Source organism: Streptomyces sp. CHD11 (assembly GCF_018638295.1).
Taxonomy (GTDB): domain Bacteria; phylum Actinomycetota; class Actinomycetes; order Streptomycetales; family Streptomycetaceae; genus Streptomyces.
The window spans coordinates 343,644-391,617 of the sequence record NZ_JABTTS010000010.1; the positions used below are offsets into that span (position 1 = coordinate 343,644).

Sequence of the window (47,974 nt, forward strand, 5' to 3'; positions counted from 1 at the left end):
AGGACGCGGGCCGCTTCCCGCGCGAGCTCTTCACGCTCCTCTCCGAGTCCGGCCTGCTCGGCCTTCCCTATGACGCCGAGTACGGCGGCGGCGACCAGCCGTACGAGGTCTACCTCCAGGTTCTCGAAGAACTCGCCATGGCCCGCCTCACCGTGGGCCTCGGCGTCAGCGTGCACACCCTCGCCTGCTACGCGCTGGCCGCCTTCGGCGCCAAGGAGCAGCAGGCCGAGCGTCTGCCCGCGATGCTCGGCGGCGGTCTGCTCGGCGCCTACTGCCTCTCCGAGCCCGCGTCCGGCTCGGACGCGGCCTCGCTGCGCACCAAGGCGGTGCGCGACGGCGACGACTGGGTGATCACCGGCACCAAGGCGTGGATCACCCACGGCGGCGTCGCCGACTTCTGCACGGTGATGGCCCGCACCGGCGAGGAGGGCCCGCGCGGCATCACCGCGTTCCTGGTGCCCGGCGACGCCGAGGGGCTGAGCGCCGCGATGCCCGAGAAGAAGATGGGAATGAAGGGCTCGCCCACCGCCCAGGTCCACTTCGACGGCGTCCGGGTGCCCGACGCGCGGCGTCTCGGCGAGGAGGGGCAGGGCTTCGCGATCGCCCTGTCGGCACTGGACGGCGGCCGGCTCGGCATCGCCGCCTGCGCCATCGGCCTGGCCCAGGCGGCGCTGGACGAGGCGCTCGGCTACGCGACCGAGCGGCGGCAGTTCGGCAAGCCCATCGCCGACTTCCAGGGGCTGCGCTTCATGCTCGCCGACATGGCCACGCAGATCGAGGCGGGACGCGCGCTGTATCTGGCGGCGGCCCGGCTGCGCGACGCCGGACGGCCGTTCGCCAGGCAGGCCGCCATGGCCAAGCTGCACTGCACCGATACCGCGATGCGCGTCACCACCGACGCCGTGCAGATCCTCGGCGGTTACGGCTACACCGCGGACTTCCCCGCCGAGCGCTATATGCGCGAGGCCAAGGTCCTGCAGATCGTCGAGGGGACCAACCAGATCCAGCGCATGGTCATCGCCCGCCATCTCGCGGGGCCGGAGACACGCTGAACCGACCGAGCCCGCACCAGGGCGCGGCAAGCCGGGTCCACTCCGGGTCGTGCCGCCCCGGCAGCGTGCGGCCCCGGTCCGCCCAGGTCCGCAGGAGATCGCGGTAGATCGGCGGATCCGGGAGCCGGGGCGGCGGGGCGGGTACGGCCGCCTCCAGGGGCGGCGGCACGAAGACGTGGCGTTGACGCCCGGTCGTCGAATACGTGGGGGTCGTCATACCCGGGCAACGCGGGAGCGACCGGACAGGTCACCGATGGCCGGAATAGGGAGTGCGTTCGCCGCTGTCTCCCGTACGGCGGAGGGGCGGGCGAGGGGCGGGCGAGGGTGGCGGACCCTGCCACCCCCGTACCGGCGTGTGCTCAGGCGGCGTGGCGCCGCATCCCCGGAACCCTCATCGGGCGCGAGCCCTGGCCGCCGACGTGCGAGAACGGCTGGGTGCGCCAGTCGAGCCCCTGAGGGAGCGTCAGCAGCAGGGCGGTGTGCTGCTCCTGGGGTGTGACGGACTCGTCCGCCGGCCGGGCCTCGGAGGCCCGGCGCCCGGTGCCGGCGCAGACCGTGAGCCCGAACGGGTTCCACGGCGAGGCGCACAGCGCGTGCTCCGGCAGAACGTCCTCGTCCGCCAGCAGGGCGATGGGCTGCGCGCAGTCCGGGCAGATCACCCGGTACATCTCGAAGGTGTCGTACGCGTCGGGTTCGTCGTCCGGGGTGTCGGACTCGATGTACTCCGGCTCGGGCATGACGACCGGCTGCTGCCGCTTGGACGTGGTACGACCAAGGCGCTTAAGACTCTGCATGGGTTCTCCCCCTCGGGCTGGGCCGTGAAGGCACTGCGGCCTCGACCACAGCAAGCACTTCCCGCCGCTCCTCGGGCGTAATCACGAGAACATCACGGAGACGGTCTGAAGGCTGTGGCGTTCGTCACATGCCGCTCGCAGGTGCCCCGTGCGGCGCTTCCACGGGCCCCGTTCAGGTATCCGAGGCGATCAAGCGCACTGTAGGTTCTTGCGCCATGGAGGAGCTGGACCGACAGATCGTGCAGCTGCTCGTCAAGGACGGGCGGATGAGCTACACAGACCTGGGCAAGGCCACGGGCCTGTCCACTTCGGCCGTGCACCAGCGGGTGCGCAGGCTGGAACAGCGTGGCGTCATCCGCGGCTATGCCGCGGTCGTCGACCCGGGGGCCGTAGGCCTGCCCATCACCGCGTTCATCTCGGTCAAACCCTTCGACCCCAGCGCCCCCGACGACATCGCGGACCGCCTCGCCGGCGTTCCCGAGATCGAGGCCTGCCACAGTGTCGCCGGGGACGAGAACTACATCCTCAAGGTGCGGGTGTCCACGCCGCATGAACTGGAGGAACTCCTCGCCCGCGTACGCTCCCTGGCCGGCGTCTCGACCCGGACGACGGTCGTCCTCTCCACGCCGTACGAGGCACGGCCGCCGCGCGTCTGAACCGGCCGGGCGGCGTCGCCCCGCCGGGCCGTCCGCTGCGTGGTGGCGCGGTGCGGCTGCCGGTCCCAGGGTGCGAGCGGTGCTCTCGCGGGAGGTCAGCGCTCTCGGACGTGAGCAGTGATCTCGTGTGTCGGGTGTCCTGGCGCGCGGGGCGGCTGCTCTCATCGGTGAGCGGTGCTCTTGTCAGCGACCGGTGCTCTCAGCCGCGGCCGGCGCTCACGCTCGGATTCCATGCTCTCACCCGTGGTCAGTGCTCTCACTCGTGGCCGGTGCTCTCATTCGTGAACAGCGCTCCCCTTCACGGCCGGTGCTCACGTCCGGTGGCCGGTGCTCTCGCCCCGACCAGTGCTCCTCGGCGCGGTCAGCGCTCTCCCATGGCCCGGGTGCGGGCCTCGTGAACAGGACCTGCGTGTGGGCGGGACCGTCCGGCAGGCGAGACTGTGGGGCATGAGTGAACGCACCGTCCCGCCGCACACCGTTCTGCTTCGCCGCGGAGAGGTCCACAGCCCCGCCGACCCCTTCGCGACCGCGATGGTCGTCGAGCGCGGTCAGGTCGCCTGGGTCGGCTCGGAAGGCGCCGCCGACGCCTTCGTGGACGGTGTCGACCAGGTCGTCGACCTCGACGGAGCTCTGGTCACCCCGGCGTTCACGGACGCGCACGTCCACACCACGGCCACCGGGCTCGCCCTCACCGGACTCGACCTGTCCGGCGCCCTCTCACTGGAGGCGGCGCTGACGCGCGTACGGGAGTTCGCCGCCGCCCGCCCGGGTGACCGGGTGCTGCTCGGGCACGGCTGGGACGCTGCCCGCTGGCCCGGCGGCCGGCCGCCGGCCCGGGCGGAGCTCGACGAGGCCACCGGCGGCCGGCCCCTCTACCTCAGCCGGATCGACGTCCACTCCGCGGTCGTCACCACGGCGCTGCTCGACCTCGTCGGGGGTGCGGTCACCCGTGAGGACCGCCCGCTCACCGGGGACGCCCACCACGCGGTGCGCGCCGCCGCCCTGGCCGCCGTCACGCCGGCTCAGCGCACCGAGGCCCAGCTCGCCGCCCTCGCTCACGCCGCGTCGCGCGGCATCGGCACGGTCCATGAGTGCGGCGGCCCGGAGATCTCCTCCGAGGACGACTTCACCGGCCTGCTGCGGCTCGCCGCCGAGGGGAACGGCCCGCGCGTCGTCGGCTACTGGGCCGAGCAGGACGTCAGCAAGGCCCGGGAACTGGGCGCGATCGGTGCCGCGGGTGACCTGTTCGCCGACGGCGCCCTCGGCTCGCACACCGCCTGTCTGCACGAGCCGTACGCCGACGCCCGCCACACCGGCACCGCCCACCTCGACGCCGCCGCGGTCGCCGCTCATGCCGTCGCCTGCACCGAGGCGGGTCTCCAGGCGGGCTTCCACGCCATCGGTGACGCCGCCGTGAGCACCGTCGTCGACGGGATGCGCGCAGCGGCCGAGAAGGTCGGCCTCGCCCGTTTCCGCGCCGCGCGGCACCGCGTCGAGCATGCCGAGATGCTGACCCCCGGCGCCGTCGCCGTTTTCGCCGAGCTGGGCCTGACCGCTTCCGTGCAGCCCGCCTTCGACGCCCTGTGGGGCGGCGAGGAGGGTATGTACGCGCGTCGCCTGGGTGCTGACCGTGCCCGCTCCCTGAACCCGTTCGCGGCCCTGTTGCGAGCCGGGGTCCCGCTCGCCTTCGGCTCCGACAGTCCGGTCACCCCGCTCGACCCCTGGGGCACGGTCCGCGCCGCGGCGTTCCACCGCACTCCCGAGCACCGCGTCTCCGTCCGGGCGGCCTTCACCGCGCACACGCGCGGCGGCTGGCGGGCCGTCGGACGCGACGACGCGGGCGTCCTGGTGCCCGGCGCACCAGCCGACTACGCGGTCTGGCACACGGGCGAACTCGTCGTCCAGGCGCCCGACGACCGGGTGGCGCGCTGGTCCACCGATCCCCGCTCCGGCACACCTGGCCTGCCCGACCTCACTCCCGGCCGTGACCTGCCCGTCTGTCTGCGCACCGTGGTCGGCGGACGTACCGTCTTCGTACGGCCGGGCGAGTGATCTACGACCGGGACGCGATGACGATCATGCACCGCGCCCCTGTCGCGCGACCTGCGCATCCTCGCCGCTGACCAGGCATTTGAACCTCGTTACGCAGGTCGAACGACTGTTGACAGGCGGCGGCAGGGGGCCGGTAGGTTCGGCCGGGTCCACCACCGGACGCCCGCCCGGACAGCTTCCGGCCACTCGTGTCAGCGCCGCTGGGTCAGGGACGGTGTGCCGCACCGGGGCACCGTCACTGGGAGCCAGGCTCAGTGTCGGCGCGGTACCGAGGGAAGGTTCCAGCCGGTCGGGGAGGTGTGACCCCGGGTGGGGCCCGGGTGCTCAGTAGACAACGGCTTCAGGTCGATCCGCAGCCGGCGGATCCCGGGCCGGCCCGAAGGGCACCGGGCCCCCATCCGCCGCATCACCCTGCCGAGCCGGCGGGGCCCCGTCCCTTCCGGGCGCGGGCCGAGGGGGGGGGCCGAAGCGTCTACTGCTACCCGATCTTCGGTATACGACACCACCATACGAATGTCCGGTCACGTCTGCGGGGGCCCCGACGACTATGGTGGGACCCTGCGCACAGGACATGAAGGGGCAGCAGTGAATGACGGCGACGGGACCCTCGCGTCGGGATCCCAGGGGCGGAACTTCGGCCCGCTCGGTACGGCCCTGGTGATCATCCCGACCTACAACGAGGCCGAGAACATCAAGGCGATCGTCGGCCGGGTCCGCCAGGCCGTCCCCGACGCGCACGTGCTCGTGGCCGACGACAACAGCCCCGACGGCACCGGCAAGCTCGCCGACGAGCTGGCCGCCGAGGACGATCACGTCCAGGTGCTGCACCGCAAGGGCAAGGAAGGCCTGGGCGCGGCCTATCTCGCGGGCTTCCACTGGGGCATCGAGCACGGCTACGGCGTACTCGTCGAGATGGACGCCGACGGCTCCCACCAGCCGGAGGAACTGCCCCGTCTGCTCACCGCCCTCAAGGGCGCCGACCTGGTCCTCGGTTCGCGCTGGGTGCCGGGCGGCCGGGTGGTGAACTGGCCGAGGTCCCGCGAGTTCATCTCGCGCGGGGGCAGCCTCTACTCGCGCGTGGCGCTCGATCTGCCGTTGCGTGACATCACCGGCGGGTTCCGCGCCTTCCGCTCCGAGACCCTGAAGGGGCTGGGCCTCCAGGACGTGGCCTCCCAGGGCTACTGCTTCCAGGTGGACCTGGCCCGCCGCGCGGTCAAGGCCGGGTATCACGTCGTGGAGGTGCCCATCACCTTCGTCGAGCGTGAACTCGGTGACTCCAAGATGAGCCGCGACATTCTCGTCGAGGCGCTGTGGCGGGTCACCGCGTGGGGTGTGGGGGAGCGCGTGGGCAAGGTCCTGGGGCGGGGCGACACCCGCCGGCCCGAGCCGGGTGCCCTGCCGTCCGAGCCGGCCGACGGGCAGTCCCGAGCGAGCGACGGTCAGCCCCGGCCAGGCGCCGAACGGTCCGGGCCGGAGGCGGGGAACACCGAGCCGGAGGCGGGGAACACCGAGCCGGTCGCCGGGCAGCCGCGTACGGGGGCCGGCGGACCCGGCCCGGACGTGAAGCAGTCCGAGGCGTAAGGGCGGGCCGGCCGGGAGCGCTCCTGCCCCGCGCACCCCGCTTATCCCGCACTGAGCCGTGCCCAGGCACACTGGGGGTATGACGACTGGTGCTCGGACCCCTCACCCCGCCCGGCCCCGGCGCTCCCGGCTGCGCGGGGTCCTGCCGCTGGCCCTCGCCGCCTGGCTCGTGCTGGAGATCTGGCTGCTCACCCTGGTCGCGGGGGCGTCGAACGGCCTGGTGGTCCTCCTGGTCCTGGTGGCCGGTATGGTCCTCGGCTCGATCGTCATCAAACGGGCCGGCCGGCGGGCGTTCAAGAACCTCACCGAGACACTGCAACAGCAGCAGAGCGGCGCCGGGGAGACCGAGCCCCGGCCGAACAGCGAGGGCAACGGGCTGATGATGCTGGGGGGCCTGCTGCTGATCCTCCCCGGTCTCGTCTCGGACGCGCTGGGACTGCTCCTGCTGGTGCCGCCGGTCCAGAAGGGCGTGAGCCGCTACGCCGAGCGCACCTTCGAGCGCAAACTCCGGGAGGCGACGCACGGTTCCCTGGGGGACGCCTTCCAGCAGGCACGAATGCACCGCCCCGACGGCAGGGTCGTCCAGGGTGAGGTCGTCCGGGACGACGAGCCCGGAAGTGCGCCGGGGGACACCCCGCAGGGCCCGCCCCCGCCGCTGACGCGCTGAGGTCTACGGGCCCGGCCGGGACACCTGACGAGACAGGACTGGGGACACCGAACAAGTTCGGTGTCCCCAGTCCTGTCTCGTAAAGCGTTCATGCGCAGGTGCTTCCGCTCCGGCTCTCCGCCGGGATCAAGCCGACTTTCGGCTGTCCCGGGGGTGAACCGCGATGTTCATCGCACCGGAGCGCAGAACGGCGAGACGCTCCTCGAGGACCTCTTCGAGTTCCTCTCGGGTGCGCCGCTCCATCAGCATGTCCCAATGCGTACGCGCGGGCTTGGCCTTCTTCTCCTCCGGGCCGTCGCCGTCCACAAGGAGTGCCTGGGCACCGCAGACCTTGCACTCCCACTCCGGCGGGATCTCCGCCTCGACCGAGAAGGGCATCTCGAAGCGGTGCCCCTTCTCGCATGCGTACTCCACGGCCTGGCGCGGGGCCAGGTCGATGCCGCGGTCCGTCTCGTAGCTGGTCACCACGAGGCGCGTGCCGCGAAGAGCTCGCTCACTCATGAATCGTGCCTCCCGGGCTTGTCGCCCACAGGACAGGTGTGTCGCTGTCGTCGTCATCCGGTCAACGTCCGGTCGGCGGTAAAGATTCCCGTTCCGGGCTCTGCGTCGCCGTCGTAGCCGCAGCCTTGTCAACCATTGCAGTACCCACCGACGCCCGGTTTGTCACATCTGCTCCCAGATGTGACACAGCGTTTCGGCATCTTTGACGCGCAGTAACGGTACGCCTGGCAGGCCAAACGCGTACACTACAGCTCTTTCGCGCCGAGTGCTAAATCCGCTCGGGAACCGGGTTCCCCGCGTCGGCGATCGCACGCCGCACCGGCACCCGCGCGAGCAGCGCGAATCCCAGAACGAAGAAGCCCACCAGCGAAATGATCGCGTCCCGGTAGCTGCCGGTGAGCTGGTAGGTGAGGCCGAACAGCAGCGGTCCGAGCCAGCTCATCCCGCGGTCGCTGACCTCGTAGGCCGAGAAGTACTCGGCCTCCTTGCCGGGCGGCACCAGGTGGGAGAAGAGCGAGCGGGACAGCGCCTGGCTGCCGCCGAGGACCAGGCCGATCCCCGAGGCGAGCACGAAGAACCACACAGGGGCACCGGCCGGCAGGAAGTACCCGGCGGCCAGGGTCAGGGTCCAGGCGACCAGGGAACCGAGGATCGTGCGCTTCGCCCCGTACCGCCGGGCCATACGGCCGAGCGCCAGCGCGCCCGCCACCGCCAGCACCTGGACCAGCAGCACGGCCACGATGAGGGTCGACTGTCCGAGCCCGAGTTCCTTCGAGCCGTACACCGAGGCCTGGGAGATCACCGTCTGGATGCCGTCGTTGTACACGAGGTACGCCAGTAGGAAGGCGAGCGTCAGCGGATGCCGGCGCATGTCGCGGATGGTCGCCGCGAGCTGCCTGAAGCCCGACAGGGCCGCCTGTCCCGGCTCCCGCGCGGGAGCCCGGCGGTCGCGCAGCCGGCGCAGCGGCACCAGCGCGAAGGCGCCCCACCACAGGCCGGCCGACGCGAGACAGACGCGCACCGCCATGCCCTCGGAGAGTCCGAACCGGTCATGGCCGGTGTAGAGGACGAGGTTCAGGACGAGAACCAGGGCCCCGGCCGCGTAACCGAAGGCCCACCCGCGCGAGGAGACCGCGTCGCGCTCCTCGGGCGGGGCGATCTGCGGCAGGTAGGAGTTGTAGAGCATCATCGCCACGGACTGCGCCGCGTTCGCGACGATCAGCAGCAGACCGCCGAGCAGATAGCGCTCGCCGTCCAGGAAGAACATGCCTGTCGTCGCGGCGGCCCCGGTGTACGCGGCCGCCGCGAGCAGTGGCTTCTTGCGTCCCGTGCGGTCGGCGACGGCGCCCACCAGGGGCATCACCAGCACGGCCACGATCACCGAGAGGGAGATGCTGTACGCGAAGAAGGATCCCGCCCGCACGGGTATGCCCAGCGGGTGGACGAACCCGTCCGCGTCCGCCGCCGCCTCCGCGACCGAGGTCAGGTAGGGGCCGAGGAAGACGGTGACCACACTCGTGGAGTACACGGAGCAGGCCCAGTCGTAGAAGTACCAGCCGCGCTGCTCACGCCGCCGGCCGTCGGCCTCGTCCTCCGCCGGTGACCGCACGGTGTCGGTGTCCACCCGTGCCCTCGCTTCCCCGTGAACGCGCGGAGGCGACGGGGCGCGGGGGCCTCAGACCCAGATGCCGCGATCCTCCATGACCTTGCGCAGTGTGCCGATGTGATCGGTCATGATGCCATCGACTCCGAGGTCCAGGAGCCGGTGCATCCGCTCGGGCTCGTTGACGGTCCACACGTGCACCTGCAGCCCGTGCGCGTGGGCGGCCCGCACGAAGCGGTGGTCCACCAGCCGGACGCCCGACTGCTCCTCGGGAACCTGCGCGGCGACGGCCGGCCGGCGCACCGCGGCGGGCAGCCCCCAGGACCGCAGTCGCAGATTCAGCACACCCCGGGTGCCGTACGAGGTGGCCAGCCGGGGACCGGCCAGCCGCTGCGCGCGCACCACCCGGGACTCGGAGAACGAGCCGAGGCAGATCCGCTCCCAGGAGTCGGTGCGCCCGATCAGGTCCAGCAGCGGCAGCAGGGCCGGTTCGGCCTTCACGTCGATGTTCCAGCGCACCTCGGGGAAGGTCTCCAGGAGTTCCTCGAACAGGGGCACCGGTTCCGCTCCCGCCACCCGCGCGTGCTCCACCTCGCGCCAGGGCAGGTCGGCGATCCGGCCCGCGCCGTCCGTCACCCGGTCGAGGGTGGCGTCGTGGAAGGCGACGAGCCGGCCGTCGCGCGTGGCGTGGACGTCGGTCTCGATGTACCGGTATCCCGCGTCGACGGCACACCGGAACTGCCGCACGGTGTTCTCCATGCCGTCCGCCGCCCCGCCCCGGTGGGCGAAGGCGATCGGGCCGGGGTGGTCGAGGTAGGGGTGGCGTATCCGAGGCTTCACGGACGCAGTATGGCGCGGCGCGGCCGGCCCGCGGCGACGACCTTGCCGCCGTCGGATGCCGGGGGGACGGCGAAGAGCCGCAGGAACACCTGGGCCAGCGGGCCGATCGTCACCGCGTACAGCAGGGTGCCGACGCCGACGGTGCCGCCGAGGACGAAGCCGGTGACCACGACCGTGATCTCGACGGCGGTACGGACCAGGCGGACCGACACCCCCGTGTGCCGGTGCAGTCCCGTCATCAGCCCGTCGCGCGGCCCCGGACCGAAGCGCGCCGCGATGTACAGGCCGGTCGCCGCCCCGTTCAGCACGATTCCCGCCGCCATCAGCGGCACACGGACGGCCATGGCGTGCGCGTCCGGGACCACGGCCAGTGCCGCGTCCATCGCCGCGCCGATCACCAGCACGTTGGAGACCGTGCCGAGGCCGGGCCGCTGCCGCAGCGGGATCCACAGCAGCAGCACCGCCGCGCCCACGATGGTCAGCACCACGCCCATCGACAGCCCGGTCCGCTCGGACAGGCCCTGGTGCAGCACGTTCCACGGCTCCAGACCGAGTCCCGACCGCACCAGCAGTGCCGAGCTCGCCCCGTACAACGCCAGTCCGGCGTACAGCTGGAACAGCCGGCGTGTGAGATGTCCGTGCCGGGACGAGACCCTGGCCACCATGTGCCCCCCGTAGTGGAAGTGGACCGACGCATGACACCCTGTGGTGTGACTGGTCACGTCATCCATGGCCAATCCGGGGAAGGTGGACTGATTCTCATGGCGCAGTGGACCTCGGCGGTGGGGGCGGCGCAACTCGCCCGGCTGCTCACCTCGCAGCAGGACCGTCCGGCCGGGCCCGGGACCCGTCGTCCGCCCGCCTACCGCGCGCTCGCCGACGGTATCCGCCTGCTGGTGCTGGAGGGGCGCGTACCGGTCGCGGCGCGGCTGCCCGCGGAGCGGGAGCTGGCGCTGGCCCTGTCCGTCAGCCGCACCACCGTCGCCGCCGCCTACGAGGCGCTGCGCGCCGAGGGCTTCCTGGAGTCGCGGCGCGGTGCGGGCAGCTGGACCGCCGTCCCGGCCGGCAACCCGGTCCCCGCGCGGGGTCTGGAACCGCTGCCGCCCGAAGCCCTCGGCTCGATGATCGACCTCGGCTGTGCCGCGCTCCCCGCGCCGGAACCGTGGCTCACCCGGGCTGTCCAGGGCGCCCTGGCGGAGCTGCCGCCGTACGCTCACACACACGGCGACTATCCCGCCGGGCTGCCCGCCCTGCGGTCGATGATCGCGGACCGTTACACCGAGCGGGGCATTCCCACGATGCCCGAGCAGATCATGGTGACGACCGGCGCGATGGGCGCCATCGACGCCATCTGTCACCTCTTCGGCGGACGCGGTGAACGCATCGCCGTCGAGTCGCCGTCCTACGCCAACATCCTCCAGCTGATGCGGGAGGCCGGTGCCCGTCTCGTCCCGGTGGCCATGGCCGAGGGCCTGACCGGCTGGGACATGGACCGCTGGCGGCAGGTGCTGCGCGAGGCCGCGCCCCGGATCGCGTATGTCGTCGCCGACTTCCACAACCCGACCGGCGCCCTCGCCGACGAGGACCAGCGGCGCCGGCTGGTGGACGCGGCGCGCTCGGCGGGGACGGTGCTGGTCGCCGACGAGACGATGAACGAGCTGTGGCTCGACGCGGACGTGGAGATGCCCCGCGCGGTGTGCGCGTTCGACCCCGCCGGGTCCACGGTGATCACGGTCGGGTCGGCGAGCAAGGCCTTCTGGGCCGGCATGCGTATCGGCTGGGTCCGCGCCGCCCCCGATGTGATCCGCAGCCTCGTCGCCGCACGCGCCTACGCGGACATGGGCACACCCGTACTGGAACAGCTCGCCGTGAACTGGCTGTTCGGGACGGACGGCTGGGGGCGGGCGGTGGAGATACGGCGCGCCCAGGCCCGGCAGAACCGGGACGAACTGGTGGGCGCGGTACGACGCGAGCTGCCCGACTGGGAGTTCGAGGTGCCGCGGGGCGGGCTCACGCTGTGGGTGCGCACCGGCGGTCTCTCCGGTTCCAGGCTCGCGGAGGCGGGGGAACGGGTCGGTGTACGGGTGCCGTCCGGGCCGCGCTTCGGTGTCGACGGGGCGTTCGAGGGCTATGTGCGGCTGCCGTTCACGGTGGGCGGCGCCGTGGCGGAGGAGGCGGCGGTGCGCCTGGCCGCGGCGGCCCGCATCGTCGAGTCCGGCGGTACGGCCGGCACGGACGCCCCGCGCACGTTCGTGGCGTAGGACGCGAACGAGACGGCCGGATCCCCGGGACCAGCGTCGGGGGACACGCCCCCGCCGGGCGGGGCGGTCCCGAGAGGTCGCGACGGCCACGCCTGTCCCGCTCGCGGCAGTCGGCTCCGGGCTCCGCGTGTCCCGCCGGGTAGCCGGGAGGCCGGGACGGCGCCGCCCGATGCCGGAAGCCGCGGCGGAGGCCCGCGGTGTCCGCGCACGGCCCGGCGGGGCGGTCCGGTCCCGCACTCAGGAGGAGTCCGCGACCGCCGCTTCGGCGGGCACGGCCGCCCCGGGGGCCCCGGGCACGGCCCGCGCGGCGACCGCCTCGCCGCCCGGCATCTGCGCGGGCGCACCGGCCTCCTCGCTGACGACGCCGCCGGGTGTCCGCTCCGCAGTGATCTTGTCCAGACGTACCAGAACGGGCTTCGAGCGGGCCGGAGTGAGCCGCTCCGACTCCTCGTCAGCCGGTGTCGTCCGCGGCGGCAGCAGATCCAGCACCGCCTGCCGCTCGGCGTCGCTGGTCGCGTCGTCGTACGGATCCGGAGTCGCCGGCACCTGGAGACGGTGCACCGGCCCCGCACCCAGGCGGGCGTAGCCGCGCCCCGGTGGGACCTGGTCGACCGGTGTGGTGTGCGGTGGCGCCCCCAGGACGGCCGCCAGCTGCTCCGCCGTCGCGGGGCCGAGGACCACGCGCGCGCGGGTGTGCTGCCGTACCGGCCCGGCGAGGGCGTCGAGGCAGTCGAGCTGCTCGGCGACGACCACGGTGACGTTCGCCGGGCGGCCGTGCCGCAGCGGAACCTGGAGCAGGGACTGCGGATCCGCGCGGCCGTCCGCGGCGGCCAGATGGGTGAAGGCGCTCGGCCGGTCGAGCAGCAGCCACAGCGGACGCCGGGTGTCCCCGGGCGGCGGATCACCCGCCTGGTGGGCACGGTTGGCTGCGACCAGGCGGCGCTCCGTCTCCTGCGCGGCCCACTCCAGGCTGGTCAGCGCGCCCGTCAGCCCGCATTCGACGGCGAGCACGCCGTCCCGGCCGGTGAGACAGGCGTACTCACCGGTTCCACCGCCGTCGACGATCACCACGTCACCGTGGTGGAGCGCCTGCAGCGCGATGGAGCGCAGCAGGGTCGAGGTGCCGCTGCCCGGCTGGCCGGCGGCGAGCAGATGAGGCTCGGTGGAGCGCAGGCCGGTGCGCCACACGACCGGGGGAACGTCGCGCTGCTCCGTGCCGTGGGTCAGCGGCAGGGTCCGCTGCACCCGGATGGGATCGGTGAAGCCGAGGACCGTCTCGCCGGGGGCCGTGACGAAGGGCTGCGCGGCGATGTCCGTGGGCAGGGGGGCGAGGACGCGCACCGTGAGCTGGTTGCCCTCCTCGTCCCAGACGAAGTGGTACTCGCGGCCGCGGCCCGATTTGGCGCCCAGCAGATGCTCGATCCGGTCCCGGGACTCCCGCTCGCCGTCGGTGAAGTAGGCGGGGTAGGCGATCACCAGATGCGTGAGGCGGCCGGCGGCGTCGAACTCGTACTCGGAGAAGGCCCTGCCCCAGTCGCCGCCGTGGGCGTAGAGCGGCTCGGGGTCGTCGGCGGTGGAGAAGTACGGCACCAGGGCTTCGTAGAGGCACTTCAGACGCTGGGCCTGCGAGGTGTCCGGTCCGTCGGGCACGGACGAAGTCCGCTCCCGGCCGTGCCAGGCCGCAGCCGCCATCAGGGTGATGACGGCGAGCAGCGGACCGTACGGGGCGAGTGCCACGACCAGCACGACCGAAGCCGTCAGGAAGATCAGCGCGCCCCGTCTGTCCTTGGGGGTGTCGGCCCACCTGCGCCGTCCGGCCGAGGCCAGCCGGCGCAGACCGCGCGTGATGGTGATCAGCGGGTGGAGGACATCCGTGGCGCTGTCGGCCGCCGTCCTGGCCAGCTCCCGGCTCCGGGCGAGCTGCGCGCCACCGTTGCTCAGGATGCGGGGGAGAGGGCGCCGGGCCACTGCTGTCTCCAGAGGGTGCGTACGGGCGGGTGGGGTGGGGACGGGGCGGGTCAGAACTTGAACCCGCCCAGGAGGCCGGCCAGGCTCTCACCGCCCGCCTTGATGCTGGGTGCGATGGCCGTGCTGGCCAGATAGAAGCCGAACAGCATCGCCACCAGGGCGTGTGACGCCTTCAGTCCGTCCTTGCGGAAGAAGATGAAGACGACGACGCCGAGCAGCACCACGCATGAGATCGAGACGATCATGTGAGTTCTCCTGGTTCGCGGGGGACAGTCACCATGAGTACTTCCAGGATCACAGAATGTATCTATACGATAAAAGGTGCAACTGGGCTGATTCTTCCTGATGACACCCCGGGCGGGGCCGCCGTGATCATTACCTCGGGCGCGTCGGGTCATGTGCCGCGCGAGCCAGTACGCTGGCGATTCACCCGTACGGCTCTGCACCGCTCGCAGACGTACGTCCTGTCCCCGACGCGTGAAGTGCAGTGAGAGGCGGTCCGGCGATGACTGAAGCCCCCGACCCCGAGGTCGTGGAGCTGGCGACCAAGATCTTCGACCTGGCCCGGCGCGGCCGCACCGAGGAGCTCGTGGCCTACGTCGACGCGGGCGTCCCGGCCGAGCTCACCAACGACCGGGGCGACTCGCTCGTGATGCTCGCCGCCTACCACGGCCACGCCGACGCGGTGCGCGCGCTGCTGGAGCGCGGCGCCGACGCCGACCGCGTCAACGACCGGGGCCAGACACCACTCGCGGGGGCGGTCTTCAAGGGGGAGACCGGCGTGGCCGAGGTCCTGCTGGAGGGCGGCGCCGACCCGTCCGCCGGCACCCCCTCGGCCGTCGACACGGCCCGGATGTTCGGCCGGACAGAAGTACTCCAGCTGTTCGGCGAGCACTAGGTGACCTGCTCCGACCAGCGACGACACGGAAAACGGGGGAGGCGGTACAGGGCCGCCGAAATTTCGGTCGCGGTAGATGTGACCGCCGGGTCATCATGACGACGTGATTCACGGACGCGATGGCTGGGCAGGTGTTGCCGCACCGCGCGGGCCGTGATGCGGCCCGCATGGGCCACCGACGAGAGGCAGAGAGAGATGGTCTACAGCAAGCAGGAAACGGCGGGCGCCCCGACGTGTCGTCACGCGGCCAGGTAATGCAGGTCCCCGGTTGCGTCGACGCTTGATGTGAGGCTGTTTCCCATGTTCGATCCGGTCATAGCGCCCAGCGGTACGCTGCTCGGCCTGCTCCAGCGGGGCCGCGGCGACGGCACACTGCACGCGCTCACCGCCCCGCGATCCGAAGCGCTCGCGGCGCTGAACCACTGTGTGCTGCGCGACCCGCGCCACGACTGGCAGGTGGAGAACCGCTCCCTCTACTACGCCCGCCTCTACCTCGATCTGCACGGCGAACTCGACGAGGTCGAGGCCCACCTCTTCGGTTCCGGGGACGTCCTCGACACCGACGAGTCACGCACCGGCCTGACCCTCGCCGTCCTCGGCCACCTCGCCTCCTACGGCAGGCGGGACGCCCTCCAGCTGTTGCGCCGGTACGCGGCCCACGGCACCAACTGGGCCTGGGCCCTGGACGAACTCGCGCTCCGGGACGACGACGCGGGCCTGCGGGCCCTGGCCGCGCCGGTCCTGGCACGGTTCACCACCGACGCCGAGGGCGAGGCCGAGCTGGCCGCCACCGTCCGCGACGCCTTCGAGCCACGCCCCTGGCGGCTCTGGGCCGACGACCCCCGGCAGTCCATCGCCACGCGCGTGCGCCGCGCCCAGGAGACCGGCTGCTTCGACCGCTGGCAGCGGCAGATGCGCCCCACCGGACCGCGCCCCGGCTGGAGCGTGCGAGCGGTGTTCGAATGGGCTCAGCAAGGTATCGAGCGCGGCGCCGCGCTCCATGTCCCGGCCGCCCGCTGTCTGTCCGCCGTGGCGGGCCCCGAGGACCGGCCCGAGATCCTCCGGGCCGCCGAGGACGGCACCGAGGGGGCCCGGTGCACCGCCCTGCGCCACCTCGCCGACAGCGACGATCCCGACGCCCTCGCGCTGATCGAGCGCGCCGTGGCCACGGGCTCCGCGCCCGTCGTGGAGGCAGCCGTCGACGCCTTCGAACGCATGCGCAGTCTCGCCGCCGTGGACCGGGCGCGCGGCTGGGTCCACCGGCCCGACCCGCTCGGCGCCGCCGCCGGCCGGGTCCTCGCCTGCCGGGGCGGCCTCCAGGACCGCGACCTGGTCCTCGCCGCGCTCCGGGAGGCCGTACGGGGCGAGGGCCCCGACGCTCCCACCCTGTGGACCCTCGTGGACGGCGCCGGACGGCTCGGCATCGCGGCCGGGGCCCCCGTACTGCGCCATGTCTACCGCGAGACCGCCTCCTCCCACCTGCGGGGCAGGACCGCCCGTGCCCTCGCCGCGACCGACCCCTCCTTCGCCACCGGCTTCGCCGTCGAATGCCTCTGGGACTGCGAGGAGACCACCCGCGAGATCGCCGCCCGGCACGCCGAGACCGGCGACACCCGGGTCGTCGACCGTCTGCGGCGGCTCGCCGCCGACCCCGCCGAGGAGGCCGAGGTCCAGACCGCCGTACGCGGCCGGATCGGCCCCGAGGAGACCACGGTGTGAGCGCCGGCGCCCACGCGGCGTGACCGGCGGACGACACGCGGCCCGGACGCGGGCGGACGCCGCCCGGCCCCGCGGTGAGGAAGGCGACACTCCTCCCGGCGTGCTCCAGCGTGCTCCCGCGCGGCAGGAGGCACGCGACGCCGCCGTCGCCGCACAACCCGGGGCCGACGGACAGGACGCCCGGTGCCCCGCCGGCTCTCCCGGGATCCGCACCGCGCACACCGACGCGCGTGATGTGCGCCACCGAACGCGCCGCACGCCGGTCCGTACGCGGCGGGCCTGCCACGCGTACGGGCCGCAGACGCCGCCGTCCGCCGGACGGCGTCCCCGGGATCTCAGCGACGTGCGACAAGGAAGCGGACCGGTGTGCCGGGCGCGGCCTGGGCGGCGGCAGGGAGATCGGCGCGGCGCACGCACGCGATCACGGGGTAGCCCCCGGTGGTCGGATGGTCGGCCAGGAACACCACCGGCGTGCCGTCGGGCGGTACCTGCACCGCTCCCAGCACCACGCCCTCGCTCGGGAGTTCCGCCCGCCTCGCCCGTTCCAGGGCCGGCCCGGTCGCGCGCAGCCCGATGCGGTTGCTCGCCGGTGACACGCGATAGGTGCGCGACGTGAAGAGCCGTACCGCCTCCGGGGTGAACCAGTCGTCGCGCGGGCCCAGGGCGACGCGCAGCAGGAGTTCGGCCGGGGGAGCCGGCTGCGGGGCGGCGTCCACGGGCGCGTGCGCCCGGCCCGGAGGCCCGAGAGGGAGGACGGCACCGTCCGTGAGGGGGGCCGGGCCGAGGCCGGAGAGCAGGTCCGTGGCACGGCTGCCGAGCACCGGTTCGACCGTGAGGCCACCGGACACGGCGACATAGGCGCGCACCCCGGACACGGCCGGCCCGACGTCCAGGACGGACCCGGCGCGCACCCGTACGGGAGCACCCCAGGCGACCGGGCCGCCGTCCACGGTCACCGCGCAGGGAGCCCCTGTGACCGCGATCGTGACCGTCGAACGAGGACTTACGGAACAGCCGTTGAGGGTCGTCTCCAGGACGGCAGCTTCCGGCGTGTTGCCCACCAGCCGGTTGGCGAGGGCCGCCGCCGGCCCGTCCAGCACCCCGGAACGGGGTACGCCCAGGTGGGCGTGGCCGGGACGGCCGCGGTCCTGCACCGTCGTCAGGGCACCCGCCCGTACGACGGCGAGCGCACGGTCCGTCATACCGCGGGCTCCGCCGCCGTCGCCGTCGCTGTCTCCGTCACTGCCGGCGCCACGGGTACGAAGCGCACGCGGGTGCCGGGGGAGAGCAGGGCCGCCGGCACCCGCGCGTGATCCCACAGCACCAGGTCGGTCGTGCCGATCAGCTGCCAGCCGCCCGGCGAGGAGCGCGGATACACCCCGGTGTAAGGACCCGCGAGCGCCACCGAGCCGGCCGGGACAGCCGTGCGGGGAGTCGGCCGACGCGGTACGTCGTAGCGTGCCGGCAGCCCGGTGAGGTAGCCGAAGCCGGGCGCGAATCCGCAGAAGGCGACACGGAATGCGGTCTCCGCGTGGACACGGGACACCTCCCGCACGGGAACACCCCAGTGCGCGGCGACATCGGCCAGATCCGGCCCGTCGTAGCGCACCGGTATCTCGACCGTCCGCGCCGCGGGCGGGGGCACCGGCGGCAGCGCCAGGGAGGTCAGTCCGGCGGCCACCCCGGCGGGCTCGGCCAAGCCGTCGAGCAGCACCGTTCGGGCCGCGGGGACGATCTCGCCGACGGACAGCGAGCCCTCCGCGCGGCGCCGCAGCAGTTCCGCGTGGAGCGCCTGGGCCTCCTCGCCGGAGGAGACCTCGACGAGCAGGGCGTCCTCGCCGACGGGCAGCACCCTCATACGAACGCCTCCACCCGGACCCCGGAGGTCTCCAGCGCGGTACGCACCCGGCGCGCCAGCTCCACCGCGCCGGGTGTGTCGCCGTGCAGGCACAGGGAACGCGCCCGCACCCCGATACGCCGTCCCGAATACGCGCCGACCTCCGCGTGGCGGGCCAGATCCAGCGAGCGTGCCACGACGGACTCCGCACCGGTGAGTACGGCGCCCTCCTGACCGCGGGGCACCAGGGTGCCGTCGTCCGTGTACGCCCGGTCGGCGAACGCCTCCGGCACCGCCGGCAGGCCCGCCTTCCCGGCCAGCTCCAGCAGACGGGATCCGGGCAGGCCGAGGACCGGCAGCCCGGCGTTCGCGAGGACCACACCGTCCACGACCGCGCGGGCCTGTTCCTCGTCGTCCACCACCCGGTTGTAGAGCGCCCCGTGCGGTTTGACGTAGGCCACGCGGGAGCCCGCCGCGCGCGCGAACACCTCCAGGGCGCCGATCTGGTAGGCGACCTCGGCCGTCAGCTCGTCGGGCGGCACGTCCATCGCCCGCCGCCCGAACCCCGCCAGGTCCCGGTAGGCGACCTGGGCGCCGATCCGCACCCCGCGCTCGGCCGCGAGCTCGCACACCCGGCGCATGGTGACCGCGTCCCCGGCGTGGAAGCCGCAGGCCACATTGGCGCTGGTGACGACGGACAACAGCCCCTCGTCGTCGGTGAGCCGCCAGCGGCCGAAGCCCTCGCCGAGGTCGGCGTTCAGATCGATGGACGTCATGGGTTCTTCGCTTCTCCTGTTCGTGCCTCGCGAATCCGTCACAACACGCGGAACTGTTCGTCCCGGGCGTCGCTGAGGAACATCTGTCCCGGTGCGTGTGTGAGGGCGAACGGCGGACGGGAGGCCATGACCGCGGCCTGCGGGGTCACCCCGCAGGCCCAGAACACCGGGATGTCGTCCGGCTCGAAGTCCACCGGGTCGCCGAAATCGGGCCGGCCGAGGTCGTCGATGCCCAGCCCGGACGGGTCGCCGCAGTGCACGGGACCGCCGTGCACCGCGGGCAGCAGGCTGCTCTCCCGGATCGCCGCGGACAGCCGGCCGGGCGGCACCGGCCGCATGGACACCACCATCGGTCCCCGCAGCCGCCCCGCCGGACGGCACCGCCAACTCGTCACATACATGGGAACGTTGCGGCCCTGCTCAAGGTGCCGGACCGGGACCCCCGCGGCCGTCAGCGCCGATTCGAAGGTGAAGCTGCAGCCGATCAGGAAGGACACCAGATCACCGCGCCAGTACGCCCGCACGTCTGTCGGCTCGTCCACCAACTGCCCGTGCCTTCGGTGGAGGATTCGCGCTCATGGGCACCTCGCAGAGGGGGACGGAGGGTGCTGGAAGGGATGAGCCGTGCCGTGCAGAGCAAGGTAGAGGATCGTTGAACAATCCTTCAATACCCGTGTTGTCTCGTTCTTCCGCGTGCGATTGAATTCCGGGCATGACGGAGCAGTTGAGCGGACTGGCCGACGACCGGGCCCTGTTGGGTCGTACCAGCACCGCCGAGCGGGTCGCGGACATCCTCAGGAGCCGGATCGCCGAGGGGTACTTCCCGCCCGGCACCCGGCTGTCGGAGGACAGCATCAAAGGCGCGCTAGGGGTCTCCCGCAACACGCTGCGCGAGGCGTTCCGGCTGCTCACGCACGAACGCCTGCTCGTCCACGAGATGAACCGGGGCGTGTTCGTCCGGGTGCTGACCGTTGAGGACGTGGAGGACATCTACCGCACCCGCCGGCTCGTGGAAGGTGCCGTCGTGCGCGGCCTGGGGGACCCGCCGTACGCGCTGGGCGCGCTCGCCCGGGCGGTCGAACAGGGGCGCCGGGCGGCGCGCGAGGGTGACTGGAACGCCGTCGGTACGGCCAACATCCACTTCCACCGGGAACTGGTGGCACTCGCCGCCAGCGAGCGCACGGACGAGCTGATGCGCAGCGTCTTCGCCGAACTGCGCCTGGCGTTCCATGTGGTGGACGAGCCCAGGAAGCTGCACGAACCGTACATCACGCGAAATGTCACGATCCTGGAGAGCCTCCAGGCCGGTGACCGGGAGAAGGCCGAGCAGCTGCTCGGGACCTACCTCGACGTCTCGCTCGAACGGGTGGTGGAGGTGTACCGGCGCCGGGTGGGGGAGGACGGGCAGGGCGGCTGAGCCCCGTCCCCGCCCGGGCGCCCGGCGGCGGTGCGACAACCGTGACGCCGGGGCCCATCTGCCTCGTTTGGGTTGTTGTCAGACCGAGGACCTAGTCTGTGCACCGTGACTTCGCCTGCATCGACGGACAGCGTTCCGCCCCAGCTCAGCGCGGGGCCGCGGCCCGCGCCGGGTCCGGCCGCCGACGAGGGTCTGGCGCGGCGGCTGCGCGCGCTCGCGTGCACCGCGCCCCTGCACGACCTGGACACGCGCAAGGCCAACCTGGCCGGTGAGTACTCGGTGTACCAGATGGCCGAAATCGCCCTCGCCGCCATCGACCTGGTCACGCTGAACATGGACTTCGACACGGGTGCCGATCACGACCAGATAGTGGCCAGGCTCATCCCGCGCATCGCCGCCCAGGCCCCGCGCCGACCGGCCGCCGAGCACGAACGGGTGGCCCGCTGGGTCCTGGAGAACCTGATCAACGTCGGCAGCGTCGACCGCGGCTTCCGCGCGGTGTACGGCGTCTTCGGGGCGGACGGCACTTATGTGCGCCGCGACTACGACTTCAAACTGATCGAGGAGGTCCCCGGCCCCGGCGGCACGGTGTACCTGCGGACCACCGACGAAGCCGTCAACGTGCTGGTCGGCGCCCTGGACACCGACGTCACCAGCGCGCAGATCGCCGCCGAGGTCAAGCTCGAGGTGCTCATCAGCCGTGGCCGGCTCGCCGACGCCCAGCTCGCCGCGGAGCAGGCCCGCTACCGGACCGTGCAGTACTCCGAGACGCTGCGCCGGGCACTGGACGCCACCCGCCGCAACGTCCGCGCGGTGGACTGGCTCAGCACCGTACCCGACATGATCACCGAGGCCCTCGACCACGTGGCGGACCGCTACCGCCACGAGAACGCGATCCTCACCAACATCCGCAAGGCCCGCGACGAGTCCGAGGACCTGGAGCACAAGCGCCGGGCCGCCGAGCTGGTGGACATCGTCAAGGACTGCATCCGGCGCCACACGCAGTTGCAGTCCCGGCTGCTGGAGGCCGGCCCGCTGTTCCGCGCCGAACAGGACCGGCAGGCCTTCTCCGCCCCCGCCCGGACCTCCGGCACCGACCTCTACGGCCACCTCCTGGCCCCCCTGCTCCCGCTGCCCGTGGAGCGGGCGTCCCGGGTCACCGACGCCTTCTTCACCCACGGCACCGGACTGCGCACCCCGGTGTCGGTCCGGATGGCCGATCTCGTGGAGATCCTGCTGACGCCACCCGTGGAGCGGGAGCACCTCGGCGCCGAGATGCCGGAACCGGACCTGATCGCCACCCCCGACGACAGCCGCTTCAGCGAGGAACAGCTGACCGCCGCCACGTCGCTGCTGGACCTGCCGGCCGACGCGCCGCGCCGGCTCTCCGGCCTGCTCGCCGACGCCCGCCGCCGGGACCCGGAACTTCCCTACCTCGTCGCCCTGCTGGCCGTCCACGCCGCCAGCCCGCCCTTCGGCACCGCCTACCGCCAGGGCGAACGGAAGCTGCTGTTCGCGGTGGACGACGGCACCGAACTCGACGACCCCGAGTTCGGCGGCGCCGACCTCATCGTCGGCACAGCCCTGCTGGACGCGGCGGGCATGGCCGCGGACCGGACGGAGGCGGCATGACCGAGGCTGCAGCCCGTACCGAGTTTTCCCCGAGCGAGGAGTCCCGACCGTGACCGAGCAGCACGCCGAGTGGAGTGAGCCGGAGGCCGCGGCCGCACCGGTGAGCACCGCCGTCACACCCGCCGACGCCGCCGACGCCGCGCGGCTCGTCGCCTTCGGACTCCAGCCCAGGCTCCAGCCCGCCCGCGACCAGGAGTACGCCGACCTGCTGCGCCGCTACCGTGAGGACCCGCCGTTCGCGCGGCTCACCGACGCGGTGGCCACCGGCCTCGGACTGATCGTGCTGGAGGTGTCCCCGCGTGCCGGCATGGCCGTCACCGCCGCCGAGGACTCCGTCTTCGCCGTCCGCATGGGCGACTACGCGCGCCGCACCTCCGCCGACGGCGGCGACCGGTTCCTCCACGGACTGGCCCATCTCGCCGTCGCCGCCATGGCCTTCCCCCGCCCCGAGGACCTCGCCGACGACGGTTACATCGGCCGCGTCACGGTCAACGGCGTCGACGCCTTCGTCCGCCAGGCCTGCCACCGGCTGGAGGAGCGGGCCGCCGAGCAGGGGGAGAACACCGACCCGGCCAGCGACGCCCCCGGACTGGAGGCCGCCTGGCGGATCTGGGCCAGACGCAGCGCCGCCGGGGCCACCAAGGACGCGCGCAGGCTCGCGGGCTCCACCACCGGCATCGTCGCCAAGGCCGTCACCTTCCTCACCGAGTCCGGCTTCCTCCAGCGCACCGGCGACGACAGCGGAGGCACCTACCGCACCACGGCCCGCTACCAGCTCCAGGTCCGTGACATGGCGGGCAGCGCCGCCCTGGCCGAACTGCTGGAGCTGGGCATCGTCCCGGTCACCGACGGCACCCCCACCCTGTTGCCGCCGGAGGACGCCGACGACCTGGAACTGGTCGCCGACGCCGGCCTGCCGTTCCACTCCGCCTGAGCCCCCCACTTCACGAAGCCTCACGAGAGTCCGCCATGTACGAGCTGTCCCGGGTCCGCCTCTACTCCATCGGGCCGGCCGGCGCGCGCTACGCCGACACCGTGCTCGACCTGCGCGGCGTCGGCGGCGCGGTGCCGGACCCCGCACCGGCGCAGGCGGAGTTCTTCCAGGAGGAACCCGTCGGCCCGCCGCGCCGTCCCGCCCCCGCCGGAGTGCTCTTCCTGGAGAACGGCGGCGGCAAGTCGGTCCTGCTGAAGCTGATCTTCTCCGTGATGCTCCCGGGGCACCGCAACACCCTCGGCGGCGCCAGCTCCGGTGTGCTGCGCAAGTTCCTGCTCGCCGACGACTGCGGCCATGTGGCGCTGGAGTGGCAGCATGTGCAGACCGGAGAGTGCGTGGTCGTGGGCAAGGTCAGCGAGTGGCGGGGCCGCCAGGTCTCCAGCGACCCGCGGAAGTTCGCCGAGGCCTGGTACTCCCTGCGCCCCGGACCGGGACTGGGCCTGGACAACCTCCCCGTGGCCGAGTCGACGGCCGTCCGACGGTCCGCCGAGGGGCAGTCGGGCGCGCGGGGACGGCGCCGCACCATGAAGGGTTTCCGGGACGCCCTCACGGAGGCGGGCAGGACCTACCCGCACCTCGAGGTGCACTGGGAGGAGACCCACGAGCGCTGGACCGAACACCTCGGCGACCTGGGCCTCGACCCCGAACTCTTCCGCTACCAGCGGGAGATGAACGCCGACGAGGGCGAGGCCGCCGGCCTCTTCGCGGTCAAGAAGGACTCGGACTTCACCGACCTGCTGCTGCGTGCCGTCACCGACACCCGCGACACCGACGGACTCGCCGACCTGGTCGGCGGTTTCGGCAACAAGCTGGGCCGCCGCGCCGAACTGATCGCCGAACGGGACTTCACCGCCGGCTCCGCCGATCTGCTGGGCCGGATCGTCGAGGCCGCCGGGGCCCGCGCCCGCGCGCGGGAGATCCACACCGCCGCCGAGCGCCGCACCCGCACCCTCGCCCGCCGTCTCTCCGCACGCGGCGCACAGGAACGCGTCCGCGCCGCCGACCTGGCGGGACGGGTCACCGCCGCCGCGAACGCCGTCACCCACGCCGAGTCGGCGCGCGAGCACAGCGCGCTGATCTCCGCCGAACTCGCCTACCGGCACGCCTCCCTGGCGCTCGCCGCCGCGGAGAAGTCCGCCGCCGCCCAGAAGCGCGAACTCGCCGACGCGCGGACCCTCTACTCCTCCTGGCAGGCCGCCGAGGCCGTGCTGCGCCACCGCGCGGCAGCCGACCGGACGGCGAGGGTGTCCGCCGCGATCCAGGAGGCCGAGCGCGACGCGGCCCCCGCGCTCGCCGCCCGCGCCGCCGCCGCCGTCGACCTGGTGCGCGCCCTGCACGCCGCCGCGCAGAACGCCGAGAACCTCGCCAACGAGGAGGAGGAGCGCTCCGCCGCGCTCCAGGAGACCGGCGACGCCGCCCACCGCGACTCCACCGCCGCCGCCACCGAGGCACAGCGGGCCCGCAGCGAGATCGGACACCTGCGGCAGCGGCTCACCGAGGTCGAGCAGGAGACCGCCGAAGCCGTGCGCGCCGGCTGGCTCGACGACAGCGCCCCCGACGCCGACCCCGCGCGGGCCGCCCTCGCGGCCAGCGACGCCGAGAAGACGGCGGTCGCCGCCTGGGACTCCGCCCGCGAGACAGCCCGCAGGACCACGGAGGCCGCACGAGAGGCGGCCGCCGCCGAGAGCCGCGCGGAACTCACCGCGGCCCGCGCGGCGGACGCGGCCGCGGCGGCCGAGCGCGCCCACGAGGGCGAGCGCCGTACCGCCGAGGCCCTCGCGGCCGAGCAGCGGCTCGCCGAACTGCTCAGCCTGCCGGGAGCTCCCGCCGGACAGCGGACCGGGGTTCCGGGGCAGCGCGCGGACACCGACCGCGCCACGGCTGATTCCGCCCCCGGGCCTTCGCCCGCCGACGGCGCCCTGACCGCCGCTGAACTCGACCGCTTCGGCGACGAACTGCGCGAACTGCTCGACGAGGCCGTCACCTCCGCCGAACGGCAGCTGTTCGACCTGCGGACCGCCGCCGCGGACGATGCCCGGATCCTCGGCGCCCTCGGCGACGGCGGACTGCTCCCCCCGGGCCCGGATGTACTGGCCACGGTCGAGTTCCTCGGTGAGCACGGCATCCCGGCCCTGCCCGGGTGGCGCTACCTCGCCCAGGCAGTCGACCCGGCCGACCACGCGCGTGTGCTGGCCGCCCGCCCCGAACTGGTCGACGGCGTCATCATCACCGACCCCGACTCGCACCTGCGCGCCCGCGACGCGCTGAGCGAGGCCGCCCTGCTGCCCCGGTCCGCCGTCGCCGTCGGGACCGCCGGGGCCCTGCTCGCCCCCACACCGGCCCCCGGCACGGACACCGGTGACGTCTTCCTCGTCCCGCCGAACCCGGCCATGCACGACGAGCACGCCGCCGACGAGGAACGGCAGACGCTGCGCGCCCGGGCGACCGAGCGGGACGAGGAGATCCGCGCCCTCGCCGCCCGGCTCGCCAAGGACCGGGAACTCGCCGCCCGGCTCGCCTCCTGGCGCACCGGCTGCCCCGCCGGGCGGCTCACGGAGATGGCCGGCACGGCGCACCAGGCACGGGCGTTCGCCGAGGAGACGGAGGCCGAACTGGCCGAGGCGCGCACCCTGCGGACAGAGGCCGAGGAAGCCGCCGCCGAGGCCACCCGGGTCCGTGACGATCGGCAGGAGGCCGCGCAGCGGGCACGGCGCGCGGCCGACGCCCTGGCGGGACTCGCCTTCCGGCTGCGTGAACGGGCCGGCTGGCAGGTCAGACTGCGTGAGCTGGCCGACGACGCGACCGAGGCGGAGGCCCACGCCCGCACCTGTCTGGAACGGGCGCGCGCCGCCGACGAGGACCGCCGCGGCGCCCAGCGCGCCGCCGACGACGCCCGGCGCACCGCCCGGGCGCTGCGCGCCGAGCGCGCCGAGATCGCGGGCGCCCCCGACGACGTACCCGAGGACGGCACCCCGGCACCCCAGGCGTCCCTGCCGGCCCTGCGCGAGGCCTACCGGGCCGCGTCCCAGCTGTACGAACAGGTGGGCGTCGGCGCCGACCTGCGCGCCGAACAGGCCCGCGCGGAGAGCGACGAGAGCGCCGCCCGCGCGGATCTGGACCGGCTCAGCAACAAGGTCCGTACCCGCGCGGAGCAGCTGCTCCAGTCGCCCGACGGTTCCGACGGGCCCAGCCGGCAGGCCGCCGCGGCCCGCGCCGAGGAGCTGGTGCAGCTCCTGGAGACCAGGATGTCCGCAGCGAGCGAGCAGCTCGGGCGGCTGCGGGGCGAGGCGGAGCGGCTCGCGGCCCAGGACGGCGGGGCGCACACCGGGCTGCCCGACGAGCTCATCCCGCGCGACGCCGGGCACGCACAGGCGCTGCTGCGCACCGCTGCCACCGAGCTCGCCTCCCGCAGCGAGGCCTCGCAGCGGGCCCGGGACGCCCACGTCGAACTCCTCGGCACGCACCGGACCGCCGAGGACGCGGCCGGTGGCTTCGAAGAGATCGCCGCCATGCTCCGCGACCTGCTGCGCGAGAACACGTCCGAGGAGGAGCAGGAGCAGCCCGAGCCCTACCCGGGGGGACTGGACGAGGCCCGGCAGTCCGCCGCCGAGGCCCGCCGCTCCCTGCGGGGCTGCGCCGCCGATCTGTCCGCCGCGGAATCCACCGTGCGCGAGGCGAGCGACGTCCTCGTCCGGCACGCCAACTCCACGCGGTACGAGCAGGTCCGCACCCCCGCGCGCCAGCAGATCCGGGAGCTGCCCGCCTCCGCGCTGCCGGAGCACGCGCAGAAGTGGGCCGACGCCTTCGCCCCCCGGCTCCGGGTGCTCACCGACGAGCTGGAGCAACTGGAGCGCAACCGCGACTCGATCGTGGACCGGCTGCGGGGGCTGGTCGAGTCCGCCCTCGCCACCCTCCGGTCGGCCCAGCGGCTGTCCCGGCTGCCGGAAGGCCTGGGCGAGTGGTCCGGGCAGGAGTTCCTGCGCATCCGCTTCGAGGAACCCGACCAGGCCACCCTCACCGAGCGCCTCGGGGAGGTCATCGACGAGGCGACCCGGGCGGCCGTCAAGAAGAACTCCGACCTGCGGCGCGACGGCATGTCCCTGCTGCTGCGAGGGGTCGCCGCCGCTCTCCGGCCGAAGGGTGTCGCCGTCGAGATCCTCAAGCCGGACGCGGTCCTGCGGGCCGAGCGGGTGCCCGTCGGGCAGATGGGCGACGTGTTCTCCGGCGGGCAGCTGCTCACCGCCGCCATCGCCCTGTACTGCACGATGGCCGCCCTGCGCTCCAACGACCGCGGCCGGGACAAGCAGCGGCACGCGGGCACGCTGTTCCTGGACAACCCCATCGGCCGCGCCAACGCCACCTATCTGCTGGAGCTCCAGCGGGCGGTCGCCGACGCGCTCGGCGTCCAGCTGCTGTACACCACCGGCCTCTTCGACACGACGGCACTCGCCGAGTTCCCGCTGGTCATCCGGCTGCGCAATGACGCCGACCTGCGGGCCGGCCTGAAGTACATCAGCGTCGAGGAGCACCTGCGGCCGGGACTGCCCCAGCAGGACCCGGCCGAGGAGGCTCACAGCGAGATCACCGCGACCCGTATGTTCAAGCGGCCCGCCGCGGCGAACGGCTGATCAGGCGTCGTCCCGGCGGCTCAGAAGCCGTAGCCCATCCGCCGGGACAGCTCCGCCGCCGCTGCCGCCGTCCGGTCGCCCAGCCGGGGCAGCCGCTCAGCCGTGAGCCGGTACACCGGCCCCGAGACACTGATCGCCGCGATCACCGAGCCGTCGTGCGAGCGGACCGGAGCCGCGACGGCGGCGAGGCCCACCTCCAGCTCCTCCAGCGTCACGGCGTACTCCCGCTCGAAGACCTTCTCCAGTTCACCGCGGAGTACCGGTGCCTCGGTGATCGTGTGCTCCGTGAACCGGTGCAGCGGGCCGCTGAGGCGGCTCTCCCGCAGGACGGGCGGCATATGGGCCAGAAACACCTTGCCGCTGGACGTGGCGTGCAGCGGAGTGCGCCGGCCGAGCCAGTTCTGCGCCGTGACCGACGCCGTGCCGCGGGCCTGCATGATGTAGACGGCCGCGTCCTCGTCCGGCACCGCCATGTTCACCGTCTCGCCCAGTTCGTCCGCGAGGTCCCGGCACACCGGGACCCCCTCCTGCGAGATGTCGAGCCGCAGCGCGGCCGCCCCCGCCAGACGCAGTACGCCGGCCCCCAGACGGTACTTGCCGTGGTCCTTGGTCTGAGCCACCAGACCCCGGTTCTCCAGCACACCGAGCAGCCGGAAAGCGGTGGACTTGTGCACCCCCAGCTCGCCGGCGATCTCGGTGACGCCCGCCTCGCCGTGCCGGGCGAGGATCTCCAGAACGCTCACGGCGCGGTCCACGGACTGAACGGCACTCGTCGTGCCCTTCCCGGGCTCGTTCCGCGCGCGGGTCATGGATCCGGCTCTCGTCATCCGTCGGACAGTTGCGCAGGACGCGCGCGTGCGCGCCGTGCGGAACCCTCAGGGTACCGAGAGCCCGCTTCGCGACGGCGCCGGCAAGTCCGCACCGCACGGGTTCCCGCACGGTTCAGGGGTGCGACAGCTGCCCGGCTCCGCCGCGCCGGCGTATTCGAGTCCGGGCACGCTGAGCGGACCGCTCCTGACGGCGGGCGCGGTGCCGCTCGCGTCGCAGGGCGCGCGCCGTGCTGCTGGGCATGGACACCACCCCATGGCGCTGGTTCCAGACCTGGCGGGTCACCCACACGTCCAGCGCCGCCCAGGTGGCCAGAATCGTACTGACGACGCTGCTGATGACCATGGGGAACGCCAGCCAGGACCCGGCCAGTGTGCACAGAAAGGCCACCATGGCCTGAATCAGCGTCACGGCGATGACGATCACCGCCCGCACGGCCGCCGTACGCACCGGATCGGGCAGCCGGCGTCGCCGCGCCGGCTCCTCGACCCACAGCGTCCGGTGGGGTGCCCGCTCGCGGGTGCCGACGGATCCACCCGTGTCCCCCGGGGCCGTCCGCCCCGCATCCGGCCCCCGGTTCGCCCGAGCCCCGCCGTGCGCGGTCGTCGCGGCGGCCTGCCCGCCGGCCGGTACGCGCCCGGCCACGGGTGTCCCGCGACCCGGCCCGCCTGCGTCCGGCCGCGACGCCACCTGTACCGCCGCGTCCTCTTCGGGCGCTTCGCGCCGCTCCGCCGTGCCCATCACCGTGTCACTCCCCATCGCCAGCAGACCACTCGCCCATGTCCGAAGACCCGACTCCCCAGTGGCTGCCCGGCTTGCGCTGTTTTACGCCGCCCGGGTACGGGACGCGGCTCCTGTGGCCGATTCCGCCCCCATTTCCCACAGAGAAGGACGAACAGCACGCTGTGAAGATTCCCGGATGGGAAAGAATTCGGCCAACACCACATGCCCGTCCGGACGGTCGGCCGGCCGAACGCGCCCCGCGTCCCGGGAGGCAATCTCCCGCAATGGCCGGACATCTCCCCATCTCCCTTCACCCCGACGGAACTTCAGCTTCCGGACATGTCTTCGAGTTGACCCCGGTGCGGTAGTAGGCTCGCGCCGTTTGTTGACGCACATGTGTACCCCCGGTCGCCCGGGGGCCGAGCTGGGGGAGGCCATGCGCTTTCGCGGGAAGTCCATCCGCCGGAAGATCGTGGCGCTGCTTCTCGTGCCGCTGGTGTCCCTGACCACGATCTGGGCCTTCACCACCGTGCTCACGGGCCGCGAGGCAAGCCATCTGTTCGACGTGTCGTCGGTGATGGAGGAGGTCGGTTTCCCCGTCGAGGACACCGTGCGCGTCCTCCAGCAGGAGCGCCGGCAGACCCTCGTCCATCTCGCCGACCCCCGCGCCTCCGACGGACTCGCCGCCCTCCGGCGCAGCCGGGCCGCCACCGACGAGGCCATCGGCGTCGTCCGCAGAAGCGCGGACGACGCCGACGTGCGGGAGGCCATGCACGGAGACTCCGGTGAACTGAGCGCGGTGCTGGAATCCTTCAACGGCATCGAGTCCCTGCGCCGCAGCGTCGAGGACGGTACCGTCGACCGCTCCCAGGCCCTCGACCTCTACAACGGGCTGATCGACCCGTGCTACGTGCTGCTGGCCAATCTGCACGTGGTCGACGACGTCGAGCTCGACAAGCAGTACCGCGCTCTCGTCAGCCTCGCCCGCGCCCGCGAACTGCTCTCCCGCGAGGACGCTCTGCTCGGTTCCGCGCTCATCGTCGGCAAGCTGTCCCGAGCCGAAGTGCGGGACGTCTCCGACTTCGTCGCCCAGCGCACGCTGCTGTACGACGCCGGCCTGCCGCAGCTGCCCCCGGCCGAACGCGACCGCTACGAGACGTTCTGGAAGAACGCCGCCTCCGCCCCGCTGCGCGTGGGCGAGGAGGCCGCGGTCTCCTCCGGTACCGGACCGCCCCGCGGGATCACCGCGAAGAGCTGGGACACCGCCGCCGGCCAGGTGCTCGACGAACTCGGCACCCTCAACGACCAGGCCACCGACCGCTACCAGGACCGCGTCCGCCCCGTCGCCATGGGCGTCATCGGCCAGGCCGTCATCGCCGGCGTCCTCGGACTCATCGCCCTGCTGGTCTCCCTCTTCCTCTCCGTACGCGTCGGCCGCGGCCTCGTCCGCGACCTCCACAAGCTCCGCCTGGAGGCCCACGAGGCGTCCGGCGTGCGGCTGCCCAGCGTGATGCGCCGCCTCTCGGCCGGCGAACAGGTCGACGTCGAGACCGAGGTGCCGCGCCTGGAGTACGACAAGAATGAGATGGGCGAGGTCGGCCAGGCCCTCAACACCCTCCAGCGCGCGGCCGTGGAGGCCGCCGTCAAACAGGCCGAACTGCGCGCCGGTGTCTCCGACGTCTTCGTCAACCTCGCCCGCCGCAGCCAGGTACTGCTGCACAAGCAGCTCACCCTCCTGGACGCCATGGAGCGCAGGACCGAGGACACCGAGGAACTCGCCGACCTCTTCCGCCTGGACCACCTGACCACCCGTATGCGCCGGCACGCCGAGGGCCTGGTGATCCTGTCCGGCGCCGCGCCCTCCCGGCAGTGGCGCAAACCCGTCCAGCTCATGGACGTCGTACGCGCCGCCGTCGCGGAGGTCGAGGACTACGAGCGCATCGAGGTCCGCCGGCTGCCGAGGGTCGCCGTGACCGGACCGGCCGTCGCCGACCTCACCCACCTCACGGCCGAACTGCTGGAGAACGCGACGGTGTTCTCCCCGCCGCACACCGCCGTCCAGGTCGTCGGCGAGCGCGTGGCCAACGGCTTCACCCTGGAGATCCACGACCGCGGGCTCGGCATGGCGGCCGACGCGCTTCTGGACGCCAACCTCCGGCTCGCGGAGACCCCGGAGTTCGAACTCTCCGACACCGACCGGCTCGGACTGTTCGTGGTCAGCCGTCTCGCCCAGCGGCAGAACGTCCGGGTCTCCCTGCAGCCCTCCCCGTACGGCGGCACCACGGCGGTCGTCTTCATCCCCGACGCCCTGCTGTCGGACGACATCCCGGACACCAACGGCGTCGGCTTCCGCCTCGACCGGCCCCAGCGCTCCAAGGAGAGGGAACCCGAGGAGAGCCGCCGTGTCGCTCTCTCCCAGGTGCCCGTACAGCTGCCCCGGCTGCCCGCCTCGGTGCTGGACGGCCCCGTCGAACTGGAAGCTCCCGTGGACCTGGACGCCCTCGAGGGCTTCCCCGGCGCCCTGGGCGACGGGGAGAGCGAGGAGAGCGGGCTCTACCGCCCCCGCCGCTCCCTGTCCGGCACCAAGGACGAGCGGCCCGGCCGCGGCCGCGAGCCCCACCGGCAGACTTCCGGTATCACGAAGGACCCGGACGACCGGACCAGCACACCGGCTTCACTCACCCGCAGGGCCGCTCCCAAGCTGGTCAGCTCGCACGGCCGCCCGGTCCGCGACCAGAGCGTCCGGGGGGAGCGGGCCGACGGGGAAGGGACCGCCGCCTCGCCCACGCGCCCCGAACCGGGAGCAGCGCCGGTGCTGCCCGCCCGGCGCCGCGGTGACGATCCTGCGGGAGACCGCAGTCCCGGGCGCCCGGCCCCGGAGCCCTTGTCCCCGCTGCCCGCCCGCCGCCGCGCCGGACGCCTCTCCGCGGACCCCGAGCGCGAGAAACCGGAGGCACCGCAGGCGCAGACACCGCCGCCCCTGCCCGCCCGCCGGCGGTCCGCCGGCCCCGCCCGCCGCACGGCCGGCGACGCGGAGCACGGCGGAACCCCCGAGGCCGGGCCGCCGGACGGACTTCCCCGGCGCACCGGACCGCCCGCGCCCGTGGTGAACGGACCCGGCGGCTCCCCGTCGGGCCCCGACGCGACGGACACCCCCGCGGCCGGACCCGACGGCGGATCACTGCCCCGGCGGGTACGGCAGGCCAGCCTGGCCCCACAGCTCAAACGCGGCGCCGCCCCGCTGAACGAGAGCAGGGCCGAGCCCGTTGAACGGGACGCGGACGAAGTGCGCAGCCGCATGGCCTCGCTGCAGCGGGGCTGGCAGCGCGGCCGCGAAGAGAACGCCGCGGGCGACGAAGCCGACAGCGGCACAGCACCACGAGGAACGATTAAGGGGGACGGTCGATGACCGCACCGAAGGCCACCGGCCACGCGGAGACCGACAAGGTGGAGCTGAACTGGCTCCTCGACGACCTGGTGGACCGCGTCGCCAGTATCCGCAAGGCGATCGTGCTGTCCGGCGACGGCCTGCCCACGGGCGCGTCCAAGGACCTGACCCGGGAGGACAGCGAGCACCTGGCCGCTGTCGCCTCCGGATTCCACAGCCTCGCCAAGGGCGTGGGCCGTCACTTCGAGGCCGGCGACGTGCGCCAGACCGTCGTCGAACTCGACGAGGCGTTCCTGTTCGTCACCGCCGCGGGTGACGGCAGTTGCCTCGCCGTCCTCGCGGACGCCGACTCCGACGTCGGACAGGTCGCCTACGAGATGACGCTTCTGGTGAAGCGGGTCGGCGCGCATCTGGGCGCCGCACCGCGCACCGATCTGTCCTCGGGCGGGTAGTGGGATGACATGAGCGCTGACGGTCAGGGTAGTAGCCACTGGTTCGACGACGAGGCAGGGCCGGTCGTCCGTCCGTACGCCATGACGCGGGGCCGCACCACCAGTGCGGCCCAGCACCGCCTCGACCTGATCGCGGTGGTCGTCACGGAGCCGCACGCGGACGACCCGGAGGACGACCCCACCCTTTCGCCGGAGCACGTGGACATCGTCGGACTGTGCCGCGGCACCTCGCAGACGGTCGCCGAACTCGCCGCCGAGCTCGACCTGCCGATCGGAGTGGTCCGGGTGCTCGTCGGAGACCTCGTGGACAGCGAATTGGTCCATGTGAACCGGCCCGTCCCCCCGGCCGAGCTGCCCGACGAGAGTATTCTGCGCGACGTGATCAACGGCCTCCGGGCGCTGTGACCGGCGCGGAAGCGGGGTACTGACGTGGCAGGCTGGCAGTTCTGGGTCGACCGGGGCGGCACCTTCACCGACATCGTCGCGCGCCGCCCCGACGGGATGCTGCTCACCCACAAGGTGCTGTCCGACAACCCGGATCCGGAGCAGACCGGCTCCGGCGCGAAGGCGACCGACAGCACGGACGCGGCGGTCGTCGGCGTCCGCGCGCTGCTGGCCGGATCCGACGCCCCGGTCGACGCCGTGCGCATGGGCACCACGGTAGCCACCAACGCCCTGCTCGAACGCAAGGGCGAACGGACACTGCTGGTCATCACCCGTGGCTTCCGCGACGCCCTGCGCATCGCCTACCAGAACCGTCCCCGCATCTTCGCCCGCCGCATCGACCTGCCCGAGCCCCTGTACGACCGGGTCGTCGAGGTGGACGAACGCCTCGCCGCCGACGGGACCGTGCTGCGCCCGCCCGACCTGGACGCCCTCACCGGACCGCTGCAACAGGCCTACGACGACGGGATCCGGGCCGTCGCCGTGGTCTGCGTGCACAGCCATCTGCACCCCGCTCACGAACAGCGGATCGGGGACCTGGCAGCCCGCATCGGCTTCTCCCAGATCTCGCTGTCCAGCGAGGTCAGCCCTCTGATGAAACTCGTCCCGCGCGGCGACACCGCCGTCGTCGACGCCTACCTCTCGCCCGTACTGCGCCGTTACGTCCGCCATGTCGCCGAGGAACTCCAGGGCGTACGACTGATGTTCATGCAGTCCAACGGCGGTCTCACCGAGGCCGGGCAGTTCCGCGGCAAGGACGCCGTCCTGTCCGGGCCGGCCGGCGGCATCGTCGGCATGGCGCGCATGTCGCGGCTCGCCGGATTCGACCGCGTGATCGGGTTCGACATGGGCGGCACCTCCACCGACGTCTCGCACTTCGCGGGCGAGTACGAACGCGTCTTCACCACGCAGATCGCCGGGGTCCGGCTCCGCGCACCCATGCTCGACATCCACACCGTCGCGGCCGGCGGCGGCTCGGTCCTGCACTTCGACGGTTCCCGCTACCGGGTGGGACCGGACTCGGCCGGCGCGGACCCGGGCCCCGCCTGCTACCGGCGCGGCGGACCGCTCACCGTCACCGACGCCAACGTCATGCTCGGCCGGATCCAGCCCGCCCACTTCCCGGCCGTGTTCGGCCCGGACGGCGGCCTGCCGCTCGATGACGCCCTCGTCCGAGACCGCTTCACCGCCCTCGCCGCCGAGATCCACGAACGGACCGGCGACGACCGCACCCCCGAACGGGTCGCCGAGGGCTACCTGCAGATCGCCGTCGCCGACATCGCCGGCGCGGTGAAGCGGATCTCCGTTCAGAAGGGGCACGACATCACCCGGTACGCGCTCACCACCTTCGGCGGGGCGGGCGGTCAGCACGCGTGCATGGTCGCCGACTCCCTCGGCATCCGCACCGTCCTGGTCCCGCCCATGGCGGGTGTCCTGTCCGCACTCGGCATCGGCCTCGCCGACACCACGGCCATGCGGGAACGGTCCGTCGAGGCACCGCTGGACCCCGGCGCGATGCCGGGCGTCCACCGGACCGCCGACGAGCTGGAGACAGCGGCCCGCGCCGAACTCCTCGCCGAGGACGTCCCCGAGGAGCGGATCGAGGTCACCCGCCGCGCGCAGCTGCGCTACGACGGAACCGACACCACCCTCACCGTCGAGCTGACCGAACCCGGCACGATGCGCGGGGTGTTCGAAGAACGCCATCGAGCCATGTACTCCTTCGCCCTCGACCGCCCGATCGTCGTCGAAGCCCTCTCCGTCGAAGCCACCGGCGTCTCGGAACCCCCCGATCTCTCCGCACTCGCTCCTGGTGAGCGCGTCCCCGGACACGACCCCGCGGCCCCCCGGACCGCCCGCCTCCACACCGGCGGCACCTGGGGCCACGTACCCCTCCACCGCCGGGAGGACCTCCCTCCCGGCGAAACCGTCACCGGACCCGCGGTCATCGCGGAGTCCGGTGCGACGACCGTCGTGGACGACGGCTGGCGGGCCACGGCGAGGGACGACGGGCATCTGGTCATGGAACGCGCCGCGGTCACACAGAGTTCCGAAGTGGGCACGGAAGCGGACCCCGTGCTCCTCGAGGTCTTCAACAACCTCTTCATGTCCATCGCCGAACAGATGGGCGCCCGCCTCGAGTCCACCGCCCAGTCCGTCAACATCAAGGAGCGCCTGGACTTCTCCTGCGCCCTCTTCGACCCCCACGGAAACCTGGTGGCCAACGCCCCGCACATCCCCGTCCACCTGGGGTCGATGGGCGCGGGCGTCAGGGAGGTCATCCGGCGGCGCGGCGCCTCCATGCGCCCGGGGGACACCTACGCAGTCAACGACCCGTACCACGGTGGCACCCACCTGCCCGACGTCACCGTGATCACCCCGGTCTTCGGCACGACTCCCGCGGACCGTACGGAGAGTGACCGCAGGGTCCTGTTCCACGTCGCCTCACGCGGTCACCACGCGGAGATCGGAGGAATCGCCCCCGGTTCCATGCCGGCCGACAGCCGCACCATCGACGAGGAGGGCATCCTCTTCGACAACTGGCTGCTCACCGAGGACGGCCGCTTCCGTGAGGAGGAGACCCTCCGCCTCCTCACCGAGGCACCCCACCCCTCCCGCAGTCCGCAGACGAACCTCGCCGACCTGCGTGCCCAGATCGCCGCCAACCGCAAGGGCGTCGACGAGGTGGGCCGCATGATCGAGCACTTCGGACTCGATGTCGTCCAGGCCTACATGAAGCACGTCCAGGACAACGCCGAGGAAGCGGTACGCCGCGTCATCGACGCCCTCGACGACGGCGAGTACGCCTACCGGACGGACTCGGGCGCCGTCATCCGCGTACGCGTCCGGGTGGACCGCGAGAACCGGAGCGCGACCATCGACTTCACCGGCACGTCGGAACAGCTGCCCACCAACTTCAACGCCCCCTTCTCGGTGGTCAACGCCGCCGTCCTCTATGCCTTCCGCACCCTGGTCGCCGACGACATCCCGCTCAACGACGGCTGCCTGCGCCCGCTGACGATCATCGTTCCGCCCGGCTCCATGCTGGCGCCCCGTCCTCCGGCCGCCGTCGTCGCGGGCAACGTCGAAACCTCCCAGGCCGTGACCGGCGCCCTCTACGCGGCCCTCGGCGTCCAGGCCGAGGGCTCCGGCACCATGAACAACGTCACCTTCGGCAACGCACGCCACCAGTACTACGAGACCGTCGCCTCCGGTTCGGGCGCCGGCGACGGTTTCCCGGGCGCGTCCGCCGTACAGACCCACATGACCAACTCCCGGCTCACCGATCCCGAGATCCTGGAGTGGCGACTGCCCGTCCGGCTCGAGGAATTCGCGGTCCGCCGGGGCAGCGGAGGCGCCGGACGGTGGCCCGGCGGCGACGGAGCCGTGCGCCGGCTCCGCTTCCTGGAACCCATGACCGTCTCCACGCTGTCCCAGCACCGCAGGGTCCCGCCGTACGGTATGGCGGGCGGAGCTCCCGGAGCCCCGGGCGCCAACCGGGTCGAACGGGCCGACGGCACGGTCACCCGGCTCGCCGGCAGCGACTCGGCGGAACTCGGCGCCGACGACGTACTCGTCATCGAAACCCCCGGCGGCGGGGGATACGGCCCGCCGCCCGAAACCCATCAAGCAGGAGAAGAGATCGATGATCTTCGGGCGTACTGAGCGCGGCAAGCCCCCGGTCGAGCCCGTCACGCTCAAGATCCTGGTGGCCGGTGGCTTCGGCGTGGGCAAGACCACGCTCGTCGGCGCGGTCAGTGAGATCAGGCCGCTGCGCACCGAGGAACTCCTCACCGAGGCCGGGCGGCCGGTCGACGACACCAGCGGTGTGGAAGCGAAGAACACCACGACCGTGGCCATGGACTTCGGCCGCATCACGCTCCGCGAGGACCTGGTGCTGTACCTCTTCGGCACACCCGGCCAGGAGCGGTTCTGGTTCATGTGGGACGAACTGTCCGAAGGCGCCCTGGGAGCCGTCGTCCTCGCCGACACCCGGCGTCTGGAGGACTGCTTCGCCGCCATCGACTACTTCGAGCGGCGCTCCATACCCTTCCTCGTCGGTGTCAACCGCTTCGACGGGGCGGCCCGCTACCCGGACGAGGACATCCGCCGGGCCCTCGACCTCGACGAGCAGGTACCGCTGCTGACAGGGGACGCGCGGGACCGCGAGTCGGTCAAGGAGGTCCTCATCAGCCTCGTCCAGCACGCCATGGCCCAGGCCTCCCAACGACGGGCGGTCACCACCTGAGGAGACGCGGTGGCCCCGTACTCCGCCGGACGGAGTACGGGGCCACCACGCGCGTGGGGCCGGTCGTCGCCCCCGCCCTCCTTCCCGGGCCGGGGATCTTCTCCACCTCAGCTCACCCGGCCCGCTCCCACACCCCGGTCGCGAGCTCACCCGCGCAGGCGGCTGTCAGGCAGGCCGGCCCAGCGATCCGGGGTGGCACCGCGGTGTTCTCCGGCGCTCAGGGAACGCCAGGGCCGCCGACCGGAACGATGGCCGGCCACCGGCTTCCCCGGCGAGCCGGCTCCTGATAGACGCAGGAGACATGACACGACTCTCCACCGCGGTACGCGGACTGGCCGTCACCGTCGCCGCCCTGCTCGCCGCGACCGCCGCGTCCGCCCCCGCCCGGGCGAAGCCCGAACCCAAGGCCCCCCGGGACTTCGTGGCGCTGAACAGCGTGGACCCGACGATCATCGAGGAGATCCGCTACCTCACCCCGCACAACTTCGTCGGCGGTCCCGTCGACGGCTACCGGCAGTCCCTGTGCATCCTCACCCGGCCGGCGGCCCGGGCACTCCACACCGCCCAGCGCGCACTGCTGCGCCGGGGTTACTCCCTCAAGGTGTACGACTGTTACCGGCCGCAGCGCGCGGTGGACCACTTCGTGCGCTGGGCCAAGGACCTCGACGACCAGAGAACGAAGGCCGAGTTCTATCCGAACGTCGACAAGAGCCGCCTGTTCGCCGACGGTTACATCGCCGAGAAGTCCGGCCACAGCCGCGGTTCGACGGTGGACCTCACCCTCGTGAAGCTTCCCGCCGGACCGGCCCGGCCCGCCACGCCGCACCACCCCGGGCCGCCACTCACCCCCTGCTTCGCTCCCCAGGACGAGCGCTCTCCCGACACTTCCGTGGACATGGGGACCGGCTACGACTGTTTCGACACCCTCAGCCACACCCTCGACCCGCGCATCCGGGGAGAACAGCGCGCCAACCGGCTGCTGCTCAAGAACACCCTGGAGGGTCTCGGATTCGTGAACCTGGCCGAGGAATGGTGGCACTACACCTTCGAGCCCGAGTCCTATCCGGACACCTACTTCGACTTCCCGGTGTCCCACAGGTCGCTCGCCGGCCGCCGCTGACCGACCTGCCCAAGACGCCGCCACCGTGATCGGATACAGTCCCGCGCGTGTCCGAAACTCCTGCCCCGGCTCCCAACTCCGCGCCGGGCTCCCACTGTTCGAGCTGCGGCGCCCCGTACGGGGAGGGCGTCTCCGGCTGGCCCCGCACCTGCCCGGCCTGCCGCGCCACCGCCTACCGCAACCCCCTTCCCGTCGCCGTGGCACTCCAGCCCGTGTACGACACACGGGGCACCGCCCTGGTCGTCATCACCCGGGCCATCGCCCCCGCGCGGGGCGGCACGGCCCTGCCCGGCGGCTTCATCGACCACCGGGAGGACTGGCGCCGGGCGGTCGTCCGTGAACTGCGCGAAGAGACCGGCATCGAAGCGGCGAGCCGCGACGTCCGCCTCGCCGACGCCATGAGCTCACCCGACGGACACCTGCTGCTGTTCGGACTCCTGCCGGAACGTTCCGCGGAGGACCTGCCCTCCTTCGCCCCCACCGGCGAGACCGAGGGCCGGCACCTGCTGCGCCGCCCCGAGGAACTCGCCTTCCCCCTGCACACCGTGGCGGTACGGGCGTGGTTCGAGGGCCGCTACATCTAACCCGCCTCCGATCCGAGCCCGCGCACCCGCACCGGCCAGGACGTCTCGCCGACGCCGTCCCCGCCCTCCCGCTCGACAACGATCCGCGCGCCCGACCGACGGACCGTGAACCGCTCGATCTCCGGTTCCTCCCACCCGTCACCCACATCCGGCACGAACAGCCCGCCCCCGGTCCGTCCCCGGGCGGGCGCCCACACCTCGAGCTCCGTACCACCGTCCTGCCCGCGCACCGGAACAACAGCGCCACCACGCGCGAACACCGGGATCCTGCCCAGGGGTGCGTCGACCACCACCCGAGCCGGGCCCTCGTACGCCCTGCCCGTCGCCGTGTCGTACCACCTCCCGGGCGGCAGCCGGACGGCCCGCCGGTCCACCCCCGGACCGAGCACCGGCGCCACCAGCAGACAGTCACCGAGGAGGAAGGCGTCCTCGCAGTCGCGCAACAGACGCTCCTCCGGCGCCGACCACCACAACGGCCGCACGTAGGGGGCTCCGGTACGCCTGGCCAGGTGCGCCAGCGTCATGAAGTACGGAAACAGCCTCCGGCGTTCCACGAGCGCCGCGCGGGCGTGGCCCAGAACCTCGGCGCCGAGCTCCCACGGCTCCCCGCCGCCGGTACCGGCACACGTGCGGAACAGCGGCAGATAGGCCCCCAGCTGGAGTCGGCGCAGATACAACTCCGGAGACCTGACCCCGTCACACCCGCCGGCATCCGGGCCCGAGTACGGGATTCCGCACAACCCCAGCCCCAGCACCAGCGCCAGTGACGCCCGCAACCCCGGCCAGCCCGCCCCCGACTCGCCCGACCACACGCCCGCATAGCGCTGCACACCGGCCCACCCGGAGCGCGCCAGCACGAACGGCCGCTCCCCGGGCTCCCGGGTCCGCACTCCCTCGTACGCGGCCCGGGCCATGCACAAGCCGTAGACGTTGTGCGCCTCACGGTGATCACCGCCCCGTCCGTCCAGGGCGTGCCCGGCCGACCGCGGCAGCGTCCGCTCACCGAACGCCAGGAACGAGGTCGGCTCGTCCAGCGTGTGCCAGAAGCCGGTGAACCCCCGGGCCAGCCGCTCCGCGTACAACGAACCCCACCACGCCCGCACGTCAGCCCGGGTGAAGTCCGGGAAGACGGCGTCCCCGGACCACGAGACTCCCCGGACGACCTCCCCGGCAGCCCCCCGCACGAAGGCGTCCCGGCCCACCCCGTCGTCGTGCACGGGAGTGCCGGGCATCACCGCGACGGCGGGACCGACGACCGACACCAGCCGGATCCCCTCCCGCCGCAGCTCGTCCGCGAGGACCGGCAGCTTCGGGAACCGCTCCTCGTCGACGGTGAACTCCCGCAGGGAGTCGAGGTGCCCGGCGCCCAGGTGCACGGCGTCCAGCGGCAGCCGGTGCTCACGATGGCCCCCGACCACCGTCCGCACCTCCTCCTCCCCACCGTCACCCCATCGCGCGTGGTGGTGGCCGAGCGCCCACGCGGGAGGCAGCACCGGGGCCCCGGTGAGCGACGCCCAGGCGAACAGCACCCGCGCGGGGGTGCCCACCATCACCCAGCAGCGCAGCGGGCCGCCGTCCATCCGCAGCTCACTCGTCCCGGCCCGGTCGTGCCCGGAACCGGCCCCCTCCTCGCCCTCCCGCAGGGTCACCGCGCCGTCCCAGGAACTGTCGTGGAACACCAGATGGGTGCCCGCGTCGGCCACCACCATCTGGGCCGGCATCGTGACGGACGCAGGTCCGCCACCGCGCCGGGACGCACGGCCCGGACCGGTGTTCCACAACCGGTACACGCCGTCCCGCAGCCGGGGGCCCGTCGCGCGCCCTCCGAGACCGAAGAAGCGGGCGTCCGCCGCCACCTCCGACCGCTGCGACCACCGCGCAGTGCCGTCGCCGACCGGTTCCCACCAGCGCGGCGGCAGATCCCGCCGCAGCGACACGCCGCCGGGGGTGAGCACCTCGACCGCGCCGTGCCGTGAGACCACCACCGTCATGCGCTCGGCCACCACACGCCAGCCACCGTCCTTGTCCGGTTCCAGCGCCGCACGCGGATCCGGATCGGGGCAGCGGCCGGCCAGCGCGTACGACGGCTCGGGAGCGGCCCCGTCCCAGCCCCAGAAAACAGCCCCGTTCACCGCGACGAAGATCCGCAGGTCGGAGCGGCCGAACCTGACCAGCCCGCCCCCGGGCCCCGGCTCCACCTCCCGCACGGTCCCGGGCACCCGCGCCCGCACCGGCCCCCGCGGCGGCAGCCCTCCGGCGTCCGCCCGCCGCCTGCGCCACGCCGCCCGGACCGTACGCAACCCCTGAGCCGCCCCCGCCGGACCGACCGATCTCATCGAACGCACCAGGTCACGACCGTCCATGTTGCTCACCCTGTCATCGATCGCGTCCCGCGCGGGTGCCGTTCAACTCCCGTTCATCCGTGATCGGACCACACGCTCACGACGCGGACCGTGCGGGGGTGCCCTGGTGCGCAAGTCGATCACGTGGCATCGTCCCTTCCAGCCGCGTCACGCGCACACCCCAGCCCGTGCGCGCACGACGCACACCACGCGCACAGTCCGGGAGCCCTCCATGCCGACCGAGAACCCTCAGCCGCTCTGGCAGCCGGATCCGGAACGGATCGCCCAGGCGCGGATCACCGCATTCCAGACATGGGCCGCCGTACACCACGACGCCCCCGCCGAGGGCGGCTACGCCGCACTCCACCGCTGGTCGGTGGAGGAACTGGACACCTTCTGGCAAGCGGTCACGGAGTGGTTCGACGTCCGCTTCCCGACGCCGTACACGCGGGTGCTGGGCGACCGCTCCATGCCCGGTGCCCAGTGGTTCCCCGGAGCGACGCTGAACTACGCCGAGCACGCCCTGCGCGCGGCCGGGTCCCGCGCGGACGAACCGGCCCTGCTGTACGTGGACGAGACCCACGAACCGACCTCCGTCACCTGGACCGAGCTGCGCCGCCAGGTCGGCTCCCTCGCCGCCGGACTGCGCTCCCTCGGAGTACGCCCGGGAGACCGCGTCAGCGGCTACCTGCCGAACATCCCGCAGGCGGTCGTCGCCCTCCTCGCCACCGCGGCCGTCGGCGGCGTGTGGACGTCCTGTGCCCCCGACTTCGGAGCCCGCAGCGTCCTCGACCGCTTCCAGCAGGTCGAACCCGTCGTCCTGTTCACCGTCGACGGCTACCGCTACGGCGGCAGGGAGCACGACCGCCGGGACGTCGTCGCCGAACTGCGCGGCGAACTGCCCACCCTGCGCGCCGTCGTCCACATCCCCCTCCTCGGCACCGAGGCCCCCGAGGGCGCACTCGACTGGTCCGCACTCATCTCCGCGGACACCGAGCCGGTCTTCGAGCCGGTGCCCTTCGACCACCCGCTGTGGGTGCTCTACTCCAGCGGCACCACCGGCCTGCCCAAGGCGATCGTCCAGTCCCAGGGCGGCATCCTCGTCGAACACCTCAAGCAACTCGGGCTCCACTGCGACCTGGGCCCCGAGGACCGCTTCTTCTGGTACACGTCGACCGGCTGGATGATGTGGAACTTCCTCGTCTCCGGTCTCCTGACCGGAACGACGATCGTCCTGTACGACGGCAGCCCCGGCTACCCCGACACCGGGGCCCAGTGGCGGATCGCCGAACGCACCCGGGCCACCCTCTACGGCACCTCCGCCGCCTACGTCATGGCCTGCCGCAAGGCGGGCGTGCACCCCTCGCGCGACTTCGACCTCTCCACCGTCACTTGCGTCGCGACCACCGGCTCCCCCCTGCCCCCCGACGGTTTCCGCTGGCTGCACGACGAGGTCCGCGACGATCTGTGGATCGCCTCGGTCAGCGGAGGCACGGACGTGTGCTCCTGCTTCGCGGGAGCCGTACCGACCCTCCCCGTCCATGTCGGCGAGCTCCAGGCGCCCGGTCTCGGAACCGATCTGCAGTCCTGGGACCCGAGCGGCAAGCCCCTGACCGACGAGGTCGGCGAACTCGTCGTCACCAACCCGATGCCGTCCATGCCCATCCGGTTCTGGAACGACCCCGACGGCAGCCGCTACCACGACAGCTACTTCGACACCTACCCCGGCGTCTGGCGGCACGGCGACTGGATCACCATCACCTCGAGGGGCTCGGTCGTCATCCACGGCCGCTCCGACTCCACCCTCAACCGGCAGGGCGTCCGCATGGGCTCGGCCGACATCTACGAAGCCGTGGAACGACTCCCCGAGATCAGGGAATCCCTCGTCATCGGCGTCGAACAACCGGACGGCGGCTACTGGATGCCCCTGTTCGTCCACCTGGTCCCCGGCGCCACTCTGGACGAGGACCTCCTCAAGCGCATCAAGGACACCATCCGCCGGCAGCTCTCACCGCGCCACGTCCCCGATGAGATCATCGAGGTGCCCGGGGTCCCGCACACCCTCACCGGCAAACGCATCGAGGTCCCGGTCAAGCGCCTTCTCCAGGGCACCCCCCTGGAGAAAGCGGTCAATCCCGGCTCCATCGACAACCTCGACCTGCTCGCCTTCTACGAGGACATCGCCCGCAACCGCGCCTGAACCCGCCGGGTCACCCTCCGCGTACGCCCTCGTCTTCCCCTCCCCGCTGTCAGTGCCACCGATTACTGTGAGTGAGCATTGATCGACTGTGCAGAGGGGGAGACATGACGTCCACCGACCACCGGACCCTGCGACGGGTCCTGCGCCGCGAAATCACCGGCACCATCGGTCTGCTGACCGACGAGCACGACTTCCGTGCCATGCGGCGCTACCGCAGCTTCGTCTTCGACGACCACACCATCTACCTCCGGCACATGGAGGCCGTCCTCAGGACACGCGCCCTGCGGGGCAGCCACACCACCGTGGCGCTCTTCGACCCGGCGGACTACGCGGAGTACTGCGAGCGAACGGGCGTCGATCCCGACAGCCACACCAGCCGTGCCCGGTACACGGCCGAACTCGCCTCCACCGGGCCCACGGTCCCCTACGACGGCCGGCCGCTGGCCGACCTCCTGCCCAGCCTCATCGACGAGGCCGTCCGCCAGGTGACCCGGGAGTACGCGGCCACGATCCTCGCCCGCCTCGGCGCCTGCGTCTCCTGCGGCGAGGACCTGGGCCGCGCCGCCCTCACCCGCGCATCGCACCTCCTGCGACGGATCCTCGACACGGCGCCGACCGGCGAGCTTCACCTCGTGTGCAGCGTCTTGGGACCACCCGGGACACTCGTCGCCGTCCTGCACGCCGACGACATCTGCGGCCGTCCCGAACTCGACGCGTCCGAAGCGCTCGAATTCACCACCGTCCTCGCCGTCGGCCTCGCCTCCGCGAGCCCCGGGGGACTGGTCATGCGGATCAGCGAACCAGGCGCCCCCGACCGAGTCCACGGCTGGCGGCTGCGCGCCTACGGTCTCGAACCCCTGACGGCCGGCGAGGTCTTCGACGCCTACTGCACCGACGCCGAATCCGGAGACCTCATCGCCCCGGAGTCCAACGTCGACTACTGCGAACCCCCCGACCTGGGAGAGGAGGGCGGACCGAGCCCTGCCCACGGTCACTGAGCCGGACGCGCGGGCGGGGCGTTCCACCGCGTGGAACGCCCCGCCCGGGAACCGGCCGAGTTCCGGCTACTCGCCCGACAGCACCGCCTGCGCGGCGTTACGGGCATCCTCGGCACTGTCCGCCGCCCGGGCGGCCGCCGCAGCCCGCTCGCACTGCGCCAGCGTGAACTTCGCCAGTGACGCCCGCACATACGGCAGAGACGCCGCACCCATGGAGAGAGAGGTGACCCCCAGACCCGTCAGCACACAGGCCAGCAGCGGATCGGAAGCGGCCTCACCACAGACGCCGCAGCTCTTGCCCTCGGCCTGCGCCGCCTCGGCGGCCAGCGCCACCAGGTCGAGCAGCGCGGGCTGCCAGGGGTCCTGCAACCGGGAGACGGCGCCCACCTGACGGTCCGCGGCGAACGTGTACTGCGCGAGATCGTTCGTGCCCAGCGACAGGAACTCCACCTCCCGCAGCACCGAGCGCGCCCGCAGCGCGGCCGACGGGATCTCGACCATCACGCCGACCTTCGCCCGCAGCCCGGCCTCCCGGCACGCATCCGCGAAGGCCTTGGCGTCGGCCCGGTCCGCCACCATGGGGGCCATGACCTCCAGGTGGACGGGAAGCCCTTCCCCGGCCTTGGCCAGCGCCGTCAGCTGAGTGCGCAACACCGCCGGATGGTCCAGGAGCGTCCGCAGACCGCGCACACCCAGCGCGGGGTTCGGCTCGTCCGCCGGGGTGAGGAAGTCGAGCGGCTTGTCCGCGCCCGCGTCCAGCACCCGCACCACGACCCGGCCCTCGGGGAACGCCTCGAGCACCTGACGGTACGCGGTGACCTGCTTCTCCTCGGAAGGAGCGTTCTCGCTGTCGTCCAGGAACAGGAACTCGGTACGGAACAGACCGACGCCCTCCGCACCCGCCTCGACCGCCGCCGCCACGTCCGACGGGCCGCCGATGTTGGCCAGCAGCGGCACCTTGTGACCGTCGGCGGTCGCACCGGGCCCGGTCGAGGCGGCCAGCGCCGCCTTGCGCCGGGCCGCCGCGGCCTCGAGCTGCGCCTTCTTCTCCTCGCTCGGGTTCAGGAAGATCTCGCCGGTACTGCCGTCGACCGCTATCAGGGTGCCCTCGGCGAGTTCACCGGCACCCGGCAGGGCCACCACGGCGGGGACACCGAGCGCGCGGGCGAGGATCGCACTGTGGCTGGTGGGCCCGCCCTCCTCGGTGACGAAGCCGAGCACCAGAGTCGGATCGAGCAGCGCCGTGTCCGCGGGCGCCAGATCGCGTGCGACCAGGACATACGGCTCGTCACTGTCCGGCACACCGGGCATGGGGACCCCGAGCAGCCGGGCGACGATACGGTTCCGCACATCGTCGAGGTCGGCCACGCGGCCCGCCAGATACTCGCCGGCGTTCGCCAGCAGCTCGCGGTACGAGGCGAACGCGTCGTACACCGCACGCTCGGCGGAACTGCCGACGGCGATCCGCCGCTCCACGTCGGCCAGCAGCTCGGGATCCTGGGCCATCATGGCCTGCGCCTCGAGCACGGCCTGGGCCTCGCCGCCGGCCAGGTTCCCGCGCGCCGTCAGATCGGCCGCCACCGCTTCCACGGCCTGGCGGGCCCGGCCCTGTTCACGGGCCGCGTCCTCCGCGGGGATCTGCTTGGCGGGCGGCTCGAGCACCGCCGTACCCATGTGCCGGACCTCGCCGATCGCCACACCGTGACTGACACCGACGCCTCGCAGCGTTGTCTCCATTTCACCCGTCTCCGCTAGTGCGGCGGGACCAGCCGCCGCGTTGGTTGTCCTGGTGGCCGTCCGGGACGGCGCCCGGTCACTTCCAGAGGAAGAGACTGTCGCCGGCCTTCACATCGCCGCTGTCACGAAGCTCGGAGAGCGCGTCATCTGTGGCTTCGAGGGCGACGACCGGGCAGACCGGGGACTTGCCGGCGGCCTCCACGGCGACCGGGTCCCAGCGCACGATGCCCTGACCGCGCCGCACCGTGTCGCCCTTGTTCACGAGGAGCTCGAAACCCTCGCCGTTGAGCTGCACGGTGTCGATACCGAGGTGGGTGAGCACGCCGTGCCCGCTCTCGTCGACGACGACGAAGGCGTGCGGGTGCAGTGAGACGATCACGCCGTCGACGGGGGAGACGGCCTCGGAGGGTTCCCGAGCGGGGTCGATCGCGGTCCCGGGGCCGACCATGGCCCCGGAGAAGACCGGATCGGGCACGGACGCCAGTCCGATGGCCCGCCCTGAGAGCGGGGACGTCACGGTGGTCATGGGAAGCCTCCCAAGAAGTGGAGATCTGTACGAGCGCCGTCACTGCCTGTCTCCGGCGTGTTCTGTTCAGCAGCGTATGCCACACGTCGTACCGGTTCCGGCGGGCAGGTCCGGATCTGTGGCCTGGACAAGAGGTCTAGACCACCCATGGTAATCGATTTGCACGGCGTCCGCGACTCTGTGTAGAGTTGTACTCCTGCTCGGGGATGAGTGACGCGACGAGTGTCCTCGCCCGACAGCAATCCAAATCGCCAGGTCCTCTCCCGGGGGCACCTTCTGCATGTGTGCAGGACGGTGGTCAGGGAGTCGGAGAAACGCTGGTAGGGTTTGGAAACACCGAAGGGAAGCCCGGAGGAAAGCCCGAGAGGGTGAGTACAAAGGAAGCGTCCGTTCCTTGAGAACTCAACAGCGTGCCAAAAGTCAACGCCAGATATGTTGATACCCCGTCCATCCGGTTTCGGATGGTCGAGGTTCCTTTGAAGAAAAACACAGCGAGGACGCTGTGAA

At 72.7% G+C, this 47,974-nt stretch carries 37 protein-coding genes and 1 pseudogene (1 of these 38 running past the window's edge); 21 read left to right on the top strand and 17 right to left on the bottom strand.

Features of this window, described 5'->3' with window-relative positions; all coding sequences use genetic code 11:
- Positions 1 to 1,052: the 3' portion of an acyl-CoA dehydrogenase family protein gene (locus HTV45_RS14495; RefSeq protein ID WP_215206200.1), read on the top strand. It extends 121 nt beyond the left edge of the window; only the last 1,052 of its 1,173 coding nucleotides appear in the window; the start codon falls outside the window, past its left edge; it ends in the stop codon at positions 1,050 to 1,052.
- Positions 1,053 to 1,411: 359 nt separating this feature from the next.
- Here the strand turns inward: HTV45_RS14495 and HTV45_RS14500 are convergent, their stop codons facing one another.
- On the bottom strand, positions 1,412 to 1,846 hold the full coding sequence (locus HTV45_RS14500; RefSeq protein ID WP_215206146.1) for a hypothetical protein: 435 nt from the start codon (positions 1,844 to 1,846) through the stop codon (positions 1,412 to 1,414).
- Between the two features lie 215 nt (positions 1,847 to 2,061).
- Here HTV45_RS14500 and HTV45_RS14505 point away from each other — a divergent pair, with 215 nt between their 5' ends.
- The 4 genes from HTV45_RS14505 to fxsA all read left to right on the top strand — a co-directional run bounded on the left by HTV45_RS14505 (position 2,062) and on the right by fxsA (position 6,802).
- Positions 2,062 to 2,502, top strand: coding sequence for an Lrp/AsnC family transcriptional regulator (locus tag HTV45_RS14505; RefSeq protein ID WP_215206147.1), 441 nt, complete (start codon positions 2,062 to 2,064; stop codon positions 2,500 to 2,502).
- A gap of 447 nt (positions 2,503 to 2,949) precedes the next feature.
- On the top strand, positions 2,950 to 4,554 hold the full coding sequence (locus HTV45_RS14510) for an amidohydrolase (protein ID WP_215206148.1): 1,605 nt from the start codon (positions 2,950 to 2,952) through the stop codon (positions 4,552 to 4,554).
- Positions 4,555 to 5,139: 585 nt separating this feature from the next.
- Positions 5,140 to 6,135, top strand: a complete 996-nt coding sequence (locus HTV45_RS14515; RefSeq protein ID WP_308309586.1) for a polyprenol monophosphomannose synthase — start codon at positions 5,140 to 5,142, stop codon at positions 6,133 to 6,135.
- A gap of 79 nt (positions 6,136 to 6,214) precedes the next feature.
- On the top strand, positions 6,215 to 6,802 hold the full coding sequence (fxsA, locus tag HTV45_RS14520; RefSeq protein ID WP_215206149.1) for an FxsA family membrane protein: 588 nt from the start codon (positions 6,215 to 6,217) through the stop codon (positions 6,800 to 6,802).
- Positions 6,803 to 6,928: 126 nt separating this feature from the next.
- On the opposite strand, the gene HTV45_RS14525 is transcribed toward fxsA, so the two are convergent.
- From HTV45_RS14525 to HTV45_RS14540, 4 genes are all read right to left on the bottom strand, one after another.
- Positions 6,929 to 7,303 carry an RNA polymerase-binding protein RbpA gene (locus tag HTV45_RS14525; protein ID WP_003977404.1) on the bottom strand — a complete coding sequence of 125 codons (375 nt, stop codon included), beginning with the start codon at positions 7,301 to 7,303 and terminating at the stop codon, positions 6,929 to 6,931.
- Between the two features lie 268 nt (positions 7,304 to 7,571).
- Positions 7,572 to 8,927, bottom strand: a complete 1,356-nt coding sequence (locus HTV45_RS14530; RefSeq protein ID WP_215206150.1) for an MFS transporter — start codon at positions 8,925 to 8,927, stop codon at positions 7,572 to 7,574.
- A gap of 51 nt (positions 8,928 to 8,978) precedes the next feature.
- Positions 8,979 to 9,746 (bottom strand): glycerophosphodiester phosphodiesterase, encoded by a 768-nt coding sequence (locus tag HTV45_RS14535; protein WP_215206151.1) that lies wholly within the window; start codon positions 9,744 to 9,746, stop codon positions 8,979 to 8,981.
- Positions 9,743 to 10,411: a YitT family protein gene (locus tag HTV45_RS14540; protein ID WP_215206152.1), complete on the bottom strand. Its 669-nt coding sequence runs from the start codon at positions 10,409 to 10,411 to the stop codon at positions 9,743 to 9,745. The genes HTV45_RS14535 and HTV45_RS14540 overlap by 4 nt, the downstream gene beginning before the upstream one ends.
- Before the next feature lie 96 nt (positions 10,412 to 10,507).
- Between HTV45_RS14540 and HTV45_RS14545 the strand changes: the two genes are divergently transcribed.
- Complete coding sequence (locus HTV45_RS14545) at positions 10,508 to 12,007, top strand: PLP-dependent aminotransferase family protein (RefSeq protein ID WP_215206153.1); 1,500 nt, start codon at positions 10,508 to 10,510, stop codon at positions 12,005 to 12,007.
- Between the two features lie 237 nt (positions 12,008 to 12,244).
- Here the strand turns inward: HTV45_RS14545 and HTV45_RS14550 are convergent, their stop codons facing one another.
- Complete coding sequence (locus HTV45_RS14550) at positions 12,245 to 13,975, bottom strand: type IV secretory system conjugative DNA transfer family protein (protein WP_215206154.1); 1,731 nt, start codon at positions 13,973 to 13,975, stop codon at positions 12,245 to 12,247.
- Positions 13,976 to 14,025: 50 nt separating this feature from the next.
- Positions 14,026 to 14,220 (bottom strand): hypothetical protein, encoded by a 195-nt coding sequence (locus tag HTV45_RS14555; protein WP_030221445.1) that lies wholly within the window; start codon positions 14,218 to 14,220, stop codon positions 14,026 to 14,028.
- A 260-nt stretch (positions 14,221 to 14,480) separates the two neighbouring features.
- On the opposite strand from HTV45_RS14555, the gene HTV45_RS14560 reads away from it, so the two are divergent.
- Complete coding sequence (locus tag HTV45_RS14560) at positions 14,481 to 14,873, top strand: ankyrin repeat domain-containing protein (RefSeq protein ID WP_215206155.1); 393 nt, start codon at positions 14,481 to 14,483, stop codon at positions 14,871 to 14,873.
- A gap of 300 nt (positions 14,874 to 15,173) precedes the next feature.
- Positions 15,174 to 16,592, top strand: coding sequence for a HEAT repeat domain-containing protein (locus HTV45_RS14565; RefSeq protein ID WP_215206156.1), 1,419 nt, complete (start codon positions 15,174 to 15,176; stop codon positions 16,590 to 16,592).
- A 335-nt stretch (positions 16,593 to 16,927) separates the two neighbouring features.
- Here the strand turns inward: HTV45_RS14565 and HTV45_RS14570 are convergent, their stop codons facing one another.
- The 4 genes and pseudogenes from HTV45_RS14570 to HTV45_RS14585 form a co-directional block, all read right to left on the bottom strand.
- Positions 16,928 to 17,794, bottom strand: a complete 867-nt coding sequence (locus HTV45_RS14570) for a biotin-dependent carboxyltransferase family protein (protein ID WP_215206157.1) — start codon at positions 17,792 to 17,794, stop codon at positions 16,928 to 16,930.
- Positions 17,791 to 18,450, bottom strand: a complete 660-nt coding sequence (locus HTV45_RS14575; protein ID WP_215206158.1) for an allophanate hydrolase subunit 1 — start codon at positions 18,448 to 18,450, stop codon at positions 17,791 to 17,793. The genes HTV45_RS14570 and HTV45_RS14575 overlap by 4 nt, the downstream gene beginning before the upstream one ends.
- The gene (locus HTV45_RS14580) at positions 18,447 to 19,205 is read right to left on the bottom strand and encodes a LamB/YcsF family protein (protein WP_215206159.1); all 759 of its coding nucleotides are present in this window, start codon (positions 19,203 to 19,205) and stop codon (positions 18,447 to 18,449) included. The genes HTV45_RS14575 and HTV45_RS14580 overlap by 4 nt, the downstream gene beginning before the upstream one ends.
- 38 nt (positions 19,206 to 19,243) lie before the next feature.
- Positions 19,244 to 19,756 (bottom strand): annotated as a pseudogene (locus tag HTV45_RS14585) (DUF1445 domain-containing protein); the annotation flags it as partial.
- A 161-nt stretch (positions 19,757 to 19,917) separates the two neighbouring features.
- Between HTV45_RS14585 and HTV45_RS14590 the strand changes: the two are divergent.
- The 4 genes from HTV45_RS14590 to HTV45_RS14605 all read left to right on the top strand — a co-directional run bounded on the left by HTV45_RS14590 (position 19,918) and on the right by HTV45_RS14605 (position 27,876).
- Positions 19,918 to 20,622, top strand: a complete 705-nt coding sequence (locus HTV45_RS14590; protein ID WP_215206160.1) for a GntR family transcriptional regulator — start codon at positions 19,918 to 19,920, stop codon at positions 20,620 to 20,622.
- Positions 20,623 to 20,727: 105 nt separating this feature from the next.
- Positions 20,728 to 22,254: a hypothetical protein gene (locus tag HTV45_RS14595; protein WP_215206161.1), complete on the top strand. Its 1,527-nt coding sequence runs from the start codon at positions 20,728 to 20,730 to the stop codon at positions 22,252 to 22,254.
- A gap of 49 nt (positions 22,255 to 22,303) precedes the next feature.
- The gene (locus HTV45_RS14600) at positions 22,304 to 23,188 is read left to right on the top strand and encodes a hypothetical protein (RefSeq protein WP_215206162.1); all 885 of its coding nucleotides are present in this window, start codon (positions 22,304 to 22,306) and stop codon (positions 23,186 to 23,188) included.
- A gap of 35 nt (positions 23,189 to 23,223) precedes the next feature.
- On the top strand, positions 23,224 to 27,876 hold the full coding sequence (locus HTV45_RS14605) for a hypothetical protein (RefSeq protein ID WP_215206163.1): 4,653 nt from the start codon (positions 23,224 to 23,226) through the stop codon (positions 27,874 to 27,876).
- Positions 27,877 to 27,896: 20 nt separating this feature from the next.
- On the opposite strand, the gene HTV45_RS14610 is transcribed toward HTV45_RS14605, so the two are convergent.
- A complete protein-coding gene (locus HTV45_RS14610; protein ID WP_215206164.1) occupies positions 27,897 to 28,685 on the bottom strand; it encodes an IclR family transcriptional regulator in 789 nt (262 codons plus the stop codon).
- 133 nt (positions 28,686 to 28,818) lie between these two features.
- Positions 28,819 to 29,463 carry a hypothetical protein gene (locus HTV45_RS14615; RefSeq protein WP_215206165.1) on the bottom strand — a complete coding sequence of 215 codons (645 nt, stop codon included), beginning with the start codon at positions 29,461 to 29,463 and terminating at the stop codon, positions 28,819 to 28,821.
- 400 nt (positions 29,464 to 29,863) lie between these two features.
- Between HTV45_RS14615 and HTV45_RS14620 the strand changes: the two genes are divergently transcribed.
- The 7 genes from HTV45_RS14620 to HTV45_RS14650 all read left to right on the top strand — a co-directional run bounded on the left by HTV45_RS14620 (position 29,864) and on the right by HTV45_RS14650 (position 39,664).
- Positions 29,864 to 32,836 carry a nitrate- and nitrite sensing domain-containing protein gene (locus HTV45_RS14620; RefSeq protein ID WP_215206166.1) on the top strand — a complete coding sequence of 991 codons (2,973 nt, stop codon included), beginning with the start codon at positions 29,864 to 29,866 and terminating at the stop codon, positions 32,834 to 32,836.
- Positions 32,833 to 33,267 carry a roadblock/LC7 domain-containing protein gene (locus HTV45_RS14625; protein ID WP_215206167.1) on the top strand — a complete coding sequence of 145 codons (435 nt, stop codon included), beginning with the start codon at positions 32,833 to 32,835 and terminating at the stop codon, positions 33,265 to 33,267. Before HTV45_RS14620 ends, HTV45_RS14625 begins: the two co-directional genes overlap by 4 nt.
- 9 nt (positions 33,268 to 33,276) lie before the next feature.
- Positions 33,277 to 33,672, top strand: coding sequence for a DUF742 domain-containing protein (locus tag HTV45_RS14630; RefSeq protein WP_215206168.1), 396 nt, complete (start codon positions 33,277 to 33,279; stop codon positions 33,670 to 33,672).
- A 24-nt stretch (positions 33,673 to 33,696) separates the two neighbouring features.
- Positions 33,697 to 37,377 (top strand): hydantoinase B/oxoprolinase family protein, encoded by a 3,681-nt coding sequence (locus HTV45_RS14635; protein WP_215206169.1) that lies wholly within the window; start codon positions 33,697 to 33,699, stop codon positions 37,375 to 37,377.
- Complete coding sequence (locus HTV45_RS14640) at positions 37,358 to 37,960, top strand: ATP/GTP-binding protein (RefSeq protein ID WP_215206170.1); 603 nt, start codon at positions 37,358 to 37,360, stop codon at positions 37,958 to 37,960. The genes HTV45_RS14635 and HTV45_RS14640 overlap by 20 nt, the downstream gene beginning before the upstream one ends.
- A gap of 301 nt (positions 37,961 to 38,261) precedes the next feature.
- The gene (locus HTV45_RS14645) at positions 38,262 to 39,080 is read left to right on the top strand and encodes a M15 family metallopeptidase (protein ID WP_215206171.1); all 819 of its coding nucleotides are present in this window, start codon (positions 38,262 to 38,264) and stop codon (positions 39,078 to 39,080) included.
- Between the two features lie 47 nt (positions 39,081 to 39,127).
- The gene (locus HTV45_RS14650) at positions 39,128 to 39,664 is read left to right on the top strand and encodes an NUDIX domain-containing protein (RefSeq protein WP_215206172.1); all 537 of its coding nucleotides are present in this window, start codon (positions 39,128 to 39,130) and stop codon (positions 39,662 to 39,664) included.
- Here the strand turns inward: HTV45_RS14650 and HTV45_RS14655 are convergent.
- On the bottom strand, positions 39,661 to 42,027 hold the full coding sequence (locus HTV45_RS14655) for a glycoside hydrolase family 31 protein (protein ID WP_215206173.1): 2,367 nt from the start codon (positions 42,025 to 42,027) through the stop codon (positions 39,661 to 39,663). The two genes, HTV45_RS14650 and HTV45_RS14655, sit on opposite strands and share 4 nt — an antisense overlap.
- Before the next feature lie 211 nt (positions 42,028 to 42,238).
- Here HTV45_RS14655 and HTV45_RS14660 point away from each other — a divergent pair, with 211 nt between their 5' ends.
- Together HTV45_RS14660 and HTV45_RS14665 are read left to right on the top strand one after the other, a co-directional pair.
- Complete coding sequence (locus tag HTV45_RS14660; protein WP_215206174.1) at positions 42,239 to 44,206, top strand: acetoacetate--CoA ligase; 1,968 nt, start codon at positions 42,239 to 42,241, stop codon at positions 44,204 to 44,206.
- A 104-nt stretch (positions 44,207 to 44,310) separates the two neighbouring features.
- Positions 44,311 to 45,204, top strand: coding sequence for a hypothetical protein (locus HTV45_RS14665; protein ID WP_215206175.1), 894 nt, complete (start codon positions 44,311 to 44,313; stop codon positions 45,202 to 45,204).
- Positions 45,205 to 45,270: 66 nt separating this feature from the next.
- Here HTV45_RS14665 and ptsP read toward each other — a convergent pair whose 3' ends face one another.
- The 3 genes from ptsP to HTV45_RS14680 form a co-directional block, all read right to left on the bottom strand.
- Entirely contained in the window at positions 45,271 to 46,941 is a 1,671-nt protein-coding gene (gene ptsP / locus HTV45_RS14670) for a phosphoenolpyruvate--protein phosphotransferase (RefSeq protein WP_215206176.1), read from the bottom strand.
- A gap of 76 nt (positions 46,942 to 47,017) precedes the next feature.
- On the bottom strand, positions 47,018 to 47,467 hold the full coding sequence (locus tag HTV45_RS14675; RefSeq protein WP_215206177.1) for a PTS glucose transporter subunit IIA: 450 nt from the start codon (positions 47,465 to 47,467) through the stop codon (positions 47,018 to 47,020).
- A 298-nt stretch (positions 47,468 to 47,765) separates the two neighbouring features.
- The coding region (locus HTV45_RS14680; protein WP_215206178.1) for a hypothetical protein at positions 47,766 to 47,974 on the bottom strand (209 nt) is incomplete at its 5' end.

Bases quoted from the DNA above. Each gene is read 5' to 3' on its own strand.
- HTV45_RS14615 (WP_215206165.1), bottom strand. From the start codon at position 29,463: ATGGGGAGTGACACGGTGATGGGCACGGCGGAGCGGCGCGAAGCGCCC.
- HTV45_RS14560 (WP_215206155.1), top strand. From the start codon at position 14,481: ATGACTGAAGCCCCCGACCCCGAGGTCGTGGAGCTGGCGACCAAGATC.
- HTV45_RS14640 (WP_215206170.1), top strand. From the start codon at position 37,358: ATGATCTTCGGGCGTACTGAGCGCGGCAAGCCCCCGGTCGAGCCCGTC.
- HTV45_RS14555 (WP_030221445.1), bottom strand. From the start codon at position 14,220: ATGATCGTCTCGATCTCATGCGTGGTGCTGCTCGGCGTCGTCGTCTTC.
- HTV45_RS14575 (WP_215206158.1), bottom strand. From the start codon at position 18,450: ATGAGGGTGCTGCCCGTCGGCGAGGACGCCCTGCTCGTCGAGGTCTCC.
- HTV45_RS14630 (WP_215206168.1), top strand. From the start codon at position 33,277: ATGAGCGCTGACGGTCAGGGTAGTAGCCACTGGTTCGACGACGAGGCA.
- HTV45_RS14505 (WP_215206147.1), top strand. From the start codon at position 2,062: ATGGAGGAGCTGGACCGACAGATCGTGCAGCTGCTCGTCAAGGACGGG.
- HTV45_RS14665 (WP_215206175.1), top strand. From the start codon at position 44,311: ATGACGTCCACCGACCACCGGACCCTGCGACGGGTCCTGCGCCGCGAA.
- HTV45_RS14625 (WP_215206167.1), top strand. From the start codon at position 32,833: ATGACCGCACCGAAGGCCACCGGCCACGCGGAGACCGACAAGGTGGAG.
- HTV45_RS14580 (WP_215206159.1), bottom strand. From the start codon at position 19,205: ATGACGTCCATCGATCTGAACGCCGACCTCGGCGAGGGCTTCGGCCGC.
- HTV45_RS14660 (WP_215206174.1), top strand. From the start codon at position 42,239: ATGCCGACCGAGAACCCTCAGCCGCTCTGGCAGCCGGATCCGGAACGG.
- HTV45_RS14605 (WP_215206163.1), top strand. From the start codon at position 23,224: ATGTACGAGCTGTCCCGGGTCCGCCTCTACTCCATCGGGCCGGCCGGC.
- HTV45_RS14655 (WP_215206173.1), bottom strand. From the start codon at position 42,027: ATGGACGGTCGTGACCTGGTGCGTTCGATGAGATCGGTCGGTCCGGCG.
- HTV45_RS14570 (WP_215206157.1), bottom strand. From the start codon at position 17,794: ATGACGGACCGTGCGCTCGCCGTCGTACGGGCGGGTGCCCTGACGACG.
- fxsA (WP_215206149.1), top strand. From the start codon at position 6,215: ATGACGACTGGTGCTCGGACCCCTCACCCCGCCCGGCCCCGGCGCTCC.
- HTV45_RS14510 (WP_215206148.1), top strand. From the start codon at position 2,950: ATGAGTGAACGCACCGTCCCGCCGCACACCGTTCTGCTTCGCCGCGGA.
- HTV45_RS14610 (WP_215206164.1), bottom strand. From the start codon at position 28,685: ATGACCCGCGCGCGGAACGAGCCCGGGAAGGGCACGACGAGTGCCGTT.
- HTV45_RS14545 (WP_215206153.1), top strand. From the start codon at position 10,508: ATGGCGCAGTGGACCTCGGCGGTGGGGGCGGCGCAACTCGCCCGGCTG.
- HTV45_RS14620 (WP_215206166.1), top strand. From the start codon at position 29,864: ATGCGCTTTCGCGGGAAGTCCATCCGCCGGAAGATCGTGGCGCTGCTT.
- HTV45_RS14525 (WP_003977404.1), bottom strand. From the start codon at position 7,303: ATGAGTGAGCGAGCTCTTCGCGGCACGCGCCTCGTGGTGACCAGCTAC.
- HTV45_RS14500 (WP_215206146.1), bottom strand. From the start codon at position 1,846: ATGCAGAGTCTTAAGCGCCTTGGTCGTACCACGTCCAAGCGGCAGCAG.
- HTV45_RS14645 (WP_215206171.1), top strand. From the start codon at position 38,262: ATGACACGACTCTCCACCGCGGTACGCGGACTGGCCGTCACCGTCGCC.
- HTV45_RS14540 (WP_215206152.1), bottom strand. From the start codon at position 10,411: ATGGTGGCCAGGGTCTCGTCCCGGCACGGACATCTCACACGCCGGCTG.
- HTV45_RS14565 (WP_215206156.1), top strand. From the start codon at position 15,174: ATGTTCGATCCGGTCATAGCGCCCAGCGGTACGCTGCTCGGCCTGCTC.
- ptsP (WP_215206176.1), bottom strand. From the start codon at position 46,941: ATGGAGACAACGCTGCGAGGCGTCGGTGTCAGTCACGGTGTGGCGATC.
- HTV45_RS14590 (WP_215206160.1), top strand. From the start codon at position 19,918: ATGACGGAGCAGTTGAGCGGACTGGCCGACGACCGGGCCCTGTTGGGT.
- HTV45_RS14675 (WP_215206177.1), bottom strand. From the start codon at position 47,467: ATGACCACCGTGACGTCCCCGCTCTCAGGGCGGGCCATCGGACTGGCG.